The following is a 55123-nucleotide window of genomic DNA, read 5'->3' as shown; positions in this document are numbered from 1 at the left end:
AATGGAAAGCCGATGTATGGATGTCTTAGAAAAAACCAGTTTTGTTTGTCCATGATTCTCAAGAACTAGTTCTGTAATAAAAGGAGTTGACTGCAAATATTCATATAAATTTTTGTGCCATCTAGTTAATGCCAACTTAGATAAACAAGGAAAGACCTTTAATTCTAATGCGTCTTCAAAAGGCGTCCACTCGTCATTGATATTGTGTTTAGAGAGACGACACTCATTTCCTGCAAATGAAACTTTTTCCTTGCTTTTATCTGCTTTCTTAAATAAATCTCTTTTTTCTTTTGGTATTTCTTGCCATTTCAGTTGCCTATAAATATCGTAACCATTTCCCCAAAACATAGCATAAGTATTGGTGCTTTCAGTTGTTAATGGTGTTGTATTACCAATAAAAATATAATTTGACGGTACATGAATATCAACATTACTAAGATGTAAGTTTCTTTCCCAGTACATAAAATCTATATAGAGTGGCTTCAAAGAAGATAGCTCTTCTTCTTTAAGAGGTTGATCTCCTGACCAGTCTAATGACAGTAGGACGGCCTGCGACTTTTTCTCCCCCTCTTCTATCTTGGTTATCTGACAAGCTATGTATTTTTTTAGATGGAAATTATAAACACAATATACGTCCCCTGCTTTTGCTAGCATACAAATTTCTCCTTATATGATTCGATGGTCCTTGGTTAATCGAGATTTTTTATCCAATCAAAATTACTTAATGGCATTAAAACAATCATAAATGCAGACGTTTATAATTTCTACTTTAGCATCGCTTCAACTATCAATTCCCAAAGTAATAATCTTTTATGTACCCAAACAGTGCTACTGCTAATAAATTGTAACCGGAGTTTTCCTAGCTTTATTATATCATTTTTGCGCGTAGGAATAGCAGTATGCTTGGTAAATCTATACTTTTTAAAATGTTGTGAAGATCCAAAAAAACCAGACTCAGTCTGGCTTGAAAAGTATGTTTATCTGTGGTAAATTCTAAAACCTTTTTAGAGGATTTTCTTAGTTTTATCTACCATAAAGAGGGAGATTGTCATGATGATATCAATTACTAGAAGAATCAGTACCGCTGGAACCCAAGACTGGAACATATTAAAACTGTAACCAAAGAGAGTTGGTCCAAAGGCGGCTAAAATGTAGCCTCCGGTCTGGGCAAGCCCAGACAATTGGGCTGTCTTTTCAGGGGAGCTAGTTTTGACGGAGAAGCAAACCATGAGATAAGGGAAAAGAGCGCTACAGGCAGTACCAATCAAGAGATGCGCTACTAACCAGTAGAGGAAACTCTTGCTCGGGTATAAGAGCATGGCAATTCCAAGCAATCCAGCGATAGAGATGACTGTCAGCATGATTTGACGGTGACGATTGGACAAACGAGTCGTTAAACTTGGAATAGTCATCGAGAAGGGGATACTAGTCAGAGAAAAGATAGAAGCTAAAAGACCGGCATCTGTGTGAGATAAGCCAGCACTGATTGCCATGGTAGGTAACCAGGTCATACTGGTATAGAAGAGTAAGGACTGAAGTCCACCGAATACAATAATAGCCCAAACTTCCTTGTTTTTTAAGATATTCTTTTTCTTTTGTTTTTTCTCACTTCCTTTTAGAAAATGATTGTGACGATGATTGGGGAACCAGACAACTAAAGTTAGTAGGCAGACCAAGGATAAACAGAGAATCAAGCCTTTCCAAGAGCTTGCTTGAGTAATCGGTACAGAGAGATAGGAAGCAAGAGCCGTTGTAATCCCCATAGAGGTCACATAGATGGTTGTCAGAAAGCCAATCTTTTGTGGGTGATTGGCCTGAATGGCGCTAGGAAGGAGCACGTTAAAAATCGCAATACTTGCTCCGATAAGTAAAGTCCCTAGATAGAGTAGAGGAAGATTAAAGATACGAATCACTGAACCGATGGTCAATACGATAAGACTATAGGTAAAAAGGTGCTCGAGTCCAATTTTTTGAGCCAAACGAGTCGCAATATAGGAGAAGAGGGCAAACATCAAGAGAGGAAGACTGGTCAAAACACCAAGTGAACTAACTTCCACGCCTAAACCTTGGGCAATATCTCCCAAAACAGTTGGCAAAGCTGTGAAAGGAGCTCTTAAGACCGCTCCGATTAAGATAATTCCTAGAATAAAAAAGAGTGATCGTTTTTTCATGTGAACCTCAATAAGCTGATTTTGATAACAGCTTATTTTAATTTTTTTTTCCTAAAGATGTCAAGTTGACCTGACGTGATTCGCTACGTAGCCGATAGAAATCATAGAAAATAAGGACAATATATTTACTAGTTTTTTTCTGGGATTCAAATAAAAATAGGAAAGTCTGAAAAATTGTGATAAAATAGTGAAAGAAAATCTATACATTGGAGAACTACTGTGTCTGAAAATCGTAAATTTAGCGTCCTGATGTCAGTCTATGTTAAAGAAAATCCAGTCTTTCTAGAAGAGGCGGTAGAGAGTATCATACATCAAACGCTCAAACCTAGCGAAGTGGTAATCGTCGAAGATGGTCCGCTGACACCTGAACTGTATCAAGTTTTGGAGAAATTGGAAGCACAGTCAAGTATTCCAATCAAACGTTGCCCACTTGAGCAAAATCGTGGCTTAGGTTTAGCGCTTCAGTACGGTGTCTTACAGTGCCAATATGACGTCATTGCTCGTATGGATACAGATGATATTGCTGTTGAAGACCGTTTCGAACAACAGTTCGAATTGATGGAAAAAGAAAACTTGGACCTGCTAGGTGGTCATATCGCAGAGTTTATCGACCAACCTGACGAGATCGTGTCTTACCGTCGTGTACCGACTAAGCATGAGGATATTATTGCCTACCAACGTATGAGAAGTGCCTTTAATCATATGACGGTTATGTTCAAAAAAGAAATGGTGCTCAAAGCTGGTAACTACGAGGATGGCCTTTATATGGAAGATGATCTTCTCTGGCTCAATATGATTAGTGCAGGAGCTCGAACTGGAAATGTGGATCAAATTCTATGTAAGGTGCGCGTGGGAGCGGGGATGTTTGAACGCCGTGGTGGTCTTCGTTATCTCAAACTCTATCGCCAAGCACGTCAAAGAATGCACGCGCGTGGACAGATTTCTTATGGTGAATATCTGAAAAGTGTTTTAATCCAAGTTGTCGTTGCCCTATGTCCAGGCTTTGTGCGACAATTTATCTTTTTAAAACTATTGAGAAAAAGCAAATAGCTCATCAGTTTTAAAAAATGTCTTGTAATTACTAGAAAATGTGATTTTGTGTAGGAGGATACCATTCACATGAATAAAAAAATGACAGATTATGTAATTGATCTGGTTGAAGTGTTAAATAAACAACAAAAACAAGTCTTTTGGGGGATTTTTGATGCTGCCAGCATGATTTCCTCAATCATTGTTTCTTATATCTTGTTTTATGGATTGATCAATCCAGCTCCTGTGGACTATGTCATCTATACTAGCTTGACCTTCCTTTTCTATCAAATCATGATTGGATTCTGGGGGCTTAATGCCAGCATTAGTCGCTATAGCAAAATCACAGACTTTATGAAGATATTCATCGGAGTAAGTGTCAGCAGTGTCTTGTCTTATCTTCTTTGTTATGCCTTCTTGCCACTTTTCTCTGTGCGCTTTATTGTCCTCTTTATCTTGTTGACAACCTTCTTGATTCTCTTCCCTCGTATCACTTGGCAGTTGATCTATTCTAGACGTAAAAAGAGTGATGGAGAAGGGGAACATCGTCGTACCTTCTTGATTGGTGCGGGAGACGGTGGAGCTCTCTTTATGAACAGCTACCAGCATCCTACGAGTGATCTTGAGTTAGTGGGTGTTTTGGACAATGATGAAAAGAAAAAAGGTCAAAAACTAGGAGGAATCCCAGTCTTAGGATCTTATGAACAGTTACCAGAACTCTCAAAACGTCATCAGATTGAAAAAGTTATCGTTGCGATTCCTTCTCTTGATCCATCCGAGTATGAGCGTATCCTAAAAATGTGTAACCAACTTGGCTTGAAGTGTTATAAGATGCCCAAGATTGAGTCGGTTGTACAAGGATTGCATCCTCAGGTAGGTGGTTTCCAAAAAATCGATATTACGGACCTTTTGGGACGTAAAGAAATTCAACTAGATGAGTCACGCCTAGGCTCAGAAATTACTGGAAAAACCATCTTAGTAACAGGTGCAGGAGGTTCTATCGGGTCTGAGATTTGCCGTCAGGTTAGTCGCTTTAATCCAGAGCGCGTGGTTCTCTTGGGGCATGGGGAAAACTCCATTTATCTGATCTATCATGAATTGATTCGTAGCTTCCAAGGAATTGACTATGTTCCTGTGATTGCAGACATCCAAGACTACGATCGCTTGCTTCAAGTATTTGAGCAGTACCAACCAGCCATTGTTTACCACGCTGCTGCCCATAAGCACGTGCCAATGATGGAACGTAATCCAAAAGAAGCCTTTAAAAATAATATCCTCGGAACTTACAATGTTGCCAAGGCAGTTGACGCCGCTAAGGTACCGAAGATGGTTATGATTTCGACCGATAAGGCCGTTAATCCACCAAACGTAATGGGAGCTACCAAACGTGTGGCAGAGTTGATTGTTACAGGATTCAACCAACGTAGTCAATCTACTTATTGTGCGGTTCGTTTTGGGAATGTTCTTGGTAGCCGTGGTAGTGTGATTCCAGTATTTGAGCGTCAGATTGCAGAGGGTGGTCCAGTGACTGTGACAGACTTCCGTATGACTCGTTACTTTATGACCATTCCAGAAGCTAGCCGTTTGGTGATCCATGCAGGAGCTTATGCTAAAGATGGGGAAGTCTTTATCCTTGATATGGGCAAACCAGTTAAGATTTATGATTTGGCCAAGAAAATGGTTCTTCTTAGTGGACGTACTGAAAATGAAATTCCGATTGTAGAAGTGGGGATTCGTCCAGGTGAGAAACTCTATGAGGAGTTGTTGGTATCTACTGAATTAGTTGATAATCAAGTCATGGATAAGATTTTTGTTGGTAAGGTTAATGTCATGCCACTTGAAGTTATCAATCAAAAGATTGAAGAATTCCGTGCCTTGCAAGGTTCAGAGTTGAAGCAAGCTATTATCGGTTTTGCTAACGAAACAACTCACATTCATTAAAAAAGAAAAAGGTATGATTCCTAGCTTCATGTTAGAGGTGAGTGGAATTATACCTTTTCTTGATAACTGCTACTCCTTTACCAATTTTTGAACAAACTTGTCATTGTTGAACATTTATGGTAAACTAAATTTATACTATTTGAAAATCAAAGTAAATGAGGTCTGCATCGTTTGACTGTACTTAGATATGGTTTATAACGAACTTTCTAATTTGCTCTTTCATTTTCATTTCGTATGAATTAAAAAAATAGGGAGTAACTTATGATTAACGCATATAAGAATTTCTTTAAAGGTTATGTAGATTTTACAGGCCGTTCAACACGCTCAGAGTATTGGTGGATTTGGCTAACAAATATGATCCTCCTTGTCCCTTTTTACTCAGCATATTTTAAGGTACTAGCAAATCCAAGAAATGAGGCTGCTCTTATGGCCTTGGGTGGAATTGCTATTATCTACATGATTTTCGGGCTAGCCTTAATGTTACCTATGTTAGCTTTGACAGTTCGTCGTCTACGTGATGCTGGTTTCCACTGGGCTCTGATCTTTGTCATTTTTATTCCTATGGTTGGACCTCTTGCCCTTTTAGCTTTGTTAGCTATGCCAACGAAACAAGTAGAAGTAGTAACAATCAATGAAACTGAAGAAATTGTAGAAGTTTCACCATTCGAAGAATCAGACAAAAACTAAGAAGTTCAGGTTTTACAATTGAATCTGTTTTAGAGTTTTCTTTATATTGTTAAGCAAATATCTGACACTCCCATATCTAAGAATAGATTTGGGAGTGTTTTAAAACAATGTACGCTTTATAGCATATTGTTTTTAAAAAGGAGAAATATCTTGTTTAGGGCTTATATAAATTTTTTAAAAGGTTATGTAGATTTTGTAGGACGCTCAACACGTCCTGACTTCTGGTGGGTTTGGTTGATGAATCATATCTTGTTCCTACCCCTGTATATCCTTATCTTCAATAAAGAGATAAACCAGGGTCCTTCTCTGAACTTTACTTTAGTTATCCTGATATGCATGGTTTATGCCATTTTAGCTTTACTCCTTCTGTTGCCTACTTTAGCGTTAAAGATTCGCCGTTTGCGTGATGGAGGTTTCCACTGGGCTTTCATCTTCCTTCACTTTGTTCCAATGGTTGGACGTCTTGCTCTATTAGTTCTGCTAGCTATGCCAAGTAAGGAAGTAGAAATAGTAACAATCAATAGACCTAAAGAAGTTGAAAGCGAAGAAGCTACCCCCTTTGAATAATTGGATGAATACGGGGAATGTCATTCTCCTAGTTACGAAGAGATAAAAAGCTCCCAAACCTAACTTTTAGGCTGGGAGTCTTTTGTTTAACGTTTTAATTGTAGATGGTGTAAAATGTCTGTTGGGTGGTGAGCAATCCAGTCAGGATTATAGCCCATGAGGTCTCGCTCCTCCCCGAATCCCCAGGTTACCGCTAATTTTTTAATGCCGTTTTCTTGGGCACCAATCATATCAAACTTGGTATCTCCGATAATAACGACTGTTTCGGGAGTTAGATGATGAGTTTCCAGAGCTTGACGAATGACATCAGCCTTGTGTAGGGCCTGAGGGCTTGAACCATAAATGCCATCAAAAAAGTGGTCAATCCCAAAATTGCTAGTCATGTCAACGGCGGTTGGTGTATTCTTCGTAGTAGTGATATAAAGACGATAATGCTCAGCTAGTTCTACGAGTAAATCTTTGATATGTGGAAAGAGTTGGGCTTCGTACACACCTTTTTCCTTATAATAAGAACGATAGAGCTGGATGGCTTCCTCTATCTGCTCAGCCGGCAAACAACTAGCAAAGCTGGTTTCTAGTGGGGGTCCCATAAAACCTCGAATGGTTTTTGCACCAGGACTAGAAACTCCAAGTTGGTCAAAGGTATAGGTGAAACCATTGTGAATTCCGATAGAACTATCCACAAGTGTTCCATCTAAATCGAAAAAAATAGCGGAAATTGATGACATATACTCTCCTAGTTATTTTGAGATTATTCGCCGAAGATTTCTTTTTGAAGGCGACGACCTGTCGGTGTGGCAGCGAGCCCCCCTTCAGCAGTTTCACGAAAGGCAGTTGGGAGGCTAGATCCTACTTGATACATGGTGTCAATGACCTCATCAACTGGAATTTTGGATTCAATACCAGCCAGAGCCATATCGGCTGCGATGAAGGCGAAGCTTGCTCCCATGGCATTCCGCTTGACACAAGGAACTTCAACCAAACCGGCAACAGGGTCACAGATGAGGCCCAGCATATTTTTAATGACAAAGGCAATGGCCTGACTGGCCTGATAAGGTGTCCCACCAGCAGCTAGAGTCAAGGCGGCGGCACTCATAGCAGAGGCAGAACCGACTTCGGCCTGGCAGCCACCTTCGGCTCCCGAGATAGAAGCGTTGTTAGCAATCACGAGTCCAAAAGCACCTGCAGCGAATAAGAAGTCTAGTTGTTGTTCATGAGTTAGATTGAGTTTTTGAATAGCAGATGTGAGAACTGCGGGAAGACAACCTGCGCTACCTGCGGTCGGTGTCGCACAAACAAGACCCATCTTAGCATTGTGCTCATTAACGGCAATGGCGTTACGGGCGGCAGACAAGACAGTGAAGTCTGATAGGGTCTTTCCTTTTTTGATGTAGTGGTCAAGCTTGGCAGCATCTCCACCTGTTAAGCCACTACGAGATTTCTTCTCGCTAAGTCCGAGTTCTACAGAAGCCTTCATGACTTCAAGGTTGCGCTCCATGAGAAGGAGAACTTCTTCGCGCTCGCGTCCAGTCAATTCAAACTCAGTCCTAATCATGAGTTCAGCAACATTGCCTTGAAAACCAAGTTCGGCTTGTTGGACTAATTCTTTGATAGAGTAAAACATATTTTCTCCTATTGAAAGAAATTGACATTGTGCAGATGAGGAATTTTACGAATTTCTTCGATAGATTCATCACAGTTGCGACTATCAACTTCGATAATCATAATGGCTTTTTCGCCAGCCTTTTCTCGGGTTACATTCATCTGAGCGATATTGATGTCAAAGCGAGAGAGGGCCTCTGTTACGTGAGCAATCATACCTGGAACATCTTGATGAACGATGATGATGGTAGGAGTATTCATGTTGAGGGATACCGCAAAACCATTGAGCTCTGTCACTTGGATATTACCACCCCCGATTGAAATTCCTGTTACACTGATAGTCTTGTGCTCATTCTTAACAGTGATTTTCGTAGTGTTTGGGTGAGGGGCATTACTGTCTTTCTGGATAGTCCAGACTATTTTGATGCCACGCTTGTGGGCGATTTCTAAACTATTTGGAATTTCTGGATCATCTGTGTCCATTCCCAGAATTCCAGCGACAAGGGCTAAATCGGTTCCATGTCCGCGATAGGTTTTTGCAAAAGAATTAAAAAGCTGGAACTCAACCTCGGTTGGAGTATCATCAAAAATAGATGAGACGATTTTACCGATACGAACAGCTCCTGCCGTGTGACTACTAGATGGGCCAATCATGACTGGTCCAATGATATCAAAGACAGATTGAAAACGAAGTGATTGCATCTGTTTCCCCTTAAAAAGATTCTTAACTCTATTATATCAAAGATTAGATGCAAGCGCTCAATTCCATGATAAAATATCTAAAATCCCCATAAAGCCTCTAAAATCAAGCCTTTTGTAACAAAAAGAGGCTATTTAAGTGAAATAAAACATAGTCTTGTAACATTTCTACATAAAACCGTCAAGAAACAGTAATAATAGTAGGGTATGATGGAAATATAAGAAAGAAGGAGAATCTTTTAATATGAAATCAACAACTAACAAAATTAAAACAGGACTTGTAGGAGTAGCAGCAGCGCTTGCTTTCCTTGCACCATCACTTGCTTTTGCACAAGAAACAACAACTTACACAGTAAAATCAGGTGACACTCTATCAGGAATCGCTGAAAAATACAATACAACTGTTGAAAAATTGGCAGAAAAAAATAAGATTAAAGATATTCATTTGATCTATGTAGACCAAGTATTGGTTATTGATGGTGAAGCACCAGCAACTTCAACTACTTCAACTGCGACAGCAGAAGCTCCAGTAGTAGCACCTGCAGCTACTGAAACAACAACTTATGAAGCGCCAGCAGCAAGCGTAACTGTTGCAGAAGAAACTGTTGCTACAACAGAAACTTCAGCATCAACTTCAACCGTCAGCGGATCTGAAGCAGAAGCGAAAGAATGGATCGCTCAAAAAGAATCAGGCGGTAGCTACACAGCTACAAACGGACGTTACATCGGACGTTACCAATTGACAGATTCATACTTGAACGGTGACTACTCAGCGGAAAACCAAGAACGTGTAGCAGATGCTTACGTTGCAGGACGTTACGGTTCATGGGCAGCTGCTAAGAACTTCTGGCTTAACAACGGTTGGTACTAAGAACTAACTAGCAGAATAAGATGCAAAAGTCGAGGGATTTCCTCGACTTTTTTATATTTCCTTTGCTTGATAACAGGTCTCTACTTCCTTTTTGAGGTGAGATAGCATTGAGGTTTCATCAGTTAACTCCAGAAGGGAGAAGCCCTTTTGAAGCAGATGATCATTACTAGTACAAATACCTATTCGAACATAGGCAATAGCCAAAATATCGTATTTTTTCTTTTTCTTAGCATCCTCTAGTAAGGTGTAGCAGATTTGTTGACAGGTATTTTTATCTTGATTGTACAAGTAAATGGTGGACAGATTGAGTAGGATTGCCATTCGTAATTCATATAAATGTCGATAGTTTTTATATTCTTCCAAGCGCTGCAAGATTTGTTCAGTGATGAGATGGAGGTGTTCAATGGGAAAGCTGAAAAGGATGGTATTGAGGATTTTTAGGTCACTTTCATACCATGTATCTTGTTTTTCAATTTTTCCCCAAAGCTTTTTGACCGTTTGTTCCACTTGGATTGAAAGTTGTCCTGTTCCATGTTGACGGATATAAATAACAACTTCCATCATATCTCTGATTTCCTCTATAGGGAGATCGTGATGGACCTTGAGATAGTCTTGGCATGTTTCAAATAAATTGACTAGACTACTGGTACCAAAGATGGAACTCGTATTGAGATAGGTTTGCATGATTTCTGTTCGCTGGCTCGGTTTATAGAGATGGCAGATGTATTCAAACTCTTCAAAACTCATATTGATTTGACGGAGAAGAAACTCCATGTTTTCATATTTGGGAGTTGCCTTGCCACTTTCAAACTTGGAAAGGCTGGTTCTTGAAAGGACATTTCCACAGACCTCTTCTTGGGTCAATCCTTTTGACTCACGTATTTCTTTATATACTTTCCCGAAATCATAGCGCATGATTTCCTCCTTTTCGTGAAAAAAGTTAACAATAAATAGAATTCTATTAAACATATTGTATCATAAGAATATAGAAAGTAAATATGGGGTATCATGTAGCTAGAAAATAAAGATTGGAGGTTGTTTCAATGCGTAAAAATAGAGATATATTTCGGGTAATCATTGTCTTTGTGGTAGGGGTTATGTTGATTCTAGCAACCCCAGTGTTATTTAGAGTTGTTATAGAACTACTGTCAAAATAAAATCTGCATTGAGTAGATTCATTAGGATCTCAAATCTTTACATGTTTCATCAATTTCTTTTAGTTAGAAGTCCGATTTTTCATTTACCATATTTATATTCATAGAAATTCTAGTCAAGAAAGTAAAGTGGATATCATGAGAAGAAAATAAGAAAGGTGATTTTATCTATAGTAGGTAGAATCTAAAAAAAAATTATGACTCATTTAAAATTTTATATCAAATCCGTTCTTTGTTCATTGGTATTGTTTATCCTTTTAATTCTTTTTATTAAAAATATATATTATCCTGTTCTAAAGATAACTATTGAAGTTATTCTGTCGTTTTCGATAGGTAGTCTTTGTTATGCCATTTTTTGTAAAACAAATCGAGCTGCTTTCCTGCCAATTTCGGTTATTTTATTTTTGCTGACTCTCTATTTGCTGGGAGTATAGTGTTTTATCAGGAATTTTGTCAGTTTGCATTTTTTCTTGGAGAAATTCTGACGATTGAAATCTTAGTGGCATTAAGTGGAGTAAATTTGCTATCAAGATTTTTTTTAAAAAAGAGAAGTCAATAGATTTGCTAGTGGATTATTAAGACTAAAGGTAAAATTGGGATATTTAAAATGAAACATTTTTTTGCAGGAATTGGTGAAATAAACTTTATAAATTATCTATTGTATATATGTGTAGGACTAGCCCCTCTTTTTCATATCTATGTCATAGGTTCGGAAATGAGTTTTGTGAAAATAGTATTATCTATTTTGGGAATTATATTTGTTTGTATTTTAACTATTGCTCGAATTTATAGGACTTTTTTCTATAAAGAATAGTTTGGAATGAATAAGTATCTTATGTAAGAGGTTGGTCGATTGACAGCCTCTTTCTTGTCTTCTCCAACCAAGCATGTTATAATGAAAACTGCTCAAACGACCTTCAATCGTGAAGCACACACGACCTTCAATCGTGAATAAACGAATAGATGGGAGACTTACCATGAGTGATAACTCTAAAACACGTGTTGTCGTGGGGATGAGTGGTGGTGTTGATTCGTCGGTGACGGCTCTTTTGCTCAAAGAGCAGGGTTACGATGTGATCGGTATCTTCATGAAGAACTGGGATGACACAGATGAAAACGGCGTCTGTACGGCGACCGAAGATTACAAGGATGTGGCTGCGGTGGCAGACCAGATTGGCATTCCTTACTACTCTGTCAATTTTGAAAAAGAGTACTGGGACCGCGTTTTCGAGTATTTCCTAGCGGAATACCGTGCAGGACGCACGCCCAATCCAGACGTTATGTGTAACAAGGAAATCAAGTTTAAGGCCTTTTTGGACTATGCCATGACCTTGGGAGCAGACTATGTAGCGACTGGGCACTATGCCCGTGTGGCGCGTGATGAGAATGGCATTGTTCACATGCTTCGTGGCGTGGACAATGGCAAGGATCAGACCTATTTCCTCAGCCAACTTTCACAAGAACAACTCCAAAAGACTATGTTCCCTTTGGGACATTTGGAAAAACCTGAAGTTCGCAGACTAGCAGAAGAAGCAGGTCTTGCGACTGCTAAGAAGAAAGATTCAACAGGAATTTGCTTTATCGGAGAAAAGAACTTTAAAGAATTTCTCAGCAACTACCTACCAGCTCAACCAGGTCGCATGATGACTGTGGATGGTCGCGATATGGGAGAGCATGCTGGTCTTATGTATTATACAATCGGTCAGCGTGGCGGACTCGGGATCGGTGGGCAACACGGTGGTGACAATGCACCTTGGTTTGTTGTCGGTAAAGATTTGAGCCAGAATATTCTCTATGTAGGCCAAGGATTCTACCATGATTCGCTCATGTCAACAAGCTTAGAGGCTAGTCAAGTCCACTTTACTCGTGATATGCCAGAGGAATTTACGCTAGAATGCACGGCTAAATTCCGCTACCGTCAGCCTGACTCTAAAGTGACTGTACATGTCAAAGGAGATAAGGCAGAGGTCATCTTTGCAGAACCTCAGCGCGCCATTACACCAGGACAGGCAGTTGTCTTTTACGACGGTGAAGAGTGTCTCGGTGGCGGTTTGATTGACAATGCCTACCGCGATGGACAAGTTTGTCAGTACATTTAAGAGTTTCTAAGAGGAATGAGAATGTTACAGTTTTTTAAGAAAAAAACGGCTAAAAAAGAGAAGTCAATGACTCTCTCGGACTATAAAAAAGAGTATTTGAGGGAGAAAACGACAGAGTCGATAGAGGCCTTGTTTAAGGAATTGAAGCAAGCTAGAGTCTGGGTTCCCTTCAATCCTTATCTGATGGATGAGAGTGACGAACAAGAAGGCGCGCGCCTAAAACCAGATATTCTGCAAAAGGGAGATGACTACTTTTATCCTTGCTTCTTAGAAATTCAGGACATCCCCAAGGACTATTATGACCGATTTTCTTGGTTGCAATTGCCTCTTACGGACTGTTTGTTTGCTGCGGAAGGGATGGAGAGTTTTCCTGTGAGAGGGATTGTTCTGGATGCCTTCTCTGACTCAGTTGAGATTGACAAAGGAGCTTTTGAAGCAATTCGCCAATCATAGTACATATAGATTGACAAATTTTCTCATTTTGCTACAATAATAAAAGCAATAGAAATGATGGTCAAAGCTCATGGATGTTGCAGGCTTTTTTGTCCTGCACTTCTTACGAGTTTTGACTGTTTTTGTGTCGTTTAAGGAAAGGACAAAAATGACTCAACAAGACTTTCGGACAAAAGTGGGAAATACGGTTTTTGGCGTTCGGGCGACAGCCTTGATTGTAAAAGACAATCGCTTGTTAGTCGTAGAAGATGAGGATGGTTTTTATACAATTGGAGGTGCCATTCAAGTGGATGAAGCTACTGAAGATGCTGTGGTTCGAGAAGTAAAGGAAGAACTTGGTGTCAAAGCTCAAGCTGGGCAGCTAGCTTTTGTGGTTGAAAATCGTTTTGAACAAGCTGGGGTCCACTATCATAATATCGAATTCCATTATTTAGTGGACTTGCTGGAAGATGCCCCATTGACCATGCAGGAAGATGAGAAAATGCAGCCCTGTGAGTGGATTGACTTGGATCAGCTCCAGAATATCCAGCTGGTTCCAGCCTTTTTAAAAACAGCCCTACCAAATTGGGACGGACAATTACGACACATCCATCTTAACGAATAGGAGAGAAAATGATGGTTAAGCTTATTGCCCATGTACTTGTTCATAGTGGTGGTGATTATTTACTCATTCAGCGTTCGGAAATTAAAAGAGGACAACCCAACGTTTATCCGACTTACTGGGATATTCCTGGTGGTGGGGTTGAAAAGGGTGAACTTCCGCGAGATGGAGCTCTTAGAGAATGTATTGAAGAAGTGGGAGTTAGGCTAGACTGCAGTTCGTTCAAACTTCTTCACGAAGATAGTCAACTGGATACCTCTAAGGAGATTGTCTTTACTCGCTTAGTTTATAAAGCAGAGTGGGTTGGGGAGAAGCCAATTATCAGATTAGATCCTGAAGAGCATACGCACTTTAAATGGGTTACCATGGATCAAGCTCTAGAGGAGGAGAAGTTAGTTCCCTATTTGCGAGAAATTTTTGAAAGGTTAAAAAATGACTTATAATTTTACTGAAGAATACGATATTATTGTAATTGGTGCGGGACACGCTGGGGTCGAGGCTTCCTTGGCTGCCAGCCGTATGGGCTGTAAGGTTCTGCTTGCGACCATCAACATTGAAATGCTGGCTTTCATGCCATGTAATCCCTCTATCGGTGGTTCTGCCAAGGGGATTGTTGTGCGTGAAGTCGATGCCCTCGGTGGGGAAATGGCCAAGACCATTGACAAGACTTACATCCAGATGAAGATGCTCAACACAGGGAAGGGGCCAGCTGTCCGTGCCCTTCGTGCGCAAGCTGATAAGGAACTTTACTCTAAGGAAATGCGCAAGACAGTTGAAAACCAAGAAAATCTGACCCTTCGTCAGACCATGATTGATGAGATTTTGGTGGAAGATGGCAAGGTTGTCGGTGTGCGTACAGCTACCCATCAAGAGTATGCTGCTAAGGCTGTTATCGTGACCACAGGGACAGCCCTTCGTGGGGAAATCATCATCGGAGACCTCAAGTACTCATCAGGTCCTAACCACAGCCTGGCTTCTATTAACCTAGCTGATAATCTCAAGGAACTTGGACTTGAAATTGGTCGTTTCAAGACAGGAACTCCACCGCGCGTCAAGGCTTCCTCTATCAACTATGATGTGACAGAGATTCAGCCAGGGGACGAAGCGCCAAATCACTTCTCATACACTTCACGTGATGAAGATTATGTCAAAGACCAAGTGCCATGTTGGTTGACTTACACCAATGGTACCAGCCATGAGATTATCCAAAACAATCTCCACCGTGCGCCTATGTTTACAGGTGTGGTCAAGGGAGTGGGGCCTCGCTACTGTCCGTCAATTGAGGACAAGATTGTGCGTTTTGCGGACAAGGAACGCCACCAACTCTTCCTAGAGCCAGAAGGTCGTAATACAGAAGAAGTTTATGTCCAAGGTCTCTCAACCAGCCTTCCTGAGGATGTGCAACGTGACTTGGTACATTCCATCAAAGGTTTGGAAAATGCAGAGATGATGCGAACTGGTTATGCTATCGAGTACGACATGGTCTTGCCTCATCAATTGCGTGCGACTCTGGAAACCAAGAAAATCTCAGGACTTTTCACAGCTGGTCAGACAAATGGTACATCAGGATATGAGGAAGCTGCTGGTCAAGGGATTATCGCGGGTATTAATGCGGCTCTGAAAATCCAAGGCAAGCCTGAGTTGATTCTGAAACGAAGCGACGGTTATATCGGAGTGATGATTGACGACTTGGTAACAAAGGGTACCATTGAACCCTACCGTCTCTTGACCAGTCGTGCTGAATACCGTCTCATCCTCCGTCATGATAATGCCGATATGCGCTTGACTGAGATGGGACGAGAGATTGGGCTTGTTGATGATGAACGTTGGGCACGCTTTGAGATCAAGAAAAATCAATTTGACAATGAGATGAAACGCCTAGACAGCATCAAACTCAAGCCGGTCAAGGAAACTAACGCCAAGGTTGAAGCGATGGGATTCAAACCATTGACTGATGCAGTCACTGCCAAGGAATTCCTCCGTCGTCCAGAAGTCTCTTACCAAGATGTGGTTGCCTTCATCGGACCTGCTGCTGAAGAGTTAGATGACAAGATTATCGAATTGATTGAAACAGAAATCAAGTACGAAGGTTACATTTCAAAAGCCATGGATCAAGTTGCCAAGATGAAACGCATGGAAGAAAAACGGATTCCAGCCAACATCGATTGGGATGATATTGACTCGATTGCGACTGAGGCTCGCCAGAAGTTCAAACTCATCAATCCAGAAACCATCGGTCAAGCTAGCCGTATTTCTGGGGTTAACCCAGCAGATATCTCTATTTTGATGGTGTATCTGGAAGGTAAAAATCGTAGCATTTCAAAAAACTTAGAAAAAAAGGCTGACTAATACTCAATGAAAATCAAAGAGCAAACTAGGAAGCTAGCCGCAAGCTGTACTTGAGTACGGTAAGGCGACGCTGACGTGGTTTGAATTAGTATAAAGACAAAGTGCTGAATTCTCTTTTAGGGAATTCAGCTTTTTTGATAGAATCGTCCTCTATTTTCGAATAAAGAGAAAAGGAGGAATGATTATGCTGACAGTAGAAGAAAAAAATTTTTTAGACCACTATAAAAATGCTCCCTATCATCGTTTTTATGAGATTGAACGCTTCACTAGTCTCTGTCAAAAGTTAGACAAATGGTCACCACAGGCTGACAAGATTTAGACTTTTTGATATACTAGAACAAATTAAAACATAGGAGAGAATGAATGAACGTATATGGCAGATTAGAAGAGGAATCAACTCCATCTTGGACGGGAATTCAGGATGATTTAGTTGGGAGGGAGGAGCGCTTCGAGGATGAACCAAGTTCATTTGCTCCCTTACCATTATTTAAGATCCTAATCTGGAGCACTCTAGTTGTACTTGTATCTGTAGTTCTTCCTTTCTTGCTAGGACTAACTAGCCCAGAGCAGGCACAAGATTTTTATATCGGATGGGCTATGCACCAGGGAGGAGATATCTACACAGACTATTTTGGAACGAGTGGTCTTCTCTATTACTTTTTACAGTATCTAAGCAAGGGTAGTATTTTGTTTGCAGCCTTTACTTGGCTAGCTCTAGTGGGTGCTGGGATTTTTCTTTTCCGTTCGACTTATACCTTGACGGAGGAGAACAAGCAGTCGCAACAAGTGTTGACCATCTTTTATCTTCTTGCTGGAGGACTTAGCTTTGGCGGTGGTTATGCCACTATTTTGGCCCTTCCCTTCCTGTTTTATGCTCTCAGTTTAGTAACTAGGTATTTGGTAGAGTATAATCATGATAAAGGTTTCTTACGTATCGGGATTAGCCTGGCTCTAGCATTTTTCTTCGCCCCTCTCGTCACAACTTTATATGCTCTAGTCTTATTCTTTGCTTTGTTAGCCTTTAATATTGGGCGTGGTCGCTTGGTTCATGGGCTCTATCAATTCTTTGCAGCTGGTCTTGGGTTCTCACTTTTCTTTTATCCAATTGGTTACTATACGGCTTATAATGGGAGTTTTGGGAACGCTATCAGTCAGATCCTCTATCCAGTAGATAGTTTGAAATTTATGTCCAATCCAGCCTTACTGGACAACCTCCTTTTTTATGGATTGTTAACAATTGGTCTTGGAGGATTAAGGCTCGTATTTACAGGACTCTTCCAGTCTAAACCAAGCAAGCAATATGTCTTATCTATTTTTACTTCAGTAGCGATCCTATTGTTACTAGGCTTGAAAATTTTCTCTACAGAACCGATTCACGGTAGTCGTATAGCTGAGTTTCTTCCTTTCTTGTCCATTCTTTTATTGACTCATATTCGAACTGGGAAATTAGAAGGAGCTAATCGTCGTAGAAAACATCGAGAAGTACCCTCAATATGGGCAGTATTTCTTCAGGGTAATGTCTATTTGCCAGTTTTAGCTTTGGCCTACCTATTTTTGACTCCTCTGGTAGCCCGTTATGTTCTTCACTCAGAACAATATCAAGAACGTGCTCGTATGGAAACTACGGTAAAAGGACAAACACAGGCAACCGATCGTATTTATATATGGGATGATCTTACTAATGGTTATAAGACTAGTGAACGTTTAGCAGCTAGTCAGTTGCTATCACCAAAATTATATACTGGCCTTGATGCAAATCGTAGCAAACTTGTCAATGATTTACGTGATAATCAGCCTAAAGTGATTGTGGTCAATACCAAAACAGCTCTCTGGACGGAAGTGGAACAGCTTCTAGCAGAAAGCTACCAACCAGTTCAAAGTGAATTCAAAGACTTTAAACTTTACAAATTAAAATAAAATAATCAATATCTAGTGTAAATTTTATGAAAATAGGAATTTTAATACTAGATATTGATTTTTATTTTTTTAGTGATATAATACTTTTTAGATAATAGTTTTAGAAAAGAGCCTGGATATGATTGTATTAGAAGAGAAAATAAGCCCTGATCCAACCTTATTCGTTGAAAAGCGCGACGGTAGACGCGTCATTTTTGATGTAGATAAGATTGATAAAGCCTTACACAAGGCTGCAGAAAAAGTCATGGATGTAACCCCCTTGGTAGAAAAGCGTCTTAATACTCTAATTGAACGTATTGTAGAAGAGATTCATAGTCGCTTTCCTCAAGGTGTAAAAATTTATGAAATCCAAAACATCGTAGAACATGAGTTATTGGAAGCTAAAGAATATGCCTTGGCAGAGGAATATATCACTTATCGAACTCAAAGGGATTTTGAGCGCTCAAAAGCAACAGATATCAACTTCAGTATCCATAAACTTCTCAACAAAGATCAGGCAGTTGTCAATGAGAATGCTAATAAAGATAGTGATGTTTTTAATACCCAGCGTGATTTGACGGCGGGGATTGTTGGGAAATCAATCGGTCTTCAAATGCTTCCTAAGCACGTGGCTAATGCCCACCAAAAAGGGGATATCCACTATCACGATTTGGATTACAGCCCCTACACGCCTATGACCAACTGCTGTTTGATTGATTTCAAGGGCATGTTGGAAAATGGTTTTAAGATTGGGAATGCTGAGGTAGAGAGTCCCAAGTCTATCCAAACTGCGACAGCGCAGATTTCACAAATCATCGCTAACGTTGCATCAAGTCAGTATGGAGGCTGTTCAGCAGACCGTATCGATGAAGTCTTGGCTCCTTATGCAGAAAAAAATTACCAAAAACACCTCAAAGATGCAGAGGAATGGGTACTACCTGACAAGCGTGAGGAGTACGCCTGGAAGAAAACCCAAAAAGATATCTATGATGCTATGCAATCTCTAGAGTATGAAATCAATACTCTCTTCACTTCAAATGGGCAAACGCCCTTTACTTCTCTTGGTTTTGGTCTAGGAACCAATCGTTTTGAACGCGAAATTCAAAAGGCTATCTTGAACATTCGAATCAAGGGGTTGGGATCAGAACACCGTACAGCTATCTTCCCTAAATTGATCTTCGCTCTTAAAAGAGGACTTAATCTGGAGGAAGGTTCACCTAACTACGACATCAAGCAGTTGGCGCTCGAATGCGCAACTAAACGGATGTACCCAGATGTCTTGTCTTACGATAAGATTATCGAATTGACAGGTTCCTTCAAGGTTCCGATGGGATGTCGTTCATTCCTTCAAGGATGGAAGGATGAAAATGGAGTTGAAGTTAACTCTGGCCGTATGAACCTAGGGGTCGTGACGGTCAATCTGCCTCGTATTGCTCTCGAATCCGAAGGCGACATGAATAAGTTCTGGGAAATTTTCAACGAGCGCATGAATATTGCTGAAGATGCTCTAGTTTATCGTGTAGAAAGAACCAAGGAAGCCACTCCAGCTAATGCACCAATTCTTTATCAATATGGTGCCTTCGGACGTCGTCTTGGTAAAGAAGAAAGTGTTGACGAGCTCTTTAATAACCGTCGTGCTACTGTTTCGCTTGGTTACATTGGACTTTATGAAGTAGCGACAGTATTCTTTGGCAACAATTGGGAAACCAATCCAGAAGCTAAAGAATTCACCCTTGATATCATTCGAGATATGAAACATCGAGTGGAAGAGTGGTCAGACCAATATGGGTATCACTTCTCTATTTATTCAACACCGTCTGAAAGTCTGACAGACCGCTTCTGTCGTTTGGATACAGAGAAATTTGGCTCTATTCCAGACATTACTGATAAAGAATACTACACAAATTCCTTCCATTATGATGTGCGTAAAAATCCAACTCCTTTTGAAAAACTAGATTTTGAAAAAGTTTATCCAGAAGCGGGTGCATCAGGTGGCTTCATCCACTACTGTGAGTATCCAGTTCTTCAACAAAATCCAAAGGCCTTGGAAGCTGTTTGGGATTATGCTTATGACCGTGTAGGTTATCTCGGAACCAATACTCCAATTGACCGCTGTTACAAGTGTGATTTTGAAGGAGATTTTGAGCCGACAGAGAGAGGATTTGCTTGTCCTAACTGTGGGAATAATGATCCTAAAACAGTAGATGTTGTTAAACGGACCTGTGGTTATCTTGGAAATCCACAAGCTCGTCCGATGGTTAATGGACGTCATAAGGAAATTGCTGCGCGTGTCAAACACATGAACGGTTCTACTATCAAAACAGCAGGACATGAAGTAAGAAGTTAGAAAGAAATAGAATGGGAAAATATCAATTAGACGATAAGGGCAAGGCCTTGGTTCAACGGTTCCACGAGAAACATTCAAAGGGTGGAGTCAATAAAAAAGACCGAGTGGCTAGCCTAAAAGAGCAATTTTTAAATAAGAATAAGAAAAAGTGAGAGTCCGCTCTCGCTTTTCTCTTAGTTGGAGGTAAAGATGATATTACGCAGGCCGACATTGGCGGATAAGGAAGCTGTTGTAGATATGATAGAGGAGTTTGAAGAGACCCAATCGACCCACAATGGCGGATTTTGGGATATTGAGAATTTCTCTTACGAGGACTGGCTAGAAACTAGCCGAAATAAAGAAATGGGAATAGGATTGCTGGAAAATCGCGTTCCACCAATTCAGTTCGTTTTGTTTGATGAATCAGGCCATGCTTTAGGTTTTTTGAATCTACGGCTGAGACTAAATGAGGGCTTGCTGAATCATGCTGGCCATATTGGCTATTCCATCCGACCGTCTGAAAGAGGCAAGGGCTACGCCAAAGAGTCCCTCCGACAAGGTCTACAAGTTGCCAAGGAAAAGAATATTAAACGAGCTCTGGTGACTTGTAGCACGGAAAATCCTGCCAGCCGAGCTGTTATCTTAGCTAACGGTGGTGCCTATGAGGATGTTCGTAATGGAACGGAGCGCTATTGGATAGAGTTGGAGTAGAAGGATGACATGGAGTACACCAAAGCCTGGCGAGTGGAAGAGTGAAGAACTCAGTCAGGGGCGCATCATTGACTATAAGGCTTTTAACTTTAAACAGTAGATGTTGTTAAACGAACTTGTGGCTATCTTGGAAACCCACAAGCTCGGCCGATGGTCAACGAACGTCATAAGGAAATTGCTGCGCGTGTCAAACACATGAACGGTTCTACTATCAAAACAGCAGGCCACGAAGTAAGAAATTAGAAAGAAAAAGAATGGGAAAATATCAATTAGACGATAAAGGTAAGGCCTTGGTCCAACGATTCCACGAAAAGAATTCGAAAGGTGGAAGCAGCAAAAAAGACCGAGTAGCTAGCCTTAGAGAACAGTTTTTAAACAAAAAACAAGAAAAAGTGAGAATTGCCTCTCGCTTTTCTTATAGCGGGGAGGGAAATATGGAACTACGCAGACCAAGATTAGCAGATAAAGAAACAGTTTTAGAGATGATGGCAGAGTTTGAAAAAAGCCAATCAGCCCACGATGGCGGATTTTGGGATACTGAGAATTTTGTTTACGAAGAGTGGTTGGAGACAAATATGCAAAAAGAAATGGGAATAAATTTGCCTGAAAATCGTGTTCCTTCTATTCAATTTGTATCATTTGATGCTGTAGGTCGAGCTCTAGGATTTTTGAATCTGCGATTGAGACTGAATGAGGGTTTACTGAATTATGCTGGCCACATTGGCTACTCCATTCGTCCATCAGAAAGAGGCAAGGGCTACGCCAAAGAGTCCCTCCGACAAGGTCTACAAGTTGCCAAGGAAAAGAATATTAAACGAGCTCTGGTGACTTGTAGCACGGAAAATCCTGCCAGCCGAGCTGTTATCTTAGCTAACGGTGGTGCCTATGAGGATGTTCGTAATGGAACGGAGCGCTATTGGATAGAGTTGGAGTAGAAGGATGACATGGAGTACACCAAAGCCTGGCGAGTGGAAGAGTGAAGAACTCAGTCAAGGGCGTATCATTGACTATAAGGCTTTTAACTTTGTCGATGGAGAGGGGGTGCGCAATTCTCTCTATGTAGCAGGTTGTATGTTTCACTGCGAGGGCTGTTATAATGTTGCGACCTGGTCTTTTAATGCAGGCATACCTTATACGCCAGAGTTAGAAGAACAAATCATGGCAGATCTGGCCCAACCCTATGTTCAAGGATTGACTTTATTAGGAGGAGAGCCTTTCCTCAATACAGGTATAATCTTACCTCTCGTAAAACGCATTCGTAAGGAATTGCCAGAAAAAGATATCTGGTCCTGGACGGGCTACACTTGGGAAGAAATGATGTTAGAAACGCCTGATAAACTGGAGCTCTTGTCGCTGATTGACATCCTTGTCGATGGTCGTTATGATCGAACTAAGAGAAATTTTATGCTCCAGTTCCGAGGCTCTTCTAATCAGCGGATTATCGATGTGCAAAAATCTCTGCAAAGTGGAAAAGTAGTTATTTGGGACAAGCTTAATGATGGAAAAGAAAGCTATGAACAGGTGAAGAGAGAATGAAGAAAAAAGACTTAATAGAAAGACTAGTATCAGAAATAGAGTCTGGAAAAGTAAAAACGCTAGGTATATACGGCCATGGAGCCTCAGGAAAATCAACTTTTGCTCAAGAATTGTTCCAAGTTTTAGATTCTGAAAATGTAAATTTACTAGAGACAGATTCCTATATTACTTCGGAACGACATTTAGTGGTACCTAAAGAGACACCAGACCAAAAGGTGACAGCATGTTTACCGGTAGCGCATGAGCTGGCAAGTTTACAAAGAGATATTCTTGCTCTGCAAGCGGGTATGGACATCTTAACAATTGAGGAACCCTGGAAGGCTAGTGAGGTCTTATCGGGAGCAAAACCAATTCTGATAGTCGAAGGGATGTCTGTGGGTTTTCTGCCCAAGGAACTCTTTGACAAAACCATTTGTTTTTACACGGATGAGGAGACCGAATTAAAGAGGAGACTAGCTCGAGATACGACTGTGAGAAATCGGGATACAAAATTTATATTGGCTAGTCAGCAGATGAGACGGATGCAGTATCTACAATACTATAAAGAAACCGAATCAAGAGCAGATATCTTGGTAGATCAATCAGATGATAAATTTCAAATTAAAACTAAAATTATATAAAAGAAAAGTCAGATAATCCAGCACTTAAATATGCAAATTCATTAAAATGGAATAAGAAAACAGTTTCATCTAAAAAATTAAAAAAAAACCTGTCAAATCCCTTGCAATCGCAGGGGCTTTGTGTTATTCTATTATGGTGCTGTAAATTACAGCTTTAGCTTTGATGCAAGAGGTTGCGACACGCTCGGTTGCATTGCCACGCAACGCGCGTCGGTTTTCTTGTGGAGCTAGCCTATTATCTTAAATAGACGAAAAGGAGAAAAAGATGGCAAACAAAAAAATCCGTATCCGTTTGAAAGCTTACGAACACCGTACGCTTGACACAGCGGCTGCTAAAATCGTAGAATCAGCTACTCGTACAGGTGCACAAGTTGCGGGTCCAATCCCACTTCCTACTGAGCGTAGCCTCTACACAATCATTCGTGCGACTCACAAATACAAAGACTCTCGCGAACAATTTGAAATGCGTACACACAAACGTTTGATCGATATCGTTAACCCAACTCAAAAAACAGTTGACGCTTTGATGAAATTGGATCTTCCAAGTGGTGTAAACGTAGAAATCAAACTTTAATTTAAAGCTTGATAACCTGAGCATAAAAAACGCTCGTTAAAAACTTTTTGAATAAAAAATATAGAAAAGGAACTATTTTCTCATGACAAAAGGAATCTTAGGGAAAAAAGTGGGAATGACTCAAATCTTCACTGAAGCTGGCGAATTGATCCCTGTAACAGTTATTGAAGCAACTCCAAACGTTGTTCTTCAAGTTAAAACTGTTGAAACAGACGGATACAACGCTATCCAAGTTGGTTTCGATGACAAACGCGAAGTATTGAGCAACAAACCTGCTAAAGGACATGTAGCAAAAGCTAACACGGCTCCTAAGCGCTTCATTCGTGAATTCAAAAACGTTGAAGGCTTGGAAGTTGGTGCTGAAATCACAGTTGAAACATTCGCAGCTGGAGACGTTGTTGACGTAACTGGTACTTCTAAAGGTAAAGGTTTCCAAGGTGTTATCAAACGCCACGGACAATCACGTGGACCTATGGCTCACGGTTCTCGTTACCACCGTCGTCCAGGTTCTATGGGACCTGTTGCACCTAACCGCGTATTCAAAGGTAAAAACCTTGCAGGACGTATGGGTGGCGACCGTGTAACAATTCAAAATCTTGAAGTTGTACAAGTTGTTCCAGAAAAGAACGTTATCCTTATCAAAGGTAACGTACCAGGTGCTAAGAAATCTCTTATCACTATCAAATCAGCAGTTAAAGCTGGTAAATAATAAGGAAAGGGGAATACAGTCAAAATGGCAAATGTAACATTATTCGACCAAACTGGTAAACAAGCGGGCGAAGTTGTTCTTAACGATGCAATCTTTGGTATCGAACCAAACCAATCTGTTGTGTTTGATGTCATCATCAGCCAACGTGCTAGCCTTCGTCAAGGAACTCACGCTGTTAAAAACCGTTCAGCCGTTTCAGGTGGCGGACGCAAACCATGGCGTCAAAAAGGAACTGGACGTGCACGTCAAGGTTCTATCCGCTCTCCACAATGGCGTGGTGGTGGAATCGTCTTCGGGCCAACTCCACGTAGCTATGCGTACAAACTTCCTCAAAAAGTTCGTCGCCTTGCACTAAAATCTGTTTACTCAGAAAAAGTTGCTGAAAACAAATTTGTAGCCGTTGATTCTCTTGAATTTACAGCTCCAAAAACTGCTGAATTTGCAAAAGTTCTTGCAGCTTTGAGCATCGATTCTAAAGTCCTTGTTATTCTTGAAGAAGGAAACGAATTCGCAGCTCTTTCAGCTCGTAACCTTCCAAACGTGAAAGTTGCGACTGCTACAACTGCAAGTGTTCTTGACATCGCAAATAGTGACAAACTTCTTGTTACTCAAGCAGCTATCTCTAAAATCGAGGAGGTTCTTGCATAATGAATTTGTATGATGTTATCAAAAAACCTGTAATCACTGAAAGCTCAATGGCTCAACTTGAAGCAGGAAAATATGTATTTGAAGTTGACACACGTGCGCACAAACTTTTGATCAAGCAAGCTGTTGAAGCTGCTTTCGAAGGTGTTAAAGTTGCAAATGTTAACACAATCAACGTAAAACCTAAAGCTAAACGTGTTGGACGTTACACTGGTTTTACTAACAAAACTAAAAAAGCTATCATCACACTTACAGCTGATTCAAAAGCAATCGAGTTGTTCGCTGCTGAAGCTGAATAATCTAAGGAGGAAATATCGTGGGAATTCGTGTTTATAAACCAACAACAAACGGTCGCCGTAATATGACTTCTTTGGATTTCGCTGAAATCACAACAAGCACACCAGAAAAAACTTTGCTTGTTGCTTTGAAGAGCAAGGCTGGTCGTAACAACAACGGTCGTATCACTGTTCGTCACCAAGGTGGTGGACACAAACGTTTCTACCGCTTGGTTGACTTTAAACGTAACAAAGATAACGTTGAAGCAGTTGTTAAAACTATCGAGTACGATCCAAACCGTTCTGCAAACATCGCTCTTGTGCACTACACTGACGGTGTGAAAGCATACATCATCGCTCCAAAAGGTCTTGAAGTCGGTCAACGTATCGTTTCAGGCCCTGAAGCTGATATCAAAGTAGGTAACGCTCTTCCGCTTGCTAACATCCCAGTTGGTACTTTGGTTCACAACATTGAGTTGAAACCAGGTCGTGGTGGTGAATTGGTTCGTGCTGCTGGAGCTTCTGCTCAAGTATTGGGACAAGAAGGTAAATACGTTCTTGTTCGTCTTCAATCAGGCGAAGTTCGTATGATTCTTGGAACTTGTCGTGCTACAGTTGGTGTTGTCGGAAACGAACAACATGGACTTGTAAACCTTGGTAAAGCAGGACGTAGCCGTTGGAAAGGTATCCGTCCAACAGTTCGTGGTTCTGTAATGAACCCTAACGACCACCCACACGGTGGTGGTGAAGGTAAAGCACCAGTTGGTCGTAAAGCACCATCTACTCCATGGGGCAAACCTGCTCTTGGTCTTAAAACTCGTAACAAGAAAGCGAAATCTGACAAACTTATCGTTCGTCGTCGCAACGAGAAATAATTTAAAACTAGTCGCTTAAGCAACTAGAAATTCCGCCAGCTCGGTAGCGCTCCTTGTGAGCGCAAGCCGCTGTGGTACAAAATTTAAAGGAGAAAATATAAAAATGGGACGCAGTCTTAAAAAAGGACCTTTCGTCGATGAGCATTTGATGAAAAAAGTTGAAGCTCAAGCTAACGACGAAAAGAAAAAAGTTATCAAAACTTGGTCACGTCGTTCAACGATCTTCCCAAGTTTCATTGGTTACACTATCGCAGTTTATGATGGACGTAAACACGTACCTGTTTACATCCAAGAAGACATGGTAGGTCACAAGCTTGGTGAATTCGCACCAACTCGTACTTACAAAGGTCACGCCGCAGACGACAAGAAGACACGTAGAAAATAAGGAGAACATAAATGGCAGAAATTACTTCAGCTAAAGCAATGGCTCGCACAGTACGTGTTTCACCTCGTAAATCACGTCTTGTTCTTGACAACATCCGTGGTAAAAGCGTAGCCGATGCAATCGCAATTTTGACATTCACTCCAAACAAAGCTGCTGAAATCATCTTGAAAGTTTTGAACTCAGCTGTAGCTAACGCTGAAAACAACTTTGGTTTGGATAAAGCTAACTTGGTAGTATCTGAAGCATTCGCAAACGAAGGACCAACTATGAAACGTTTCCGTCCACGTGCGAAAGGTTCAGCTTCACCAATCAACAAACGTACAGCTCACATCACTGTAGCTGTTGCAGAAAAATAAGGAGGTAAAATCGTGGGTCAAAAAGTACATCCAATTGGTATGCGTGTCGGCATCATCCGTGATTGGGATGCCAAATGGTATGCTGAAAAAGAATACGCGGATTACCTTCATGAAGATCTTGCAATCCGTAAATTCGTTCAAAAAGAACTTGCTGACGCAGCTGTTTCAACTATTGAAATCGAACGCGCAGTAAACAAAGTTAACGTTTCACTTCACACTGCTAAACCAGGTATGGTTATCGGTAAAGGTGGTGCTAACGTTGATGCACTTCGTGCTAAACTTAACAAATTGACTGGAAAACAAGTACACATCAACATCATCGAAATCAAACAACCTGATTTGGATGCTCACCTTGTTGGTGAAGGAATTGCTCGTCAATTGGAGCAACGTGTTGCTTTCCGTCGTGCACAAAAACAAGCAATCCAACGTGCAATGCGTGCTGGAGCTAAAGGAATCAAAACTCAAGTATCAGGTCGTTTGAACGGTGCAGATATCGCCCGTGCTGAAGGATACTCTGAAGGAACTGTTCCACTTCACACACTTCGTGCAGATATCGATTATGCTTGGGAAGAAGCAGACACTACATACGGTAAACTTGGTGTTAAAGTATGGATCTACCGTGGTGAAGTTCTTCCAGCTCGTAAAAACACTAAAGGAGGTAAATAACCAATGTTAGTACCTAAACGTGTTAAACACCGTCGTGAATTCCGTGGTAAAATGCGCGGTGAAGCTAAAGGTGGAAAAGAAGTAGCATTCGGTGAATACGGTCTTCAAGCTACAACTAGCCACTGGATCACTAACCGCCAAATCGAAGCTGCTCGTATCGCCATGACTCGTTACATGAAACGTGGTGGTAAAGTTTGGATTAAAATCTTCCCACACAAATCATACACAGCTAAGGCTATCGGGGTTCGTATGGGATCTGGTAAAGGGGCACCTGAAGGTTGGGTAGCACCAGTTAAACGTGGTAAAGTAATGTTTGAAGTTGCAGGTGTATCTGAAGAGATCGCTCGCGAAGCGCTTCGTCTTGCTAGCCACAAATTGCCAGTTAAATGTAAATTCGTAAAACGTGAAGCAGAATAAGGAGAAGGCATGAAACTTAATGAAGTAAAAGAATTTGTTAAAGAACTTCGTGGTCTTTCTCAAGAAGAACTCGCGAAGCGCGAAAACGAATTGAAAAAAGAATTGTTTGAACTTCGTTTCCAAGCTGCTACTGGTCAATTAGAACAAACAGCTCGCTTGAAAGAAGTTAAAAAACAAATCGCTCGTATCAAAACAGTTCAATCTGAAGCGAAATAATAGACTAGGGAAGGAGAAATTTCAATGGAACGCAATAATCGTAAAGTTCTTGTTGGACGTGTTGTATCTGACAAAATGGACAAGACAATCACAGTTGTAGTTGAAACAAAACGTAACCACCCAGTCTATGGTAAACGTATTAACTACTCTAAAAAATACAAAGCACATGATGAAAACAATGTTGCCAAAGAAGGCGATATCGTACGTATCATGGAAACTCGTCCGCTTTCAGCTACAAAACGTTTCCGTCTTGTAGAAGTCGTTGAAGAAGCGGTTATCATCTAATCAAACCTGAAAGGAGAAAACTGAAATGATTCAAACAGAAACTCGTTTGAAAGTCGCAGACAACAGCGGTGCACGCGAAATCTTGACTATCAAAGTTCTTGGTGGTTCTAAACGTAAATTTGCGAACATCGGTGATGTTATTGTGGCATCTGTAAAACAAGCTACTCCTGGTGGTGCGGTTAAAAAAGGTGACGTTGTTAAAGCAGTTATCGTTCGTACTAAATCAGGTGCTCGTCGTGCTGATGGTTCATACATCAAATTTGACGAAAACGCAGCAGTTATCATCCGTGAAGATAAAACTCCTCGCGGAACACGTATCTTTGGCCCAGTTGCACGTGAATTGCGTGAAGGTGGTTTCATGAAGATCGTGTCACTTGCTCCAGAAGTACTTTAATTTTCACAGAGCAAAAACAAACAAACACAGTCCCCTGGCATAGCCAGGGTGCCCATTGGGCGTAAGAATAAAAGGAGAAAAAAATGTTTGTAAAAAAAGGCGACAAAGTTCGCGTAATCGCTGGTAAAGATAAGGGAACAGAAGCTGTTGTCCTTACTGCCCTTCCAAAAGTAAACAAAGTTATCGTTGAAGGTGTTAACATCGTTAAGAAACACCAACGTCCAACTAACGAACTTCCTCAAGGTGGTATCATCGAGAAGGAAGCAGCTATCCACGTATCAAACGTTCAAGTTTTGGACAAAAACGGTGTAGCTGGTCGTGTTGGTTACAAATTTGTAGACGGTAAAAAAGTTCGCTACAACAAAAAATCAGGCGAAGTGCTTGATTAATCACGAAGGAAAGGAGAAGTATAATGGCAAATCGTTTAAAAGAAAAATATCTTAATGAAGTAGTTCCTGCGTTGACAGAACAATTCAACTACTCATCAGTGATGGCTGTTCCTAAAGTAGATAAGATCGTTTTGAACATGGGTGTTGGTGAAGCTGTATCAAACGCTAAAAGCCTTGAAAAAGCTGCTGAAGAATTGGCGCTTATCTCAGGTCAAAAACCACTTATCACTAAAGCTAAAAAATCAATCGCCGGCTTCCGTCTTCGTGAAGGTGTTGCGATCGGTGCAAAGGTTACCCTTCGTGGGGAACGTATGTACGAATTCTTGGATAAATTGGTTTCAGTTTCACTTCCACGTGTACGTGACTTCCACGGTGTTCCAACAAAATCATTTGACGGACGCGGAAACTACACACTTGGTGTGAAAGAACAATTGATTTTCCCAGAAATCAACTTCGATGACGTTGACAAAACTCGTGGTCTTGACATCGTTATCGTAACAACTGCTAACACTGACGAAGAGTCACGTGCATTGCTTACAGGCCTTGGAATGCCTTTTGCAAAATAATATAGGAGGTATAACTAATGGCTAAAAAATCTATGATTGCTAAGAACAAACGCCCAGCGAAGTTCTCTACTCAAGCATACACTCGCTGTGAACGTTGTGGACGTCCACACTCAGTTTACCGCAAGTTTAAACTTTGCCGTGTTTGCTTCCGTGAATTGGCATATAAAGGTCAAATCCCTGGTGTAACAAAAGCATCTTGGTAATATCATGATACAAAGAGCGTAACAACCCCAGCAAAAATAGGAGATTTGGTGCAGGAGCGATACTCCAAGACAAATCTATCTTTTTTTCCCAGGTTGTAGCTCGTGTTCAAATGAGATTATCTTGTTTGAATGTGTCAATACTATCTGAGCCCAGCTCAATCATTAACTAGCAAGTGCAACTTGCAAACTACTAGTAAGAGGAGAAAATAAAATGGTTATGACTGACCCAATCGCAGACTTCCTAACTCGTATTCGTAACGCTAACCAAGCAAAACACGAAGTACTTGAAGTACCTGCATCAAATATCAAAAAAGGGATTGCTGAAATCCTTAAACGCGAAGGTTTTGTTAAGAACGTAGAAATCATCGAAGATGACAAACAAGGCATCATCCGTGTATTCCTTAAATACGGACCAAACGGTGAAAAAGTTATCACTAACTTGAAACGTGTTTCTAAACCAGGACTTCGTGTCTACAAAAAACGTGAAGATCTTCCAAAAGTACTTAACGGTCTTGGAATTGCTATCCTTTCAACTTCAGAAGGTTTGCTTACTGATAAAGAAGCTCGCCAAAAGAACGTTGGTGGGGAAGTTATCGCTTACGTTTGGTAATATTTAGCTCTCAATTTCTTTGTGACTCTTCGTTATCGTCTCTTGCCTAACCCAAAGTTATGCCTGCGAGACGATGCCTAGATTCACTTTCAAATTGAAACCTAAACGTTCCTTTAAATCGAGAAATCGATTTAGCCCCCGTGAAAACTGGCCGTCATGGCCTGACAATTTAACAGGAGAATAAAAACATGTCACGTATTGGTAATAAAGTTATCGTGTTGCCTGCTGGTGTTGAAATCACTAACAATGACAACGTTGTAACTGTAAAAGGACCTAAAGGAGAACTTACTCGTGAGTTCTCAAAAGATATTGAAATTCGTGTGGAAGGTACTGAAGTAACTCTTCACCGTCCAAACGATTCAAAAGAAATGAAAACTATCCACGGAACTACTCGTGCTCTTTTGAACAACATGGTTATTGGTGTATCAGAAGGATTCAAGAAACAACTTGAAATGCGTGGGGTTGGTTACCGTGCACAACTTCAAGGATCAAAACTTGTTTTGGCTGTTGGTAAATCACATCCAGACGAAGTTGAAGCTCCAGAAGGAATTACTTTTGAACTTCCAAACCCAACAACAATCGTTGTTAGCGGAATTTCGAAAGAAGTAGTTGGTCAAACAGCTGCTTACGTACGTAGCCTTCGTTCACCAGAACCATACAAAGGTAAAGGTATCCGTTACGTTGGCGAATACGTTCGTCTTAAAGAAGGTAAAACAGGTAAATAATATTGAGTGGTTGATTTTCAGCCACCAATATCATTTCCAACTTTGTGCATAGCACACGATTTAAAACTAAAGAGGTGAAAACTGTGATTTCTAAACCAGATAAAAACAAACTCCGCCAAAAACGCCACCGTCGCGTTCGCGGAAAACTCTCTGGAACTGCTGATCGCCCACGTTTGAACGTATTCCGTTCTAATACAGGCATCTACGCTCAAGTTATTGATGACGTAGCGGGTGTAACGCTCGCAAGTGCTTCAACTCTTGACAAAGAAGTTTCAAAAGGAACAAAAACTGAACAAGCCGTTGCTGTCGGTAAACTCGTTGCAGAACGTGCAAACGCTAAAGGTATTTCAGAAGTGGTGTTCGACCGCGGTGGATATCTATATCACGGACGTGTGAAAGCTTTGGCTGATGCAGCTCGTGAAAACGGATTGAAATTCTAATAGGAGGACACTAGAAAATGGCATTTAAAGACAATGCAGTTGAATTAGAAGAACGCGTAGTTGCTGTTAACCGTGTTACTAAAGTTGTTAAAGGTGGACGTCGTCTTCGTTTTGCAGCTCTTGTAGTCGTTGGTGACCACAATGGTCGCGTAGGATTTGGTACTGGTAAAGCTCAAGAAGTTCCAGAAGCAATCCGCAAAGCAGTAGAAGATGCTAAGAAAAACTTGATCGAAGTTCCTATGGTTGGAACAACAATCCCACACGAAGTTATTTCAGAATTCGGTGGAGCTAAAGTATTGTTGAAACCAGCTGTAGAAGGTTCTGGGGTTGCCGCTGGTGGTGCTGTTCGTGCCGTTATCGAGTTGGCAGGTGTAGCTGATGTTACATCTAAATCTCTTGGCTCAAATACTCCAATCAACATTGTTCGCGCAACTGTTGAAGGTTTGAAACAATTGAAACGCGCTGAAGAAGTTGCTGCCCTTCGTGGTATTTCAGTTTCTGATTTGGCATAAGAAAGGGGATAAAATGGCTCAAATTAAAATTACTTTGACTAAGTCTCCAATCGGACGCATTCCATCACAACGTAAAACTGTTGTAGCACTTGGACTTGGCAAATTGAACAGCTCTGTTATTAAAGAAGATAACGCTGCAATTCGTGGTATGATCACTGCAGTATCTCACTTGGTAACAGTTGAAGAAGTAAACTAATGAAATTTTAGGGGATGTGCAGTATACCATCCCCTAAAACTAGATATAGTCATCTTTGATGACAAAGGTATAGGCGAGTTGATAGGAGAGACAACCTTTTCTCTCTTATCGGCGCTAGCATTTTACAAAAGAGGAGAAAATATATAATGAAACTTCATGAATTGAAACCTGCAGAAGGTTCTCGTAAAACTCGTAACCGTGTTGGTCGTGGTACTTCATCAGGTAACGGTAAAACATCTGGTCGTGGTCAAAAAGGTCAAAAAGCTCGTAGCGGTGGTGGAGTACGTCTTGGTTTTGAAGGTGGACAAACTCCATTGTTCCGTCGTCTTCCAAAACGTGGATTCACTAACATCAACGCTAAAGAATATGCAATTGTTAACCTTGACCAATTGAACGTCTTTGAAGATGGTGCAGAAGTAACTCCAGTTGTTCTTATCGAATCAGGAATTGTTAAAGCTGAGAAATCAGGTATCAAAATTCTTGGTAACGGTGAGTTGACTAAGAAATTGTCTGTAAAAGCAGCTAAATTCTCTAAATCAGCTGAAGAAGCTATCACTGCTAAAGGTGGTTCAGTAGAAGTCATCTAAGAGAGGTGACCTATGTTTTTTAAATTATTGAGAGAAGCCTTCAAAGTCAAGCAAGTTCGATCAAAAATTCTTTTTACAATTTTTATCGTCTTTGTCTTCCGTATCGGGACTAGCATTACGGTTCCATGGGTGAATGCCAATAGCTTGAATGCTTTGAGTGGTCTATCTTTTCTAAATATGTTAAGTTTGGTGTCTGGTAATGCCATGAAAAACTTTTCAGTTTTTGCACTTGGTGTTAGTCCATACATTACTGCTTCTATCGTTGTCCAACTCTTACAAATGGATTTATTACCAAAGTTTGTAGAGTGGGGCAAACAAGGGGAAGTTGGTCGTAGAAAATTGAACCAGGCAACTCGATATATTGCCCTTGTTCTTGCATTCGTGCAATCTATCGGAATTACTGCTGGTTTTAATGCTTTATCTGGAGCCAAACTTTTGACTGTTCCTTTAACACCACAAGTTTTCCTTGTGATTGGAGCAATCCTAACAGCGGGTAGTATGATTGTAACTTGGTTGGGAGAGCAAATTACTGATAAGGGTTATGGAAATGGTGTTTCCATGATTATCTTTGCGGGGATTGTTGCTTCAATTCCTGATATGATCAAGGGAATTTATGTTGACTACTTTGTCAATGTACCAAGCGACCGCTTGACCTCATCCCTCATTTTTGTTGCTATCTTAATTGTAGCAGTCTTATTGATTGTTTACTTTACAACTTATGTTCAACAAGCTGAATATAAGATACCAATTCAGTATACTAAGGTAGCACAAGGAGCACCGTCAAGTTCCTATCTTCCATTGAAGATTAACCCTGCAGGAGTTATTCCAGTTATCTTTGCTAGCTCGATTACTGCAGCACCAGCGGCAATTTTACAATTTGTAAGTGCATCTGGTCTTGATTGGGCCTGGGTACGTAGTGCTCAGGAGTTGCTATCTACAACAGCCCCTACAGGTATCGCTTTGTACGCTCTGTTGATTATCCTCTTTACATTCTTCTATACATTTGTACAGATTAATCCAGAGAAAGCAGCAGAAAATTTGCAAAAGAGCGGTGCTTATATCCACGGAGTCCGTCCTGGTAAAGGGACAGAAGAGTATATGTCAAAACTTCTTCGTCGTCTCGCAACAGTCGGTTCCCTCTTCCTAGGTGTTATTTCTATTTTACCTATTGTAGCTAAGGATTTATTCGGTCTTTCAGAAGTCGTTGCTTTTGGGGGAACAAGTCTTTTGATCATTATCTCAACAGGTATTGAAGGAATTAAACAATTGGAAGGTTATTTATTGAAACGTAAGTATGTTGGTTTCATGAATACAACAGAATAATTGTAATAGAAAAGAAAATTCACTATTGCTCAGAGAGTGGAGTTTAAAAATCAAAGACCTTGTCAGATTTTTATCTCCTCTCTTCTATTTTGTTTTTAAATAGGAGTTGAAATGAATTTTTGCTTCTATTTAAAAACAAAAAAGGAGTTTGAATCATGAATCTTTTGATTATGGGCTTACCTGGTGCAGGTAAGGGTACACAGGCAGCAAAAATTGTTGAACAATTCCATGTTGCTCATATCTCAACAGGTGATATGTTCCGTGCGGCAATGGCTAACCAAACTGAAATGGGTGTCTTAGCTAAGTCTTATATTGATAAAGGCGAGTTAGTTCCAGATGAAGTTACAAACGGAATCGTTAAAGAACGTTTAGCTCAAGATGACATTAAGGAAAAAGGATTCCTCTTAGACGGTTTCCCTCGTACCATTGAACAAGCCCACGCTTTGGATCAAATTTTGGTAGACCTTGGTCTTGAACTTGAGGGTGTAATCAATATTGAAGTAGATCCATCATGTCTACTCGAACGTTTGAGTGGTCGTATCATTCACCGTGAAACTGGCGAAACTTTCCACAAAGTTTTTAACCCACCAGTTGACTACAAAGAAGAAGACTATTACCAACGTGAAGATGATAAACCTGAAACAGTAAAACGTCGTTTGGATGTCAATATTGCCCAAGGTGAACCGATTATTGCCCACTATCGTGCTAAAGGTTTGGTACATGATATCGAAGGTAATCAAGATATCAATGATGTATTTGCAGATATCGAAAAAGTATTGACAAATTTGAAATAAAAGCGTTTTTCATGCTTGCAAAATGTCTCTACAAATGTTATACTGAGTTAGTCTGACTTATAATTGTTGTCTCTGTGTCTAGAGGCATCAAATCGAAATTTATGGAGGTACTTTTGCGTGGCAAAAGACGATGTGATTGAAGTTGAAGGTAAAGTAGTTGATACTATGCCGAATGCAATGTTTACGGTTGAACTTGAAAATGGACATCAGATTTTAGCAACAGTTTCTGGTAAAATTCGTAAAAACTATATTCGTATTTTAGCGGGAGATCGTGTTACTGTCGAAATGAGTCCATATGACTTGACACGTGGACGTATCACTTACCGCTTTAAATAATCGAAAAACTTGGAGGGATAAGAAATGAAAGTAAGACCATCGGTCAAACCAATTTGCGAATACTGTAAAGTTATTCGTCGTAATGGTCGTGTTATGGTAATTTGCCCAGCAAATCCAAAACACAAACAACGTCAAGGATAAGATAGAAAGGAGAAAACATGGCTCGTATTGCTGGAGTTGACATTCCAAATGACAAACGCGTAGTAATTTCATTGACTTATGTGTACGGTATCGGACTTCCAACATCTAAGAAAATCTTGGCAGCTGCTGGAATTTCAGAAGATGTACGTGTTCGCGATCTTACACCAGATCAAGAAGATGCTATCCGTCGTGAAGTGGATGCAATCAAAGTTGAAGGTGACCTTCGTCGTGAAGTTAACTTGAACATCAAACGTTTGATGGAAATCGGTTCATACCGTGGTATCCGTCACCGTCGTGGACTTCCTGTCCGTGGACAAAACACTAAAAACAACGCTCGCACTCGTAAAGGTAAAGCTGTTGCGATTGCTGGTAAGAAAAAATAATATAGGAGGTAAAAGTCTTGGCTAAACCAACACGTAAACGTCGTGTGAAAAAGAATATCGAATCTGGTATTGCTCATATTCACGCTACATTTAATAACACTATTGTTATGATTACTGATGTGCATGGTAATGCAATTGCTTGGTCATCAGCTGGTGCTCTTGGTTTCAAAGGTTCTCGTAAATCTACACCATTTGCTGCTCAAATGGCTTCTGAAGCTGCTGCTAAATCTGCACAAGAACACGGTCTTAAGTCAGTTGAAGTTACTGTTAAAGGTCCAGGTTCTGGTCGTGAGTCAGCTATTCGTGCTCTTGCTGCCGCTGGTCTTGAAGTAACAGCAATTCGTGATGTGACTCCAGTGCCACACAATGGTGCTCGTCCTCCAAAACGTCGCCGTGTATAATCATAACCTTACACTGCTTTTCGTTTAAGAGGGAGTAACTAAATGATCGAGTTTGAAAAACCAAATATAACAAAAATTGATGAAAATAAAGATTATGGCAAGTTTGTAATCGAACCGCTTGAACGTGGTTACGGTACAACACTTGGTAACTCTCTTCGTCGTGTACTTCTAGCTTCTCTTCCAGGGGCTGCTGTAACATCTATCAATATCGAAGGTGTATTGCATGAATTTGATACAGTTCCGGGTGTTCGCGAAGACGTGATGCAAATCATTCTGAACATCAAAGGTATTGCAGTAAAATCTTACGTTAAAGACGAAAAGATCATTGAACTAGATGTGCAAGGTCCTGCTGAAATTACAGCTGGAGATATCTTGACAGATAGCGACATTGAAATTGTAAATCCAGATCATTATCTCTTTACAATCGGTGAAGGTTCTTCTCTAAAGGCGACAATGACTGTTAACAGTGGTCGTGGATATGTACCTGCTGATGAAAATAAAAAAGATAATGCACCAGTTGGAACACTTGCTGTAGATTCTATTTATACACCAGTTACAAAAGTCAACTATCAAGTTGAACCTGCTCGTGTAGGTAGCAATGATGGTTTCGACAAATTAACCCTTGAAATCTTGACTAATGGAACAATTATTCCAGAAGATGCATTAGGGCTTTCAGCACGTATCTTGACAGAGCACCTTGATTTGTTTACAAATCTTACAGAGATTGCTAAGTCAGCAGAAGTGATGAAAGAAGCTGATACTGAATCGGACGACCGTATCTTGGAACGTACGATTGAGGAACTTGACTTGTCTGTGCGTTCATACAACTGTTTGAAACGTGCCGGTATCAACACTGTGCATGATTTGACAGAAAAATCTGAAGCAGAGATGATGAAAGTAAGAAATCTTGGACGCAAGAGTTTGGAAGAAGTGAAAGTCAAACTCATTGATTTGGGTCTTGGATTAAAAGATAAATAAAGGAGGAATAAATGGCTTACCGTAAACTAGGACGCACTAGCTCACAACGTAAAGCAATGCTTCGCGATTTGACAACTGACCTTTTGATCAACGAATCAATCGTGACAACTGAAGCTCGTGCTAAAGAAATCCGTAAAACTGTTGAAAAAATGATTACTCTAGGTAAACGTGGTGATTTGCATGCACGTCGTCAAGCAGCTGCTTTCGTACGTAATGAAATCGCATCTGAAAACTATGATGAAGCAACTGATAAGTACACTTCTACTACAGCACTTCAAAAATTGTTCTCAGAAATCGCACCTCGTTATGCTGAGCGTAACGGTGGATACACTCGTATCCTTAAAACTGAACCACGTCGTGGTGATGCAGCGCCAATGGCAATCATCGAATTAGTATAAAATCATCAATTTTGTTGAGTGTTATGATGATGGAGTCTTGTGCTCTTAGTCTAGCTCTGGTCTACCGCTAGGACTTATGTCCTAGCGGGAACACTCATCATAAGATGATAAGGTAGACGCTTGTTTACGAAATTGTTTTTTACTAAAGAACAATTTCGTAAGCAGGCGTTTTTGAGTATTTTATTAGGAAATATGCTATACTATTGAAAAAGAAAATCAACAATGTTCATTTTTTCAAAAATATTCTATAAAGAGGTTATGAGTCAATATACTATCAGTTTCAAGTTCTAAACTAGCGACTTGGTAAAAAAAATACTAGTCTGGTACAAGATCAACTAAGAGATTTTTTAGGGTTTCAACTTGGATAATCGTTCACTATTAAGTAATTTAGTTACTCTATCCCCCCTTTTTTATTTTGTTTTTGGCCGAAATGGATATCGTTCTGTGTTAGAAACGGAGTTTAATCATGAAAGCTATTATTACTGTTGTTGGTAAAGATAAATCTGGAATTGTTGCAGGTGTTGCGACAAAAATTGCTGAATTAGGCTTAAATATTGATGATATCTCGCAAACAGTCTTGGACGAATTCTTTACAATGATGGCTGTGGTATCTAGTGATGAAAAACAAGATTTTACTCATCTTAGAAACGAATTTGAGGTTTTTGGTCAGACTTTGAATGTCAAAATCAATATTCAAAGTGCGGCTATTTTTGATGCTATGTACAATATCTAGGAGGTATTTATGGATATTAGACAAGTTACCGAAACAATCGCTATGATTGAGGAGCAAAACTTTGATATTAGAACCATTACCATGGGGATTTCCCTTTTGGACTGTATCGATCCAGATATCAATCGTGCTGCGGATAAAATATATGAAAAGATTACTACAAAAGCAGCTAATTTAGTGGCTGTTGGGGATGAAATTGCGGCTGAGCTGGGAATTCCCATCGTAAATAAACGGGTATCAGTTACTCCAATTTCCTTTATTGGTGCTGCTACCGATGCGACGGATTATGTAGTCTTAGCTAAAGCACTGGATAAAGCTGCGAAAGAAATTGGTGTTGACTTCATTGGTGGTTTTTCAGCCTTGGTACAAAAGGGTTATCAAAAAGGTGATGAAATCCTTATCAACTCCATTCCTCGTGCATTGGCAGAAACGGATAAGGTTTGTTCATCAGTAAATATCGGTTCTACCAAATCGGGCATCAATATGACTGCAGTAGCGGATATGGGACGCATTATCAAGGAAACGGCTTCTTTATCTGATATGGGGGCGGCTAAATTGGTTGTATTTGCCAACGCGGTAGAGGACAATCCTTTTATGGCAGGCGCTTTTCATGGTGTAGGTGAAGCCGATGTCATCATCAATGTCGGTGTTTCAGGACCGGGTGTTGTCAAACGTGCCTTGGAAAAAGTTCGAGGTCAGAGCTTTGATGTTGTTGCTGAAACTGTTAAAAAAACAGCTTTCAAGATTACCCGTATTGGTCAATTGGTTGGTCAAATGGCTAGTGAGCGCCTCGGAGTTGATTTTGGGATTGTCGATTTGAGTTTAGCTCCAACTCCAGCAGTGGGTGATTCTGTAGCTCGTGTTCTTGAAGAAATGGGGCTAGAGACAGTTGGGACTCATGGAACGACTGCTGCCTTGGCTCTCTTGAATGATCAAGTTAAAAAAGGCGGAGTTATGGCTTGCAACCAAGTTGGTGGATTGTCAGGTGCTTTTATCCCAGTTTCTGAGGACGAGGGGATGATTGCTGCAGTGCAAAACGGCTCCCTTAATTTGGAAAAATTAGAAGCTATGACAGCTATCTGTTCAGTTGGTTTGGATATGATTGCCATTCCTGAGGATACACCTGCAGAAACGATTGCGGCAATGATTGCGGATGAAGCTGCTATCGGAGTCATCAACATGAAAACAACTGCTGTACGTATTATTCCAAAAGGAAAAGAAGGCGACATGATTGAGTTTGGTGGCCTTTTAGGAACAGCTCCAGTCATGAAAGTCAACGGTGCATCGTCTGTTGATTTCATTGCACGTGGAGGACAAATCCCAGCTCCAATCCATAGTTTTAAAAATTAAAAAGAAATTGAATCTGTTTAAGTTGGGTTTAAGGATAGACCTGTATACTACTATTATTAAATAAAGACCTCCTAACTTTATTTAATTAAAATCCTAACTTTTTCATAATAATCTCCTACAAAAGTCACTCCAAAGGGTGACTTTTGTTTTATCTCAAGAGAAAGTAGCATGTTCAAATTTGTAAATTTGTCAAAAAATAATATGATTTAAAGGATAAAACTAGTTTTTTCATTCTGTAAAATGGGCTAAAACCTTGCTATGATTGGCTTTTTGAAAAATTATGGTATAATAGTAGTAGTTTTAATAGATGGAGTTGAATTTTGAAAAAACGCTTTCGTGTAAAAAAAGAGAAAGATTTTAGTGCAATATTTAAAAAAGGGGAGAGTTTTGCTAATCGTAAATTTGTTATTTATCGATTAGAAAATAATGAGCAGCATTTTCGAGTTGGTCTGTCTGTCAGCAAAAAATTGGGAAACGCTGTCATGAGAAATCAGATCAAAAGAAGAATTCGACATATTCTGATTGAACATAAAAATCAGCTGGTTGAAAACGTAGATTTTGTTGTGATTGCTCGAAAAGGTGTTGAAATCTTGGACTACGCGGAAATGGAAAAAAATCTACTTCACGTATTAAAGTTATCAAAGATTTACCAGGAAGGAAATGGGAGTGAAAAAGAAATTACAGTTGACTAGCTTAATGGTGTTTGCTTTATTTGTGATGAGCGCCTGCACGGCTAGTGGTACGGCGAGTGAGATTACAGCTGAATCAACAGGTTTTTGGAGTAAATTTGTTTATTTTTTTGCTGAAACTATTCGCTTTTTATCATTTGATACAAGTATTGGTCTGGGGATTATTTTATTTACCCTTTTAATCAGAACCATTCTTTTACCAGTCTTTCAGATACAAATGGTGGCATCTAGAAAGATGCAAGAAGTACAACCACTGGTTAAGGAGTTGCGAGAACGTTATCCGGGACGGGATATGGAGAGCCGTACCAAGTTGGACCAAGAAATGCGTCAGTTGTTCAAGCAACATGGTGTCAAACAGTCAGCTTCTCTTTGGCCAATCTTAATCCAAATGCCAGTCTTGTTGGCCTTGTTCCAAGCTTTGAGTAGGGTAGAATTTCTAAAAACGGGTCATTTCTTATGGATTAACCTTGGTGGTGTTGATACGACTTTTGTTTTGCCTATTCTGGCAGCTATCTTTACTTTCCTTAGCACCTGGTTATCGAATAAGGCTATGGTTGAGAAAAATGGCGCCATGACAGGAATGATGTATGCAATGCCAGTCATGATTTTCTTCTTTGCCATGTATTCACCAAGTGGGGTTGCCTTATACTGGGCGGTATCCAATGCTTATCAGGTGCTCCAAACCTATCTGCTCAACAATCCATTCAAGATTATTGCAGAGCGTGAGGCGGGAGTACAGGCTAAGAAGGATTTAGAAATCAAGAAGAGAAAAGCTCTCAAGAAAGCACAGAAAAAGAAAAAGTAAGGAGGAATCTTGTAATGGTATTATTTACAGGTTCAACTGTTGAGGAAGCAATCCAAACGGGATTGAAGGAATTGGGGATTCCTAGAATGAAGGCGCATATCAAGGTTGTCTCAAGGGAGAAAAAAGGTTTCTTTGGTCTTTTTGGGAAGAAACCAGCGCAAGTTGATATCGAAGCAATTAGTGAGACAACTGTTGTGAAGGCAAATCAGCAAGCAGTCAAAGGAGTTCCGAAGGAAGTTAATGCTAAGAATGAACCCGTTAAGACTGTTAGTGAGGCAACAGTAGACTTAGGTCATGTTGTTGAAGCAATCAAGAAAATCGAGGAAGAAGGACAAGAGGTCTCTGAAGAGGTTAAGGCCGAAATTCTAAAAAATGAGAAAGAGGCTAGTACAATTTTAGAGGAGACTGGTCATATTGCCATTCTAAAAGATTTACTGCCAGAAGAATCTAAAGAGCAGGAAGAAGTCGAGCAGAATGATGATTTAGAAAATCTAGGTTTGAAGATTGAACCGACCTATGATATTGACCAGGTGGTCGAAGAAGTGACCAACTATGTTCAAGGTATTATTGATGATATGGATGTTGAGGGAGCAATTTCAAGTACCTCAAATCGCCGTTCTATCAATATGCAAATTGATACCAATGAACCGGGCCGTATTATCGGTTACCATGGTAAGGTTTTGAAATCTCTTCAGCTTTTAGCACAAAATTATCTTTATAACCGCTATTCAAGAACCTTCTATATTACCATCAATGTTAATGATTATGTAGAGCACCGTGCAGAAGTCTTGCAGAGCTATGCACAGAAGTTAGCTACACGTGTCCTAGAAGAGGGGCGTAGTCAGGTGACTGATCCAATGTCTAGTAGCGAACGTAAAATCATCCATCGTATTATTTCACGTATGGAGGGTGTCACTAGTTATTCAGAAGGTGATGAACCAAATCGTTACGTTGTGGTTGATACAGAATAATCAAAGCAAAATCAGGGGCATCCTGATTTTTTGCTAGCTAAGGGAGGTTGATCTTATGTTGAATACAATGAGAGAATATCTAGCTTTCTCTGGTTTACAGTATCAAAAACCCGAGAGGGCGGGTCAAGAAGCTGAAAAAATGCTTTATTTGAGGAGCAAGGGGCAGGAGGCTAGAAAGGTCTTTACACACTTAGCCAAGGCTTTTCAAGAAAGACATCCAGAATGGGATCTCCAAGGGACGAGTCAGTGGATGAATCAAGCCCAACGTTTGCGACCGCATTTCTGGGCCTATCTACAGCGTGAGGGAGAAGTGACAGAGCCTATGTTGGCTCTTCGTTTATATGGAAGTCCTTCTGATTTTGGAGTTTCACTAGAAGTGAGTTTTATAGAACGTAAGAAGGATGATAAAACTTTAGACAAACAAGCCAAGGTCTTAGAAGTTCCAGTGGCAGAAGGGATTTACTATCTAGTTTACTCAAATGGAGAAAGTCACAAGATGGAGGCTACTGAGGAAAATCGTCAAATTTTAAGAGAAAAATTATCCCATCAGGAAGTCCGCAAAGTTTTAGTTAAATCGGATGTTCCAGTGACAGACGGACAAATTCTAGACAAGTTTTTAGATGAATTAGATAAAGCTTTTGAAAAATTATTACCTTACTATCAAGCAACTAGAAATTAGTATAATCGATTGATTCATTTTATAGTAAATTGTTTTATTGCTATTCTAGATATTTTTTCATATAATAGTAAAATAAGATGCGTGATAGCCCTATCACCTCAAAGAGAAAGGAAATTCTATGTCAAATCTATCTGTTAATGCGATTCGTTTTCTAGGTATTGACGCTATCAATAAAGCGAACTCAGGTCACCCAGGGGTGGTTATGGGAGCTGCACCGATGGCATACAGCCTATTCACTAAAGAACTTCGTATCAATCCAGCTCAACCAAACTGGATTAACCGCGACCGTTTTATTCTTTCAGCTGGTCATGGTTCAATGCTTCTTTATGCACTTCTCCACCTTTCTGGTTTTGAAGATGTGAGTATGGATGAAGTGAAGAACTTCCGTCAATGGGGCTCTAAAACTCCAGGTCACCCAGAATTTGGTCATACAGCAGGGGTTGATGCAACAACAGGTCCTCTAGGACAAGGGATTGCGACTGCGACAGGTTTTGCACAAGCAGAACGTTTCCTTGCAGCTAAGTATAACCGTGAAGGTTATAACATCTTTGACCACTATACTTACGTTATCTGTGGTGATGGTGACTTGATGGAAGGTGTTTCAAGCGAAGCCGCTTCTTATGCAGGCTTGCAAAAGCTTGACAAGTTGGTTGTTCTTTATGATTCAAATGATATCAACTTGGATGGTGAGACAAAAGATTCATTCACAGAAAGTGTTCGCGATCGTTACAATGCCTACGGTTGGCATACAGCCTTGGTAGAAGATGGAACAGACTTAGAAGCTATTCATGCTGCTATTGAAGAAGCTAAGGCTTCAGGCAAACCATCTTTGATCGAAGTGAAAACTGTTATTGGTTATGGTTCTCCAAACAAACAAGGGACTAACGCTGTACACGGTGCTCCTCTTGGTGCAGACGAAACTGCTGCAACTCGCCAAGCACTGGGTTGGGACTACGAACCGTTTGAAATTCCAGCAGAAGTTTATGCTGATTTCAAAGAAAATGTTGCAGACCGTGGTGCATCAGCATACGAAGCATGGACAAAACTTGTTGCAGATTATAAAGAAGCTCATCCAGAACTTGCTGCAGAAGTGGAAGCAATCATCGAAGGTCGTGATCCAGTTGAATTGACTCCAGAAGACTTCCCAGCTTTAGAAAATGGCTTCTCTCAAGCAACTCGTAACTCAAGCCAGGATGCTTTGAATGTTGTAGCTGCTAAATTGCCAACCTTCCTCGGTGGATCAGCTGACCTTGCTCATTCAAATATGACTTACATCAAAACTGATGGACTTCAAGACGATGCAAATCGCTTAAATCGTAACATCCAATTTGGTGTTCGTGAATTTGCAATGGGTACTGTCTTGAACGGAATGGCTCTTCACGGTGGACTTCGAGTTTATGGTGGAACTTTCTTCGTATTCTCAGACTATCTTAAGGCAGCAGTTCGATTGTCAGCTCTACAAGGTCTTCCTGTAACTTATGTCTTCACCCACGATTCAATCGCAGTTGGAGAAGATGGTCCAACTCATGAACCAATTGAGCACTTGGCGGGTCTTCGTGCGATTCCAAACCTCAATGTTTTCCGTCCAGCAGATGCGCGTGAAACTCAAGCAGCTTGGTACCTTGCAGTGAAGAGCGAGAAAACACCAACTGTTCTTGTCTTGACTCGTCAAAACTTGACTGTTGAAGAAGGAACAGACTTTGACAAGGTTGCGAAAGGTGCTTATGTTGTCTATGAAAATGCAACTGACTTTGACACTATTTTGATTGCGACTGGTTCAGAGGTTAATCTTGCTGTTGCAGCTGCTAAAGAATTGGCAAGTCAAGGTGGCAAAGTTCGCGTAGTCAGCATGCCATCTACAGATGTATTTGATGCACAAGATGCAGCCTACAAAGAAGAGATTCTACCAAATGCAGTTCGTCGCCGTGTAGCAGTTGAAATGGGAGCAACTCAAAACTGGTATAAATACGTTGGTCTTGATGGAGCAGTTCTTGGTATTGATACCTTTGGAGCATCTGCCCCAGCACCAAAAGTTTTAGCAGAATATGGATTTACAGTTGAAAACTTAGTAGAACTTGTAAACAACTTGAAATAAGAAAAATCAGGGCATTTGCTCTGGTTTTTTATTGACCTAAAATCAAGGTGCAATCTTGTAAAAACAAGTGAAATTTGATATAGTAGTTTTATCTGAATTACAAAGGAGAAAAAATAATGGGTGGGAATTTAACATTCTTGATTATGCTTGTTTTGATGTTCGGCTTGATGTTCTTCATGCAACGTTCTCAAAAAAAACAAGCTGAAAAACGTATGGAGAGCCTCAACAAACTTCAAAAAGGCTACGAAGTAATCACTATCGGTGGTCTCTACGGTACAGTCGACGAAGTTGATACTGAAAACAAAACGATTGTACTTGATGTAGACGGAGTATACTTGACTTTCGAATTAGGTGCAATTCGAACTGTTTTGCCAGTCAAAGAAGCTGTGACACCTGAAGGAGCTGTTATTGAAGATAACAGTGCTATTGAAGAATAAAACGGGGTGGATCTCATTCCCGTTTTTCTATAAATGAGAGGAACAATGATGAAAAAAGTTGTCTTTGTCTGTCTTGGCAATATTTGTCGTAGTCCTATGGTGGAATTTGTAATGAAATCTCTGACCGATAAATATGAGATTCAAAGTCGTGCGACTTCTTCCTGGGAACACGGTAATCCAATCCACAAAGGAACGCAAGGAATCTTTCGAAGTCATGGCGTTCCTTATGATACTTCAAAAACTTCCCAACAAATTTCTAAAAAAGATTTTGAGTATTTTGACTATATCATTGGGATGGATGAGTCTAATCTCGCTGATTTGCGTGAGATGTGTCCACAGGATCAACAATACAAGATACAGCCTTTTGCATCTGAAAGCGTTCCAGATCCCTGGTATACAGGTGATTTTGAAGAAACTTATGACCGAGTTTTAGTTGGTTGCCAGGCTTGGTTAAGTCGCTTAGAAAATGAGAGTGAACATGGAAAATTTAAAAAAACTCTATGAAAAATATAGTGTCTATTTAACACGTCCCCGTTTAGAAATTGCGGTAGTGATCGTCATTGTTGTCTGTGCAGGTCTCGTATTTCTGACCAATCTTCCAAAACAGGGCGTTCTTAAGCTGGATAACGATGCTATTATTTATGACGGGAGCCTAGTTCGTGGTAAGATGAATGGTCAGGGCACTGTTACCTTCTCAAACGGTGATACCTATACTGGAGAATTTAGCAATGGTGCCTTCAATGGTAAAGGTACCTACCAAGCTAAAGCAGGTTGGGTATATGAGGGAGACTTTGTAAATGGCCAAGCTGAAGGAAAAGGAAAACTGACTACCGAACAAGAAGTAGTCTATGAAGGGGACTTCAAACAAGGTTTATTTCAACAAGCACAATAACCTCCTCCTAGAAGGAGGTATTCTTCCGGAATAACAGAAAGCGCTTACATGGAAATAAAAACTGCTTACAAGACTGTTTTACAACTAAGTTTGTGAAAAATAAAACTTTTATGGAATAATTCACAAACTTTAAGTAAAAAGTGCATGTGTGGGTATATTTGGAATTGTTTTCACAAACAAATAAAAAAAGTTTGTGAAATGTCTATGAAACTGTTTACAAACGTTTAAAAAAGAGTTATAATAAACTTGTGAAAAAATTAACAAAGGACTTACAATCCTTGAAAGCTATGGAGGAAAATATGGCTGATAAAAAAACTGTAACACCAGAAGAAAAGAAACTCGCTGCTGAAAAGCATGTCGATGGTTTGGTGCAAAAAGCTTTAGTTGCCCTTGAAGAAATGCGTAAACTTGACCAAGATCAAGTCGATTATATCGTAGCAAAAGCTTCAGTTGCAGCACTTGATGCTCACGGAGAATTGGCTTTACATGCCTTTGAAGAAACAGGACGTGGAGTATTTGAAGATAAAGCAACTAAAAACCTATTTGCTTGTGAGCACGTAGTAAATAACATGCGCCACACTAAAACAGTTGGTGTTATCGAAGAAGATGATGTAACAGGATTGACTCTTATCGCTGAACCAGTTGGTGTTGTTTGTGGTATCACTCCAACAACTAACCCAACTTCAACAGCAATCTTTAAAGCGTTGATTTCATTGAAGACTCGTAATCCTATTGTCTTTGCATTCCACCCATCAGCTCAAGAATCATCAGCTCACGCAGCTCAAATCGTTCGTGATGCAGCGATTAAAGCAGGTGCACCTGAAAACTGTGTACAGTGGATTACTGAACCATCTATGGAGGCAACTAGCGCATTGATGAACCACGAAGGTGTTGCTACAATCCTTGCAACAGGTGGTAATGCCATGGTTAAAGCTGCATATTCATGTGGTAAACCAGCTCTTGGGGTAGGTGCCGGAAACGTTCCAGCTTATGTTGAAAAATCAGCTAACATCCGCCAAGCTGCTCACGATATCGTAATGTCTAAATCATTTGACAATGGTATGGTCTGTGCATCTGAGCAAGCGGTTATCATTGATAAAGAAATTTACGATGAATTTGTAGCAGAGTTCAAATCTTACCACACTTACTTTGTAAACAAAAAAGAAAAAGCTCTTCTTGAAGAGTTCTGCTTCGGCGTGAAAGCTAACAGCAAAAACTGTGCTGGTGCAAAATTGAACGCTGACATCGTTGGTAAACCAGCAACTTGGATTGCAGAGCAAGCAGGATTTACTGTTCCAGAAGGAACAAACATTCTTGCTGCAGAATGTAAAGAAGTTGGTGAAAACGAGCCATTGACTCGTGAAAAATTGTCACCAGTTATCGCAGTTTTGAAATCTGAAAGCCGTGAAGATGGTATTGCTAAAGCTCGTCAAATGGTTGAATTTAACGGTCTTGGACACTCAGCTGCTATCCATACTGCTGATGAAGAATTGACTAAAGAATTTGGTAAAGCTGTTAAAGCTATTCGTGTTATCTGTAACTCACCTTCTACTTTCGGTGGTATCGGGGACGTTTACAATGCCTTCTTGCCATCATTGACACTCGGATGTGGTTCTTACGGACGTAACTCAGTTGGGGATAACGTTAGCGCCATTAACCTCTTGAACATCAAAAAAGTCGGAAGACGGAGAAATAACATGCAATGGATGAAACTTCCTTCAAAAACATACTTTGAACGTGATTCAATTCAATACCTTCAAAAATGTCGTGACGTTGAGCGTGTCATGATCGTTACTGACCACGCTATGGTAGAGCTTGGCTTCCTTGATCGTATCATCGAACAACTTGACCTTCGTCGCAATAAGGTTGTTTACCAAATCTTTGCAGATGTAGAACCAGATCCAGATATCACTACAGTTGAACGTGGTACTGAGATTATGCGTGCCTTCAAACCAGATACAATCATCGCTCTTGGTGGTGGATCACCAATGGATGCTGCTAAAGTAATGTGGCTCTTCTACGAACAACCAGAAGTGGACTTCCGTGACCTTGTACAAAAATTCATGGATATCCGTAAACGTGCCTTCAAATTCCCATTGCTTGGTAAGAAAACTAAATTCATCGCTATCCCAACTACATCTGGTACAGGATCTGAAGTAACTCCATTTGCCGTTATCTCTGATAAAGCAAACAACCGTAAATACCCAATCGCTGACTACTCATTGACACCAACTGTGGCAATCGTAGACCCTGCTTTGGTATTGACAGTTCCTGGATTTGTAGCCGCTGATACTGGTATGGACGTATTGACTCACGCAACTGAAGCTTACGTATCACAAATGGCTAGCGACTATACTGATGGACTTGCTCTTCAAGCAATCAAACTTGTATTCGAAAACCTTGAAAGCTCAGTTAAGAATGCAGACTTCCACTCACGTGAGAAAATGCATAACGCTTCAACAATCGCTGGTATGGCCTTTGCGAATGCCTTCCTAGGTATTTCTCACTCAATGGCTCACAAGATTGGTGCGCAATTCCACACAGTTCACGGACGTACAAATGCAATCTTGCTTCCATACGTTATCCGTTACAACGGTACTCGCCCAGCTAAGACAGCTACATGGCCTAAGTACAACTACTACCGTGCAGACGAGAAATATCAAGATATCGCTCGTATGCTTGGACTTCCAGCTTCTACACCAGAAGAAGGGGTGGAATCTTACGCAAAAGCTGTTTATGAACTTGGTGAGCGCGTAGGTATCCAAATGAACTTCAAAGCACAAGGTATTGACGAAAAAGAATGGAAAGAACATTCACGTGAATTGGCCTTCCTTGCTTATGAAGACCAATGTTCACCTGCTAACCCACGTCTTCCAATGGTTGACCATATGCAAGAAATCATCGAAGATGCTTACTATGGTTACAAAGAAAGACCAGGACGTCGTAAATAATTGATTATCAGCCAAAACCGAGGGTAAACCTCGGTTTTTTATGCTTAGAGAATATATTTTTATTAAGAAATGCATAGAATTGGAGCAGGCTGCAAGGCTAAGTAAAGAAATGAAAATATTACCAAAGCTTATCAGAAAAACAAGGCCAGCGCTTGCAATTAAACTAAAATAGTTATATAATAGGTATGTTGAAAGGTGATTTGTAGTGATTCAAGTTACTCTTTTCACAATAAAATTTTCATGATTTTCATAAGGAGGAAATCACTAATGGTAGTTAAAGTTGGTATTAACGGTTTCGGACGTATCGGTCGTCTTGCTTTCCGCCGTATCCAAAACGTAGAAGGTGTTGAAGTTACTCGCATCAACGACCTTACAGATCCAGTTATGCTTGCACACTTGTTGAAATATGACACAACTCAAGGTCGTTTCGACGGAACTGTGGAAGTTAAAGAAGGTGGATTTGAAGTTAACGGTAAATTCGTTAAAGTTTCTGCTGAACGTGATCCAGAACAAATTGACTGGGCTAACGACGGTGTAGAAATCGTTCTTGAAGCAACTGGTTTCTTTGCTACTAAAGCAGCTGCTGAAAAACACTTGCACCCAGGTGGAGCTAAAAAAGTTGTTATCACTGCTCCTGGTGGATCAGATGTTAAAACAGTTGTATTTAACACTAACCACGACGTTCTTGACGGTACTGAAACAGTTATCTCAGGTGCTTCATGTACTACAAACTGCTTGGCTCCAATGGCTAAAGCTCTTCAAGATAACTTCGGTGTTGTTGAAGGATTGATGACTACTATCCACGCTTACACTGGTGACCAAATGATTCTTGACGGACCACACCGTAAAGGTGACCTCCGTCGTGCTCGCGCTGGTGCTGCTAACATCGTACCTAACTCAACTGGTGCTGCTAAAGCTATCGGTCTTGTAATCCCAGAATTGAACGGTAAACTTGACGGAGCTGCACAACGCGTTCCTACACCAACTGGTTCAGTAACTGAATTGGTAGTTGTTCTTGAAAAGAACGTTACTGTTGATGAAGTGAATGCAGCTATGAAAGCAGTAGCTAATGAATCATACGGTTACACAGAAGATCCAATCGTATCTTCAGATGTTGTAGGTATGTCTTACGGATCATTGTTTGACGCAACTCAAACTAAAGTTCTTGACGTTGACGGTAAACAATTGGTTAAAGTTGTTTCATGGTACGACAACGAAATGTCATACACTGCACAACTTGTACGTACTCTTGAATACTTCGCTAAAATCGCTAAATAATTCTTGAGTTGATAAAAGCAAGGCCAACTGGTCTTGCTTTTTTGTATCTATAAGAAAAAATGGATGAAAGTGTCATCCATTTTGGTTTAATTCTCTTTCAAATGTGTCTGATAGCGCAGTAAAGCTTAATTTGTTTAAGGTCAGAGGGTGGACAAAGGATAGTTTAAATGCGTGTAACATTAGTCTACTAGCTTTGGAATGTGGATTGTAGAGAGGATCTCCAAGGATTGGATGTCCGCAGTGAGATAGATGAACTCGAATCTGATGAGTACGTCCTGTTTTTAATCGACAACGAAGAAGACTGGTCTTGTTTTGAAATTGTTTCAATCGAGTTACATGAGTTTCAGCATATTGACCATTTTTGAAATCAACCACCCGTTTTCTACGATCGTGACGATCGCGACCGATTTTGTCTTGAAAAACAAGCTCTTTAGTTCCTATTTTTCCCTCAACCAGAGCCCAGTATTCGCGGGAGATTTCTTTTTTCTCCAATAATCGATTGAGGATGGGCAATATAAATGGATTTTTAGCAAATAGTACGAGTCCACTTGTTTCTTTGTCTAGTCTATGAACGACATAGCAAGTCTGGCCTACATAGGCGGTGACATGGTTGAGAAGAGCAATCTCATCTGGTTGATTCCCGTGAGTTTTCATACCTTCAGGTTTGTTAACGATAATCAAATGTTGGTCTTGGTAGACTTCTTGGATAAGATTAGAATTCCCCCAAACAATTTCTTTTGTAGGATAATCCTCCTCGTCGAAGATCAGTTGACATTCATCTCCGGCTTTGACAGTTTGGTGCCAATGGACTTCTTCTTGATTGATGAGAATGTGCTTTTTAATTCTCAAGAAATGCCGTATTTTTCTCGGAATGAGTAGTTGTTCTTCCAAGAAGACTTTGACAGTCATTTCAGGAAGAGAGTCAGGAATAACAAAGGTAAATTTCATACAGATATTGTAACAAAAAATGGATTATTTGGATAGAGAAACTAGCTAAATTCTTGTCTTCCTATGGGGAAGATGATAAAATAAACGCATGAAATTAGATACATTATTTGAAAAGTTTCTTTCTTTATTTAAAAAAGAAGAAGCTGAAATGGAAGAAATAGAAATCGACGAAGCTAATAATGAAGAAAATACCTCGACTAATTTAAGACGGTCAAGAGGTGGGCGAAAGAAAGTTGGCCAAGTCGGACCTATTCGAAAATTTTGGCGTCGCTATCATCTGACCAAAATCTTTCTAATTCTTGGACTAAGTGCAAGCTTGTTTGTTGGGGTTTATCTATTTGCCTTGGCTAAATCGACAAATGTTACAGACTTGCAGAATGCTTTGAAAACAAGAACGGTGATTTTTGATAGAGAAGAGAATGAGGCTGGTGCCTTGTCAGGTCAAAAAGGGACCTATGTTGAACTTTCGGAAATTAGTGAAGATTTGCAGAATGCTGTTATTGCGACAGAAGATAGAAGCTTCTATAAAAATAGTGGAATTAACTATAGTCGCTTTTTCCTAGCTATCCTAACAGCTGGTCGCTCGGGTGGTGGTTCTACAATTACCCAACAGTTAGCGAAAAATGCTTATCTTTCACAAGACCAAACTGTTCAGAGAAAGGCTAAAGAATTCTTTCTTGCTTTAGAATTAACCAAAAAATACAGTAAAAAAGAAATTCTAACCATGTATTTGAACAATGCCTACTTCGGTAATGGAGTTTGGGGTGTTGAGGATGCTAGTAAAAAGTACTTTGGAGTTTCGGCATCGGAATTAACTCTTGATGAAGCTGCCACTTTAGCAGGCATGCTTAAAGGCCCAGAATTGTACAATCCTCTGAATTCCATTGAGCATTCAACTAATCGAAGAGATACTGTCTTACAAAATATGGTGGCTGCCGGCTACCTTGATAAAAATAAGGAAGCAGAAGCAGCAAGTGTTGATATGGCTTCTCAATTGAAAGATAGTTATGAAGGGAAAATTTCAGACTACCGTTATCCTTCTTATTTTGATGCAGTTGTTAATGAAGCTATTGAAAAGTATAATCTAACAGAGGAAGAAATCGTTAATAACGGTTATCGAATTTATACGGAGCTAGATCAAAATTACCAAGCAAATATGCAGGTTATCTATCAAAATACTTCGCTCTTTCCGACAGCTGAAGATGGGACACATGCAGAGTCTGGTAGTGTCGCTTTGGAGCCAAAAACGGGTGGAGTTCGAGGAGTTGTTGGTCGAGTGGCAGGGGATGATAAGACAGGTTTCAGGAATTTTAACTATGCAACCCAATCAAAAAGAAGCCCAGGGTCGACTATTAAACCCTTGATAGTGTACACACCAGCGGTTGAAGCGGGTTGGTCTCTTAATAAGGAGTTGGATAATCATACCATGCAATATGGTGATTATAAAGTAGACAACTACGCAGGAATCAAGACATCACGAGAAGTGCCCATGTATCAAGCTTTGGCTAAATCTCTAAATTTACCTGCAGTAGCTACTGTTAAAGAACTTGGAATTGATAAAGCCTTTGAAGCGGGTGAAAAATTTGGTCTCAACATGAGCGATGTAGATCGTGTGCTTGGAGTAGCTTTAGGTGGCGGCGTAGAGACTAACCCTCTTCAGATGGCCCAAGCCTACGCAGTGTTTGCAAATGAAGGACTCATGCCGGATGCTCACTTTATCACCCGTATTGAAAATGCTAGTGGTCAAGTGATTGCTACTCATAAAAATACTCAAAAACGAGTGGTTGACAAATTGGTAGCTGATAAAATGACCAGTATGATGTTAGGTACTTTTACAAATGGTACAGGGGTCAGTTCGTCTCCAGATGATTATGTCATGGCTGGAAAAACAGGAACAACAGAGGCGGCCTTTAACCCAGAATATACCAGTGATCAATGGGTGATTGGATATACCCCTGATTTAGTGATTAGCCATTGGCTTGGTTTCCCTACTACCGATGAAAATCATTATCTAGCAGGTTCGACTTCGAATGGTGCTGCTCACATTTTTAGAAGTATGGCGGAAACAATCCTACCATATACGCCAGGTAGCACCTTTACAGTTGAAAATGCTTATAAAATGAATGGTATTGCACCAGAAAATACACCTAAACAAACTACAAGTGATACTAGTACGCAGTCGGATGATATATTAGCAGATATTCGTGGACGAGCACAAAATCTGGTCGATGAAGCAGGAAAAGCTATTTCAGATGCTAAAATTAAAGAAAAGGCTCAGACTGTATGGGATACCATTGTAGATCTCTTTCGCTAATACGTTTATAAGCTAAAAGACAAGGATTCAAATCTTTGTCTTTTTTTACCCTCACTTGTCAATATCCATACTTCTTGATACACATTGGACTTGAAAAAACACAAGATAGGAACGATGGCCCTCTTTCCCCTTTTCTCTGCTATACTACAAGCAGAGAAAGGGGGAAAGCAAATGCTTGAAAAGTATTATGAGAAGGTAAAAGGAATTGTTCATAAATGTAGAAAAGATTACTACCTTCACCTGTGGGAGAAAGAGGATTGGGACCAAGAAGGAATGATCTGTCTCCATGAACTTCTAGAAAAGCATCCAGAACTAGTGGAAGAAGAAAAGAAACTCTACGTCTACTTCAAAACAAAATTTCGCAATCGAATCCTTGATAGCGTCAGAAAACAAGAGAGTCAAAAGCGTCGCCTAGACCGGATGGCCTATGAAGAAGTAGGGGAGATTAGCCATCGATTACCAGAAGGAGGATTGTGGTTGGATGATTACTACGCCCTTCATGAATTGTTGAATACTTATAGAAGAAAATTACCAGAAGATAAACAAGAAGCCTATGAACGCCTCTGGGCAGACGAACGATTTAAAGGTCGCAAAGCCCTTCTCAGAGAGCTGAAGGCAACATTACAAGACTTCTAAAAAAAATTAAAAAAAGGTGTTGACAAAGCAAAAAAAGTCGGTATAATAGTAAGAGTTGAAAATAACAACTCCGGTCCGTTGGTCAAGGGGTTAAGACACCGCCTTTTCACGGCGGTAACACGGGTTCGAATCCCGTACGGACTATGGTATGTTACAGATGAAACACTGGATGAAAAAAATTAAAAAAAGTTTCAAAAAAGTGTTGACAAGCGAAAGCTGCTGTGATATACTAATATAGTTGTCACTTGAGAGAAGAG

69 protein-coding genes, 1 tRNA gene and 1 pseudogene (1 of these 71 cut by a window edge) are annotated in these 55123 nt (G+C 40.3%); 64 read left to right on the top strand and 7 right to left on the bottom strand.

Going from position 1 to position 55123, the window contains the following annotated elements; translation table 11 throughout:
- Together ACESOD_RS09075 and ACESOD_RS09070 are read right to left on the bottom strand one after the other, a co-directional pair.
- Positions 1–654, bottom strand: partial view of a gliding motility protein gene (locus tag ACESOD_RS09075; protein ID WP_373095267.1) — the start only. 843 nt of this gene lie to the left of the window's left edge; 654 of the gene's 1497 nt are visible here — the first part of the coding sequence; the start codon lies at positions 652–654; its stop codon lies off the left edge, out of view.
- 350 nt (positions 655–1004) lie between these two features.
- On the bottom strand, positions 1005–2171 hold the full coding sequence (locus ACESOD_RS09070; RefSeq protein ID WP_373095264.1) for a CynX/NimT family MFS transporter: 1167 nt from the start codon (positions 2169–2171) through the stop codon (positions 1005–1007).
- A 219-nt stretch (positions 2172–2390) separates the two neighbouring features.
- Here ACESOD_RS09070 and ACESOD_RS09065 point away from each other — a divergent pair, with 219 nt between their 5' ends.
- The 4 genes from ACESOD_RS09065 (at position 2391) to ACESOD_RS09050 (ending at position 6395) form a co-directional block, all read left to right on the top strand.
- Positions 2391–3221, top strand: coding sequence for a glycosyltransferase (locus ACESOD_RS09065; protein ID WP_004251041.1), 831 nt, complete (start codon positions 2391–2393; stop codon positions 3219–3221).
- 69 nt (positions 3222–3290) lie between these two features.
- A complete protein-coding gene (locus tag ACESOD_RS09060; RefSeq protein ID WP_373095260.1) occupies positions 3291–5141 on the top strand; it encodes a polysaccharide biosynthesis protein in 1851 nt (616 codons plus the stop codon).
- A 261-nt stretch (positions 5142–5402) separates the two neighbouring features.
- Entirely contained in the window at positions 5403–5828 is a 426-nt protein-coding gene (locus tag ACESOD_RS09055; RefSeq protein ID WP_373095257.1) for a DUF805 domain-containing protein, read from the top strand.
- Between the two features lie 150 nt (positions 5829–5978).
- Positions 5979–6395, top strand: a complete 417-nt coding sequence (locus tag ACESOD_RS09050) for a DUF805 domain-containing protein (RefSeq protein WP_373095254.1) — start codon at positions 5979–5981, stop codon at positions 6393–6395.
- A gap of 86 nt (positions 6396–6481) precedes the next feature.
- Here ACESOD_RS09050 and ACESOD_RS09045 read toward each other — a convergent pair whose 3' ends face one another.
- The 3 genes from ACESOD_RS09045 to sdaAB are packed head-to-tail and all read right to left on the bottom strand — an operon-like array spanning position 6482 to position 8699.
- Entirely contained in the window at positions 6482–7123 is a 642-nt protein-coding gene (locus ACESOD_RS09045) for an HAD hydrolase-like protein (protein ID WP_373095251.1), read from the bottom strand.
- A gap of 23 nt (positions 7124–7146) precedes the next feature.
- The gene (gene sdaAA / locus ACESOD_RS09040) at positions 7147–8019 is read right to left on the bottom strand and encodes an L-serine ammonia-lyase, iron-sulfur-dependent, subunit alpha (protein WP_373095248.1); all 873 of its coding nucleotides are present in this window, start codon (positions 8017–8019) and stop codon (positions 7147–7149) included.
- 8 nt (positions 8020–8027) lie between these two features.
- Positions 8028–8699 carry an L-serine ammonia-lyase, iron-sulfur-dependent subunit beta gene (sdaAB, locus tag ACESOD_RS09035; protein ID WP_001191178.1) on the bottom strand — a complete coding sequence of 224 codons (672 nt, stop codon included), beginning with the start codon at positions 8697–8699 and terminating at the stop codon, positions 8028–8030.
- A 241-nt stretch (positions 8700–8940) separates the two neighbouring features.
- Here sdaAB and ACESOD_RS09030 point away from each other — a divergent pair, with 241 nt between their 5' ends.
- Positions 8941–9567, top strand: a complete 627-nt coding sequence (locus ACESOD_RS09030) for a LysM peptidoglycan-binding domain-containing protein (protein ID WP_373095245.1) — start codon at positions 8941–8943, stop codon at positions 9565–9567.
- A gap of 51 nt (positions 9568–9618) precedes the next feature.
- Here ACESOD_RS09030 and ACESOD_RS09025 read toward each other — a convergent pair whose 3' ends face one another.
- Entirely contained in the window at positions 9619–10482 is an 864-nt protein-coding gene (locus tag ACESOD_RS09025) for a helix-turn-helix domain-containing protein (protein ID WP_373095242.1), read from the bottom strand.
- 846 nt (positions 10483–11328) lie between these two features.
- On the opposite strand from ACESOD_RS09025, the gene ACESOD_RS09020 reads away from it, so the two are divergent.
- From ACESOD_RS09020 to gap, 56 genes and pseudogenes are all read left to right on the top strand, one after another.
- Positions 11329–11535, top strand: coding sequence for a hypothetical protein (locus ACESOD_RS09020; RefSeq protein WP_119947974.1), 207 nt, complete (start codon positions 11329–11331; stop codon positions 11533–11535).
- 163 nt (positions 11536–11698) lie between these two features.
- Positions 11699–12820, top strand: a complete 1122-nt coding sequence (gene mnmA, locus ACESOD_RS09015) for a tRNA 2-thiouridine(34) synthase MnmA (protein ID WP_373095238.1) — start codon at positions 11699–11701, stop codon at positions 12818–12820.
- Positions 12821–12841: 21 nt separating this feature from the next.
- Positions 12842–13273, top strand: a complete 432-nt coding sequence (locus ACESOD_RS09010; RefSeq protein WP_373095235.1) for an SseB family protein — start codon at positions 12842–12844, stop codon at positions 13271–13273.
- 148 nt (positions 13274–13421) lie between these two features.
- Positions 13422–13877, top strand: coding sequence for an NUDIX hydrolase (locus tag ACESOD_RS09005; protein ID WP_373095232.1), 456 nt, complete (start codon positions 13422–13424; stop codon positions 13875–13877).
- Between the two features lie 8 nt (positions 13878–13885).
- A complete protein-coding gene (locus ACESOD_RS09000; RefSeq protein ID WP_373095229.1) occupies positions 13886–14317 on the top strand; it encodes an NUDIX hydrolase in 432 nt (143 codons plus the stop codon).
- On the top strand, positions 14307–16223 hold the full coding sequence (gene mnmG / locus ACESOD_RS08995) for a tRNA uridine-5-carboxymethylaminomethyl(34) synthesis enzyme MnmG (protein ID WP_000221901.1): 1917 nt from the start codon (positions 14307–14309) through the stop codon (positions 16221–16223). Before ACESOD_RS09000 ends, mnmG begins: the two co-directional genes overlap by 11 nt.
- Positions 16224–16407: 184 nt before the next feature.
- A complete protein-coding gene (locus ACESOD_RS08990; protein WP_373095225.1) occupies positions 16408–16542 on the top strand; it encodes a hypothetical protein in 135 nt (44 codons plus the stop codon).
- Positions 16543–16586: 44 nt separating this feature from the next.
- Entirely contained in the window at positions 16587–18140 is a 1554-nt protein-coding gene (locus tag ACESOD_RS08985; RefSeq protein ID WP_373095222.1) for a damage-inducible protein CinA, read from the top strand.
- Positions 18141–18258: 118 nt separating this feature from the next.
- Positions 18259–20466 (top strand): anaerobic ribonucleoside-triphosphate reductase, encoded by a 2208-nt coding sequence (nrdD, locus tag ACESOD_RS08980; protein WP_070458867.1) that lies wholly within the window; start codon positions 18259–18261, stop codon positions 20464–20466.
- Positions 20467–20477: 11 nt separating this feature from the next.
- Positions 20478–20618, top strand: coding sequence for a hypothetical protein (locus tag ACESOD_RS08975; protein WP_070458869.1), 141 nt, complete (start codon positions 20478–20480; stop codon positions 20616–20618).
- Positions 20619–20655: 37 nt separating this feature from the next.
- Positions 20656–21156, top strand: a complete 501-nt coding sequence (locus ACESOD_RS08970) for a GNAT family N-acetyltransferase (protein ID WP_373095218.1) — start codon at positions 20656–20658, stop codon at positions 21154–21156.
- Positions 21157–21160: 4 nt separating this feature from the next.
- A pseudogene (locus tag ACESOD_RS08965) lies at positions 21161–21247 on the top strand (anaerobic ribonucleoside-triphosphate reductase activating protein); the annotation flags it as partial.
- Positions 21248–21590: 343 nt separating this feature from the next.
- The gene (locus ACESOD_RS08960) at positions 21591–22091 is read left to right on the top strand and encodes a GNAT family N-acetyltransferase (protein WP_373095416.1); all 501 of its coding nucleotides are present in this window, start codon (positions 21591–21593) and stop codon (positions 22089–22091) included.
- Positions 22092–22095: 4 nt separating this feature from the next.
- Positions 22096–22692 carry an anaerobic ribonucleoside-triphosphate reductase activating protein gene (gene nrdG / locus ACESOD_RS08955; protein ID WP_373095215.1) on the top strand — a complete coding sequence of 199 codons (597 nt, stop codon included), beginning with the start codon at positions 22096–22098 and terminating at the stop codon, positions 22690–22692.
- Complete coding sequence (locus ACESOD_RS08950; RefSeq protein ID WP_373095212.1) at positions 22689–23312, top strand: uridine kinase family protein; 624 nt, start codon at positions 22689–22691, stop codon at positions 23310–23312. Before nrdG ends, ACESOD_RS08950 begins: the two co-directional genes overlap by 4 nt.
- 265 nt (positions 23313–23577) lie before the next feature.
- Entirely contained in the window at positions 23578–23886 is a 309-nt protein-coding gene (gene rpsJ / locus ACESOD_RS08945; protein ID WP_001284513.1) for a 30S ribosomal protein S10, read from the top strand.
- Between the two features lie 82 nt (positions 23887–23968).
- Positions 23969–24595, top strand: a complete 627-nt coding sequence (gene rplC, locus ACESOD_RS08940) for a 50S ribosomal protein L3 (RefSeq protein WP_000160197.1) — start codon at positions 23969–23971, stop codon at positions 24593–24595.
- Between the two features lie 24 nt (positions 24596–24619).
- Positions 24620–25243 (top strand): 50S ribosomal protein L4, encoded by a 624-nt coding sequence (gene rplD, locus ACESOD_RS08935; protein WP_000024549.1) that lies wholly within the window; start codon positions 24620–24622, stop codon positions 25241–25243.
- Positions 25243–25539, top strand: coding sequence for a 50S ribosomal protein L23 (locus ACESOD_RS08930; protein ID WP_001055347.1), 297 nt, complete (start codon positions 25243–25245; stop codon positions 25537–25539). The genes rplD and ACESOD_RS08930 overlap by 1 nt, the downstream gene beginning before the upstream one ends.
- 17 nt (positions 25540–25556) lie before the next feature.
- Positions 25557–26390 (top strand): 50S ribosomal protein L2, encoded by an 834-nt coding sequence (gene rplB, locus ACESOD_RS08925; protein ID WP_061863915.1) that lies wholly within the window; start codon positions 25557–25559, stop codon positions 26388–26390.
- Positions 26391–26493: 103 nt separating this feature from the next.
- Positions 26494–26775 carry a 30S ribosomal protein S19 gene (gene rpsS, locus ACESOD_RS08920; RefSeq protein ID WP_000533766.1) on the top strand — a complete coding sequence of 94 codons (282 nt, stop codon included), beginning with the start codon at positions 26494–26496 and terminating at the stop codon, positions 26773–26775.
- Positions 26776–26786: 11 nt separating this feature from the next.
- Complete coding sequence (gene rplV, locus ACESOD_RS08915) at positions 26787–27131, top strand: 50S ribosomal protein L22 (RefSeq protein ID WP_000818137.1); 345 nt, start codon at positions 26787–26789, stop codon at positions 27129–27131.
- Between the two features lie 12 nt (positions 27132–27143).
- Positions 27144–27797 carry a 30S ribosomal protein S3 gene (gene rpsC, locus ACESOD_RS08910; protein ID WP_000529936.1) on the top strand — a complete coding sequence of 218 codons (654 nt, stop codon included), beginning with the start codon at positions 27144–27146 and terminating at the stop codon, positions 27795–27797.
- Between the two features lie 3 nt (positions 27798–27800).
- Positions 27801–28214: a 50S ribosomal protein L16 gene (rplP, locus tag ACESOD_RS08905; protein WP_000960948.1), complete on the top strand. Its 414-nt coding sequence runs from the start codon at positions 27801–27803 to the stop codon at positions 28212–28214.
- A 9-nt stretch (positions 28215–28223) separates the two neighbouring features.
- Positions 28224–28430, top strand: a complete 207-nt coding sequence (gene rpmC / locus ACESOD_RS08900) for a 50S ribosomal protein L29 (RefSeq protein ID WP_000772918.1) — start codon at positions 28224–28226, stop codon at positions 28428–28430.
- 24 nt (positions 28431–28454) lie between these two features.
- Positions 28455–28715 carry a 30S ribosomal protein S17 gene (gene rpsQ, locus ACESOD_RS08895; protein ID WP_000440801.1) on the top strand — a complete coding sequence of 87 codons (261 nt, stop codon included), beginning with the start codon at positions 28455–28457 and terminating at the stop codon, positions 28713–28715.
- A 25-nt stretch (positions 28716–28740) separates the two neighbouring features.
- On the top strand, positions 28741–29109 hold the full coding sequence (gene rplN, locus ACESOD_RS08890) for a 50S ribosomal protein L14 (RefSeq protein ID WP_000616548.1): 369 nt from the start codon (positions 28741–28743) through the stop codon (positions 29107–29109).
- An 83-nt stretch (positions 29110–29192) separates the two neighbouring features.
- Positions 29193–29498 carry a 50S ribosomal protein L24 gene (gene rplX, locus ACESOD_RS08885; RefSeq protein WP_000497691.1) on the top strand — a complete coding sequence of 102 codons (306 nt, stop codon included), beginning with the start codon at positions 29193–29195 and terminating at the stop codon, positions 29496–29498.
- Between the two features lie 23 nt (positions 29499–29521).
- Positions 29522–30064, top strand: coding sequence for a 50S ribosomal protein L5 (gene rplE, locus ACESOD_RS08880; RefSeq protein ID WP_000013542.1), 543 nt, complete (start codon positions 29522–29524; stop codon positions 30062–30064).
- 17 nt (positions 30065–30081) lie between these two features.
- Positions 30082–30267 (top strand): type Z 30S ribosomal protein S14, encoded by a 186-nt coding sequence (locus ACESOD_RS08875; protein WP_001085699.1) that lies wholly within the window; start codon positions 30082–30084, stop codon positions 30265–30267.
- A 211-nt stretch (positions 30268–30478) separates the two neighbouring features.
- Positions 30479–30877: a 30S ribosomal protein S8 gene (gene rpsH / locus ACESOD_RS08870; RefSeq protein ID WP_000245504.1), complete on the top strand. Its 399-nt coding sequence runs from the start codon at positions 30479–30481 to the stop codon at positions 30875–30877.
- Positions 30878–31065: 188 nt separating this feature from the next.
- Positions 31066–31602 carry a 50S ribosomal protein L6 gene (gene rplF / locus ACESOD_RS08865; RefSeq protein WP_000086625.1) on the top strand — a complete coding sequence of 179 codons (537 nt, stop codon included), beginning with the start codon at positions 31066–31068 and terminating at the stop codon, positions 31600–31602.
- Positions 31603–31685: 83 nt separating this feature from the next.
- Complete coding sequence (gene rplR, locus ACESOD_RS08860) at positions 31686–32042, top strand: 50S ribosomal protein L18 (RefSeq protein ID WP_000624044.1); 357 nt, start codon at positions 31686–31688, stop codon at positions 32040–32042.
- 17 nt (positions 32043–32059) lie between these two features.
- Complete coding sequence (gene rpsE / locus ACESOD_RS08855; RefSeq protein WP_000874203.1) at positions 32060–32554, top strand: 30S ribosomal protein S5; 495 nt, start codon at positions 32060–32062, stop codon at positions 32552–32554.
- Positions 32555–32567: 13 nt separating this feature from the next.
- Positions 32568–32750, top strand: a complete 183-nt coding sequence (gene rpmD / locus ACESOD_RS08850) for a 50S ribosomal protein L30 (RefSeq protein WP_000057241.1) — start codon at positions 32568–32570, stop codon at positions 32748–32750.
- A 146-nt stretch (positions 32751–32896) separates the two neighbouring features.
- Complete coding sequence (rplO, locus tag ACESOD_RS08845) at positions 32897–33337, top strand: 50S ribosomal protein L15 (RefSeq protein ID WP_000766079.1); 441 nt, start codon at positions 32897–32899, stop codon at positions 33335–33337.
- A 12-nt stretch (positions 33338–33349) separates the two neighbouring features.
- A complete protein-coding gene (gene secY, locus ACESOD_RS08840) occupies positions 33350–34660 on the top strand; it encodes a preprotein translocase subunit SecY (protein ID WP_049526520.1) in 1311 nt (436 codons plus the stop codon).
- Between the two features lie 155 nt (positions 34661–34815).
- Positions 34816–35454, top strand: coding sequence for an adenylate kinase (locus ACESOD_RS08835; protein ID WP_373095159.1), 639 nt, complete (start codon positions 34816–34818; stop codon positions 35452–35454).
- A 117-nt stretch (positions 35455–35571) separates the two neighbouring features.
- Complete coding sequence (infA, locus tag ACESOD_RS08830; RefSeq protein WP_001029883.1) at positions 35572–35790, top strand: translation initiation factor IF-1; 219 nt, start codon at positions 35572–35574, stop codon at positions 35788–35790.
- Positions 35791–35814: 24 nt separating this feature from the next.
- Positions 35815–35931 carry a 50S ribosomal protein L36 gene (gene rpmJ / locus ACESOD_RS08825; protein WP_001808836.1) on the top strand — a complete coding sequence of 39 codons (117 nt, stop codon included), beginning with the start codon at positions 35815–35817 and terminating at the stop codon, positions 35929–35931.
- A gap of 17 nt (positions 35932–35948) precedes the next feature.
- The gene (gene rpsM / locus ACESOD_RS08820) at positions 35949–36314 is read left to right on the top strand and encodes a 30S ribosomal protein S13 (RefSeq protein WP_000090783.1); all 366 of its coding nucleotides are present in this window, start codon (positions 35949–35951) and stop codon (positions 36312–36314) included.
- A 17-nt stretch (positions 36315–36331) separates the two neighbouring features.
- Positions 36332–36715 carry a 30S ribosomal protein S11 gene (gene rpsK, locus ACESOD_RS08815; protein WP_001118385.1) on the top strand — a complete coding sequence of 128 codons (384 nt, stop codon included), beginning with the start codon at positions 36332–36334 and terminating at the stop codon, positions 36713–36715.
- Positions 36716–36757: 42 nt separating this feature from the next.
- Entirely contained in the window at positions 36758–37693 is a 936-nt protein-coding gene (locus ACESOD_RS08810; protein WP_000568996.1) for a DNA-directed RNA polymerase subunit alpha, read from the top strand.
- Between the two features lie 11 nt (positions 37694–37704).
- Positions 37705–38091 (top strand): 50S ribosomal protein L17, encoded by a 387-nt coding sequence (gene rplQ / locus ACESOD_RS08805; protein WP_000331493.1) that lies wholly within the window; start codon positions 37705–37707, stop codon positions 38089–38091.
- A gap of 466 nt (positions 38092–38557) precedes the next feature.
- Positions 38558–38824: an ACT domain-containing protein gene (locus ACESOD_RS08800; RefSeq protein ID WP_000644115.1), complete on the top strand. Its 267-nt coding sequence runs from the start codon at positions 38558–38560 to the stop codon at positions 38822–38824.
- A gap of 9 nt (positions 38825–38833) precedes the next feature.
- On the top strand, positions 38834–40171 hold the full coding sequence (locus ACESOD_RS08795) for a PFL family protein (RefSeq protein ID WP_373095138.1): 1338 nt from the start codon (positions 38834–38836) through the stop codon (positions 40169–40171).
- 320 nt (positions 40172–40491) lie between these two features.
- Complete coding sequence (gene rnpA / locus ACESOD_RS08790) at positions 40492–40863, top strand: ribonuclease P protein component (protein ID WP_000745628.1); 372 nt, start codon at positions 40492–40494, stop codon at positions 40861–40863.
- Positions 40838–41665, top strand: a complete 828-nt coding sequence (locus tag ACESOD_RS08785; RefSeq protein WP_373095135.1) for a YidC/Oxa1 family membrane protein insertase — start codon at positions 40838–40840, stop codon at positions 41663–41665. Before rnpA ends, ACESOD_RS08785 begins: the two co-directional genes overlap by 26 nt.
- Before the next feature lie 14 nt (positions 41666–41679).
- On the top strand, positions 41680–42636 hold the full coding sequence (jag, locus tag ACESOD_RS08780; protein ID WP_373095132.1) for an RNA-binding cell elongation regulator Jag/EloR: 957 nt from the start codon (positions 41680–41682) through the stop codon (positions 42634–42636).
- 55 nt (positions 42637–42691) lie between these two features.
- The gene (locus ACESOD_RS08775; RefSeq protein WP_373095129.1) at positions 42692–43315 is read left to right on the top strand and encodes an HI_0552 family protein; all 624 of its coding nucleotides are present in this window, start codon (positions 42692–42694) and stop codon (positions 43313–43315) included.
- A gap of 118 nt (positions 43316–43433) precedes the next feature.
- A complete protein-coding gene (tkt, locus tag ACESOD_RS08770; protein WP_373095127.1) occupies positions 43434–45410 on the top strand; it encodes a transketolase in 1977 nt (658 codons plus the stop codon).
- Positions 45411–45526: 116 nt separating this feature from the next.
- The gene (yajC, locus tag ACESOD_RS08765; protein ID WP_373095124.1) at positions 45527–45847 is read left to right on the top strand and encodes a preprotein translocase subunit YajC; all 321 of its coding nucleotides are present in this window, start codon (positions 45527–45529) and stop codon (positions 45845–45847) included.
- A 48-nt stretch (positions 45848–45895) separates the two neighbouring features.
- A complete protein-coding gene (locus ACESOD_RS08760) occupies positions 45896–46351 on the top strand; it encodes a low molecular weight protein-tyrosine-phosphatase (protein ID WP_373095413.1) in 456 nt (151 codons plus the stop codon).
- Positions 46326–46739, top strand: a complete 414-nt coding sequence (locus tag ACESOD_RS08755; RefSeq protein ID WP_373095121.1) for a hypothetical protein — start codon at positions 46326–46328, stop codon at positions 46737–46739. The genes ACESOD_RS08760 and ACESOD_RS08755 overlap by 26 nt, the downstream gene beginning before the upstream one ends.
- Positions 46740–47038: 299 nt before the next feature.
- On the top strand, positions 47039–49690 hold the full coding sequence (gene adhE / locus ACESOD_RS08750) for a bifunctional acetaldehyde-CoA/alcohol dehydrogenase (protein ID WP_373095118.1): 2652 nt from the start codon (positions 47039–47041) through the stop codon (positions 49688–49690).
- A gap of 267 nt (positions 49691–49957) precedes the next feature.
- Entirely contained in the window at positions 49958–50968 is a 1011-nt protein-coding gene (gap, locus tag ACESOD_RS08745) for a type I glyceraldehyde-3-phosphate dehydrogenase (protein ID WP_045762475.1), read from the top strand.
- A gap of 72 nt (positions 50969–51040) precedes the next feature.
- On the opposite strand, the gene ACESOD_RS08740 is transcribed toward gap, so the two are convergent.
- Complete coding sequence (locus ACESOD_RS08740) at positions 51041–51916, bottom strand: RluA family pseudouridine synthase (RefSeq protein ID WP_373095115.1); 876 nt, start codon at positions 51914–51916, stop codon at positions 51041–51043.
- An 88-nt stretch (positions 51917–52004) separates the two neighbouring features.
- Here ACESOD_RS08740 and pbp2a point away from each other — a divergent pair, with 88 nt between their 5' ends.
- From pbp2a to ACESOD_RS08725, 3 genes are all read left to right on the top strand, one after another.
- On the top strand, positions 52005–54230 hold the full coding sequence (gene pbp2a / locus ACESOD_RS08735; protein ID WP_373095112.1) for a penicillin-binding protein PBP2A: 2226 nt from the start codon (positions 52005–52007) through the stop codon (positions 54228–54230).
- A gap of 171 nt (positions 54231–54401) precedes the next feature.
- Entirely contained in the window at positions 54402–54866 is a 465-nt protein-coding gene (locus ACESOD_RS08730; protein ID WP_373095109.1) for a sigma-70 family RNA polymerase sigma factor, read from the top strand.
- Between the two features lie 72 nt (positions 54867–54938).
- Positions 54939–55010: transfer RNA gene (locus ACESOD_RS08725), tRNA-Glu, on the top strand.
- The last annotated feature ends 113 nt before the right edge of the window (positions 55011–55123 follow it).

Origin of the sequence: Streptococcus oralis (genome assembly GCF_964238205.1) — a bacterium.
In the GTDB taxonomy this organism is placed as follows: Bacteria; Bacillota; Bacilli; order Lactobacillales; family Streptococcaceae; genus Streptococcus; species Streptococcus oralis_CZ.
This window is presented reverse-complemented; position numbering and strand designations above follow the sequence as displayed.

What these genes read in the sequence shown, in the direction of transcription:
- ACESOD_RS09070 (WP_373095264.1), bottom strand. Translation starts at nt 2,171, where the DNA reads ATGAAAAAACGATCACTCTTTTTTATTCTAGGAATTATCTTAATCGGA.
- ACESOD_RS09060 (WP_373095260.1), top strand. Translation starts at nt 3,291, where the DNA reads ATGAATAAAAAAATGACAGATTATGTAATTGATCTGGTTGAAGTGTTA.
- ACESOD_RS09055 (WP_373095257.1), top strand. Translation starts at nt 5,403, where the DNA reads ATGATTAACGCATATAAGAATTTCTTTAAAGGTTATGTAGATTTTACA.
- ACESOD_RS09045 (WP_373095251.1), bottom strand. Translation starts at nt 7,123, where the DNA reads ATGTCATCAATTTCCGCTATTTTTTTCGATTTAGATGGAACACTTGTG.
- sdaAA (WP_373095248.1), bottom strand. Translation starts at nt 8,019, where the DNA reads ATGTTTTACTCTATCAAAGAATTAGTCCAACAAGCCGAACTTGGTTTT.
- sdaAB (WP_001191178.1), bottom strand. Translation starts at nt 8,699, where the DNA reads ATGCAATCACTTCGTTTTCAATCTGTCTTTGATATCATTGGACCAGTC.
- ACESOD_RS09030 (WP_373095245.1), top strand. Translation starts at nt 8,941, where the DNA reads ATGAAATCAACAACTAACAAAATTAAAACAGGACTTGTAGGAGTAGCA.
- ACESOD_RS09025 (WP_373095242.1), bottom strand. Translation starts at nt 10,482, where the DNA reads ATGCGCTATGATTTCGGGAAAGTATATAAAGAAATACGTGAGTCAAAA.
- ACESOD_RS09020 (WP_119947974.1), top strand. Translation starts at nt 11,329, where the DNA reads ATGAAACATTTTTTTGCAGGAATTGGTGAAATAAACTTTATAAATTAT.
- mnmA (WP_373095238.1), top strand. Translation starts at nt 11,699, where the DNA reads ATGAGTGATAACTCTAAAACACGTGTTGTCGTGGGGATGAGTGGTGGT.
- ACESOD_RS09010 (WP_373095235.1), top strand. Translation starts at nt 12,842, where the DNA reads ATGTTACAGTTTTTTAAGAAAAAAACGGCTAAAAAAGAGAAGTCAATG.
- ACESOD_RS09005 (WP_373095232.1), top strand. Translation starts at nt 13,422, where the DNA reads ATGACTCAACAAGACTTTCGGACAAAAGTGGGAAATACGGTTTTTGGC.
- ACESOD_RS09000 (WP_373095229.1), top strand. Translation starts at nt 13,886, where the DNA reads ATGATGGTTAAGCTTATTGCCCATGTACTTGTTCATAGTGGTGGTGAT.
- mnmG (WP_000221901.1), top strand. Translation starts at nt 14,307, where the DNA reads ATGACTTATAATTTTACTGAAGAATACGATATTATTGTAATTGGTGCG.
- ACESOD_RS08990 (WP_373095225.1), top strand. Translation starts at nt 16,408, where the DNA reads ATGCTGACAGTAGAAGAAAAAAATTTTTTAGACCACTATAAAAATGCT.
- ACESOD_RS08985 (WP_373095222.1), top strand. Translation starts at nt 16,587, where the DNA reads ATGAACGTATATGGCAGATTAGAAGAGGAATCAACTCCATCTTGGACG.
- nrdD (WP_070458867.1), top strand. Translation starts at nt 18,259, where the DNA reads ATGATTGTATTAGAAGAGAAAATAAGCCCTGATCCAACCTTATTCGTT.
- ACESOD_RS08975 (WP_070458869.1), top strand. Translation starts at nt 20,478, where the DNA reads ATGGGAAAATATCAATTAGACGATAAGGGCAAGGCCTTGGTTCAACGG.
- ACESOD_RS08970 (WP_373095218.1), top strand. Translation starts at nt 20,656, where the DNA reads ATGATATTACGCAGGCCGACATTGGCGGATAAGGAAGCTGTTGTAGAT.
- ACESOD_RS08960 (WP_373095416.1), top strand. Translation starts at nt 21,591, where the DNA reads ATGGAACTACGCAGACCAAGATTAGCAGATAAAGAAACAGTTTTAGAG.
- nrdG (WP_373095215.1), top strand. Translation starts at nt 22,096, where the DNA reads ATGACATGGAGTACACCAAAGCCTGGCGAGTGGAAGAGTGAAGAACTC.
- ACESOD_RS08950 (WP_373095212.1), top strand. Translation starts at nt 22,689, where the DNA reads ATGAAGAAAAAAGACTTAATAGAAAGACTAGTATCAGAAATAGAGTCT.
- rpsJ (WP_001284513.1), top strand. Translation starts at nt 23,578, where the DNA reads ATGGCAAACAAAAAAATCCGTATCCGTTTGAAAGCTTACGAACACCGT.
- rplC (WP_000160197.1), top strand. Translation starts at nt 23,969, where the DNA reads ATGACAAAAGGAATCTTAGGGAAAAAAGTGGGAATGACTCAAATCTTC.
- rplD (WP_000024549.1), top strand. Translation starts at nt 24,620, where the DNA reads ATGGCAAATGTAACATTATTCGACCAAACTGGTAAACAAGCGGGCGAA.
- ACESOD_RS08930 (WP_001055347.1), top strand. Translation starts at nt 25,243, where the DNA reads ATGAATTTGTATGATGTTATCAAAAAACCTGTAATCACTGAAAGCTCA.
- rpsS (WP_000533766.1), top strand. Translation starts at nt 26,494, where the DNA reads ATGGGACGCAGTCTTAAAAAAGGACCTTTCGTCGATGAGCATTTGATG.
- rplV (WP_000818137.1), top strand. Translation starts at nt 26,787, where the DNA reads ATGGCAGAAATTACTTCAGCTAAAGCAATGGCTCGCACAGTACGTGTT.
- rplP (WP_000960948.1), top strand. Translation starts at nt 27,801, where the DNA reads ATGTTAGTACCTAAACGTGTTAAACACCGTCGTGAATTCCGTGGTAAA.
- rpmC (WP_000772918.1), top strand. Translation starts at nt 28,224, where the DNA reads ATGAAACTTAATGAAGTAAAAGAATTTGTTAAAGAACTTCGTGGTCTT.
- rpsQ (WP_000440801.1), top strand. Translation starts at nt 28,455, where the DNA reads ATGGAACGCAATAATCGTAAAGTTCTTGTTGGACGTGTTGTATCTGAC.
- rplN (WP_000616548.1), top strand. Translation starts at nt 28,741, where the DNA reads ATGATTCAAACAGAAACTCGTTTGAAAGTCGCAGACAACAGCGGTGCA.
- rplX (WP_000497691.1), top strand. Translation starts at nt 29,193, where the DNA reads ATGTTTGTAAAAAAAGGCGACAAAGTTCGCGTAATCGCTGGTAAAGAT.
- rplE (WP_000013542.1), top strand. Translation starts at nt 29,522, where the DNA reads ATGGCAAATCGTTTAAAAGAAAAATATCTTAATGAAGTAGTTCCTGCG.
- ACESOD_RS08875 (WP_001085699.1), top strand. Translation starts at nt 30,082, where the DNA reads ATGGCTAAAAAATCTATGATTGCTAAGAACAAACGCCCAGCGAAGTTC.
- rpsH (WP_000245504.1), top strand. Translation starts at nt 30,479, where the DNA reads ATGGTTATGACTGACCCAATCGCAGACTTCCTAACTCGTATTCGTAAC.
- rplF (WP_000086625.1), top strand. Translation starts at nt 31,066, where the DNA reads ATGTCACGTATTGGTAATAAAGTTATCGTGTTGCCTGCTGGTGTTGAA.
- rpsE (WP_000874203.1), top strand. Translation starts at nt 32,060, where the DNA reads ATGGCATTTAAAGACAATGCAGTTGAATTAGAAGAACGCGTAGTTGCT.
- rpmD (WP_000057241.1), top strand. Translation starts at nt 32,568, where the DNA reads ATGGCTCAAATTAAAATTACTTTGACTAAGTCTCCAATCGGACGCATT.
- rplO (WP_000766079.1), top strand. Translation starts at nt 32,897, where the DNA reads ATGAAACTTCATGAATTGAAACCTGCAGAAGGTTCTCGTAAAACTCGT.
- secY (WP_049526520.1), top strand. Translation starts at nt 33,350, where the DNA reads ATGTTTTTTAAATTATTGAGAGAAGCCTTCAAAGTCAAGCAAGTTCGA.
- ACESOD_RS08835 (WP_373095159.1), top strand. Translation starts at nt 34,816, where the DNA reads ATGAATCTTTTGATTATGGGCTTACCTGGTGCAGGTAAGGGTACACAG.
- rpmJ (WP_001808836.1), top strand. Translation starts at nt 35,815, where the DNA reads ATGAAAGTAAGACCATCGGTCAAACCAATTTGCGAATACTGTAAAGTT.
- rpsM (WP_000090783.1), top strand. Translation starts at nt 35,949, where the DNA reads ATGGCTCGTATTGCTGGAGTTGACATTCCAAATGACAAACGCGTAGTA.
- ACESOD_RS08810 (WP_000568996.1), top strand. Translation starts at nt 36,758, where the DNA reads ATGATCGAGTTTGAAAAACCAAATATAACAAAAATTGATGAAAATAAA.
- rplQ (WP_000331493.1), top strand. Translation starts at nt 37,705, where the DNA reads ATGGCTTACCGTAAACTAGGACGCACTAGCTCACAACGTAAAGCAATG.
- ACESOD_RS08800 (WP_000644115.1), top strand. Translation starts at nt 38,558, where the DNA reads ATGAAAGCTATTATTACTGTTGTTGGTAAAGATAAATCTGGAATTGTT.
- ACESOD_RS08795 (WP_373095138.1), top strand. Translation starts at nt 38,834, where the DNA reads ATGGATATTAGACAAGTTACCGAAACAATCGCTATGATTGAGGAGCAA.
- jag (WP_373095132.1), top strand. Translation starts at nt 41,680, where the DNA reads ATGGTATTATTTACAGGTTCAACTGTTGAGGAAGCAATCCAAACGGGA.
- ACESOD_RS08775 (WP_373095129.1), top strand. Translation starts at nt 42,692, where the DNA reads ATGTTGAATACAATGAGAGAATATCTAGCTTTCTCTGGTTTACAGTAT.
- tkt (WP_373095127.1), top strand. Translation starts at nt 43,434, where the DNA reads ATGTCAAATCTATCTGTTAATGCGATTCGTTTTCTAGGTATTGACGCT.
- yajC (WP_373095124.1), top strand. Translation starts at nt 45,527, where the DNA reads ATGGGTGGGAATTTAACATTCTTGATTATGCTTGTTTTGATGTTCGGC.
- ACESOD_RS08760 (WP_373095413.1), top strand. Translation starts at nt 45,896, where the DNA reads ATGAAAAAAGTTGTCTTTGTCTGTCTTGGCAATATTTGTCGTAGTCCT.
- ACESOD_RS08755 (WP_373095121.1), top strand. Translation starts at nt 46,326, where the DNA reads ATGGAAAATTTAAAAAAACTCTATGAAAAATATAGTGTCTATTTAACA.
- adhE (WP_373095118.1), top strand. Translation starts at nt 47,039, where the DNA reads ATGGCTGATAAAAAAACTGTAACACCAGAAGAAAAGAAACTCGCTGCT.
- gap (WP_045762475.1), top strand. Translation starts at nt 49,958, where the DNA reads ATGGTAGTTAAAGTTGGTATTAACGGTTTCGGACGTATCGGTCGTCTT.
- ACESOD_RS08740 (WP_373095115.1), bottom strand. Translation starts at nt 51,916, where the DNA reads ATGAAATTTACCTTTGTTATTCCTGACTCTCTTCCTGAAATGACTGTC.
- pbp2a (WP_373095112.1), top strand. Translation starts at nt 52,005, where the DNA reads ATGAAATTAGATACATTATTTGAAAAGTTTCTTTCTTTATTTAAAAAA.
- ACESOD_RS08730 (WP_373095109.1), top strand. Translation starts at nt 54,402, where the DNA reads ATGCTTGAAAAGTATTATGAGAAGGTAAAAGGAATTGTTCATAAATGT.